This window comes from Aeromonas sp. MdU4 (genome assembly GCF_041929505.1).
GTDB lineage: Bacteria > Pseudomonadota > Gammaproteobacteria > Enterobacterales > Aeromonadaceae > Aeromonas.
Genome location: NZ_JBHFMW010000021.1, coordinates 1 through 57,671, shown reverse-complemented (window position 1 = coordinate 57,671; position 57,671 = coordinate 1). Strand labels below are relative to the sequence as shown.

Here is a 57,671-nt window from a genome sequence, read left to right as displayed (position 1 = left end):
CTCTTCATCGAGGATCGCCTCCACATAGCCATCAAGCTTGAGGTCGGCCTCAACGCCGGTTGAGGCAACCAGCGCCTGCAGCTTGTGCATGCTGGCGACGGTGAGATCGTAGTGGCGCTTGCTCGCTTCCCCCTCTTCATAGAGGTCCATCACCTCGGAGCCCGGCAACACCATGCCGCCGTTGCGGCCCGAGGCGCCGCTGCCCACCTGTTTGGCTTCGAAGATGGCGATCTTGAGCGACGGGTTGGCTCTGGCCAGATGCCAGGCGCTGGAGAGGCCGCTGTAGCCGCCACCAATGATGGCGATATCGAGTTTCATGTCTTGTGCCAGCGGGGCGCTCTCCTGTGTCGGTTTCTCCTTGAACCAGTAGCTGGTGTTGGGTTCAAAGTCACTCGCTTTGGGGCCGCAGGCCGCGAGGAAAAAACAGCTGATGCACATGGTCAACGCTCGTTGGCAGAGGGTGGTCGGGATCATGGTTTGCTCCGGGTTCAGATAACGGATTCGGTGGCGGTAGCAGTAGCAGGCTGTGTCGTGTTGACCCGGCGCCCTATATCTCGCAGCCGGGCGAGCTGGTCGGCAAGGCCGGGCCCCTCGTCCAGGCTGCTGACAAAATTCCACAGGTAGGTCATCACAGCATAGACATGGCCTGCCGAGACCTGGGGCTGGGCCATCAGCATGGTGATAGCCAGCAGGAACAGCAGGGCGGCGCTGACGCCGACCGCCAGAAAGGCGAGCGCTTCCCGATCCGACACCCGGATGCGGATCCGGGCGAGGATACGGTAGTGACGGGCCAGCCGTATCTGCTCGGCATGAGTCACCAGTTTGACTTCGTGCTCCAGCCGGTCGTTGAGTCGCTCGTGCAGCAGCTGGTTCTTGCGCGAAAAGCCGGGCAGCAGCAGGCCGAACAGCAGTAATACCCCCATGCAGGCGATGCCGACCCAGAACTCGATCACCATCAGCATCACGGCCGCCCCGACGATGGAGATCAGGCTGGTGGCCAGGATCGGGATATGTTTCTCGAAGAAGTCGACAAACTCCCGTGCCAGGGTGACCCGTGCCACTATGGTGGATTGTCCCTCCTGCTGCTGGCGTTGGGTCAGGATCACCGGCACCGCCAGTGCTGCATAGATATGGGTGAAGGTGCGGGTATCGATCGCCCGACGCAGAGCGCCGATCAGCCAGAACAGCAGCACGATGAGGGCATAGCTCGATGCCTGCCACCACAGTCCCTTGACGATGGCGTCGATGGCAAAGCCGGCGAACAGGGGATAGACCACCAGCAGGATGTTTTCGAGGGCCACCAGCGAGAAGGTGCCCGCCAGCTTGAGGGGATTGGCCCGTGCAATCGCCCCCAGCGAACGACCGGCCGAGTGTGGCAACGGCGTGGCCTGCTCGTTGCAACTGGCTGCCGAAGTGGTTGGTGTTGTCATGGGTTATCTCCTAAGATGTCGGAAATGCTCAATTTGAGCAAGTGCTCAAAGTTTGTTTGAGCAGTCGCTCAAAGTCAAGTTAATCGATTGGTATCGCAGGAGGTCAGATGGCACGCCCATCAGCAGAACAGCGCAAAGAGATGATCATCGAGGCCGTACTGGCCCTGTTTCGAGAGAAGGGGATGGCAGCTTCTTCTACCCGTGATGTGGCCGAGCGTACCGGCCTGGCGCGCAGTCACGTCTACCACTACTTCAAAGATTGGAAAGAGCTCTGCCTCTGTGCGGTAGAGCGCTTCAGCTATCAGGAGATCGACGAGCAGCGGGAGTGGTTGTTGCCACTGCCTGCCCGCGAGGCATTGCCGCTATTCGTGCGGGACAACCTGCCGACCAGTCAGGATGCCTCCTGGGCCATCTACCTCGATGCCTGGAACGAGTCGCTGCGCGACCCGGTATTTGCCGAGAGTTACCGCAAAACCATTCAGGCATGGCGCGAGGTGCTGGAGCAGATCCTGCAAAAAGGGATCGACAGTGGCGATTTCATGGCCGGTGATACCGGACGACTGGCGCGCCAGATCACCTCGCTTATCAACGGCTATGCCGATGATCTGATCCTGAAGCCGACCCCGGAGACGGTGGAAGCGACCTATCAGGAGATTATGCTGGTGGTCAATCAGCTGGTTTTGCCCTCAGCCCACTGATAAGCAGTGTTGAGACATAAGAGCGGGGAGGCACGGTAGTGTGGTGCCTCCCCCAGTTTTTTGGCCACCAGCCGGGCATGCTGATGGCCAGATACCAAGGAGTGGTTGTTGATGTCGATTACCCATTTGTCACTGCAAGATGCCCGCCATCTGCAACTGGCGGCGCAGGGGCTGCTCGCCCCCCGTCGCAGCAAGGCGACCCCGGCCGATCTGCTGGCCACCATCCGCCGCATGGCGCTGCTGCAGATCGATACCATCTCGGTGGTGGCGCGCAGCCCCTATCTGGTGCTCTTTAGCCGCCTTGGTCACTATGATCCGCGCTGGCTCGATCAACTGCTGGCCGACGGTGATCTGTTCGAATATTGGGCCCACGAGGCCTGTTTTGTGCCCCGCGAGGATTACCGGCTGTTGCGCCACCGGATGCTCGATCCGGTTGCCATGGGCTGGAAATTTTCGGCCCAGTGGCTTGCCACTCACCGGCAGGAGATCGATCAGCTGATCGAGCAGATCCGTCAGCATGGCCCGGTACGGGCGGCCGATTTTGAGCGCAAAGAGGGGAAGGGCAATGGCTGGTGGGACTGGAAGCCGGAGAAACGCCATCTGGAGGTGCTCTTTACCACCGGTCAGCTGATGGTGCGGGAGCGGCGCAATTTTCAACGGGTCTATGACTTGGCCGAGCGGGTCATCCCCGAGTGGCGTGACGAGCGGGATCTGCCGAGCGTCGAGCAGGCGCAGCGGGATATGGTACGCGCCAGCTGCCGGGCGCTGGGGCTGGTCAAAGCTGGCTGGGTGGCGGATTACTACCGGCTGCGACGCGGCAAATACGACGCACATCTCCATCAGCTGGCGGACGAGGGGGAGCTATTGCCGGTGCGGGTCGAGGGGTGGCAGCACGGTGCCTTTGTGCACGCATCCCTGGCCGATGAGTTGGCAAGGGTGCAGGCGGGTTGTCTCAAGGCGACCCACACTGCGGCTCTCTCGCCGTTCGATCCGCTGGTATGGGATCGCAAACGAGCCAGTGAGTTGTTCAACTTCGACTATCGCATCGAGTGCTATACCCCGGCGCCCAAGCGTCAGTACGGCTACTTCGTGTTGCCGCTGCTGCATCGCGGCAAGCTGTTGGGCAGGATGGATGCCAAGGCCCATCGCCAGCAGGGGATCTTCGAGATCAAGAGCCTCTATCTGGAAGCCGGGGTGAGAGTGACCCGCCAGCTTGCGCAGGATTTGGCGAAGGTCTTGCGCAAGCTGGCGGATTGGCATCTGACGCCAACACTGCACTATGGCGCTATTCCAACCCCTTTGTTGGCATTATGGCAATCAGGGGTTGTGGAAGGGCACGAAGAAGGGGAGCCAGCTGCGCTGGACTAATCTGCACAGTAACATGCTGCAAGATGATGGCATGAGTGGGGAGAGAGGGATGAGACGAACCCGATTGCTGCTGGCAGGGCTGGGCCTTGCCATGCTGATACCGGCGAGCTTTGCCAGAGGGGCAGAGAAGCCGGTGCAGATCTGTCTGGGGGAGGGCAACGAGTGGGCACCCTTCACCTATTGGGAGCGCAAGGATGGCGTGCCTGATACCAGCCGACTGACCGGTTCGGCCACCACGCTGGTGCTTGATGCCCTTAAAAAGAGCGGCTTGTCCCACCAGATCCGCTATCTGCCCTGGGCGCGAGTGCAACAGGAGCTGGCGGATTATCGCCAGAATGGTCTGTGCGAGCTGACCTGGGATGCCAGCTACAAGCCGGAGCGCGCCGAGTTTGCCTTCTACAGCGTGCCGCTCTACTACACCCATCTCGGTTTCTTCTATCTCAAGCGCCGCTATCCTGAAGCGCCTGATCTGCAGACGGTCAACAGTTCGCGGGTATGCGGCGTGATTGGCTATAACTATGCCCCCTACGGTCTGGCGCAGGAGCCACGCCGGGTCAAGCAGTTGCAACAGGCGCTCGACATGCTGGGGCGGGATCGCTGCGATTTTCTGCCAAGCGAGATTGAGCCGCTGGTCGGCGGGCTAACCCTTGGCATCTACCAGAGCGAACCCGGTCTGCTCAATCTCGCCCTGCCAAGTCGCAAGGGATTCTATCTGCTGGTCAGCAAGGGGTCGCCTCGCTCCTACGAGTTGGTGACGCGCCTCAATCAGGAGCTGGTGGCATTTCAGGAGCAGGGTCATGCGGAGGAAGTGATGCGCCGATTCCTGCCGCCGATGGAGTAACCACGAAGCGCGGTAGCTACTTAGAGGGCACAGCTCAAAAAAGGGCCAGTCGGTACAAACCGGCTGGCCCTCTGTGTTATTGGATTATGTTACTGAGTGAGTCGTCAAGCCGCCAGACGGGTCAGCACCTTCACCAGCAGCTCGATCCGTGGCGCAATGCTGGCCAACTCGAGATACTCCTCGTCACTGTGGAAACCGGCGCCGATGGGGCCCAGGCCATCCAGCGTTGGAATGCCGAGGGCGGCGGTGAGGTTGGCATCGGAGCCGCCTCCTACCTCCTGCCAGCGAATGGGTAGCCCCAGTTCGGCCCCGCACTCTTCAACCAGTGCCATCAGCGCCTGAGTGCCTTCTGACGGTACCATGGCCGGTTTGTGCGCCTCGCGGGTCAGCTGGATGGTGACGCCATCCAGATGCGGCCGCTCGGCCAGGGTCAGCAGATGATCGTTGATCTGGCTGTACTCCTGATTGTCCCAGAAGCGCACATCCACCACCGCGCTGGCGTGGGCTGGCACTATGTTGGCGCCATTGCCTCCCTCGACGATACCGATGTTGAGGGTGGTGCCGCTCTCGAAGTTGGTCAATGCGTTGATGGCGAGGATCCAGTTGCCCAACTCGGTGATGGCGCTGCGCCCTTTCTGCGGTTCGTTACCGGCGTGGGCCGCCTTGCCGCTGAAGTCGATGCGATAGCGTGCCATCCCCTTGCGGGCCTTGACCAGCGAGCCATCGGCGCGGGCTGCTTCGGCCACCAGCACCTGTCTGGCCTGCTTGGCCACCGCTGCCAGCCAGTTGCTGGAGTGGAGGGAGCCAATCTCCTCGTCCGGGTTCATGCAGACGCAGATGCTCAGGCGATCGCGCACATCGCCGGGCAGGGCACGCAGGGCATAGACGATGTTGAGCAGACCCGATTTCATGTCGGAGACGCCTGGCCCGTAGGCGCGCTCGCCATCGACACTCATCGGGCGTTCGGCTGCGGTGCCGACCGGGAAGACGGTATCCATATGACCGATCAGCATGATGTCGATCTGCTCAGCCTGTGGCTGGTTGCGGATCTCCAGCCCGACCCCGGCGATGCCGCAATCGACCCGTTTGATCTGCCAGCCGCCCATCGCCTCATATTTGGCGGCCATCTGCTCGGCGACCGCCGCAATACCTGGCTGATGCAGGGTACCGCAATCCAGATTGATCAGAGGGGCCAGCTCGGCCAGATATTGATCCAAAGAAAAAGTCATTGTTTGCTCCGCTATCAGGTCCGGGGTCACAGGATGATGTTCATTACCAGCATGGCGCCAAAGGCGTTGAGCACCGAGATGGCGATCATGACCGGGATATAGCGTCCTTCGGTGCCGATGCAACCGAGGATGCGGCCCATGTACTGCACTTGTGAGCCCATCAGGTAGATGGCCGGTGCCAGAATGGCGATGTGAGTGCCGTTGAGGATGCCCTGATCGAACAGGGTGATCACCACGCCGACCGCACCACCCATCGACATCCAGGCACCGATCAGCACGGCTGCCGCTTCACCGGGCAGGCCGAAAATCGCCATGATGGGGGAGAAGATGGCGCCCATGGCGTCCAGTGCGCCGGTGATCTGCAGCGCCTTGATAATAACGAAGGCCATCAGCACGTTGGGAACGGTAGAAGTGGTGGCGATGACCCAGCCCTTTTTGGCCCCTTCGACGAAGATATCGGTGACGATGGGTTTCTTGACGTTGGCCTGGCTCATTTGGCTTGCTCCTGAGTGGTGAGGGTTTGATCGCGCTTGTTGTTGTCGGCACTCTTGCCTTCGATGAGGTTGAGATAGACCCGGAACAGGTTGGCGCCGATAAACTTGAAGACGAACATCACGGCGACCGCCAGCCCGATGGAGGAGCTGACCGCCTGGGTGCCGTCAGCCAGGGTCAGGGTGAAGAGCACGGCGCCGGAGGAGAAGAAGTTGACGATGGTGGCGCCAGCAGAGAACTGGAACATGGTGAAAACATCGGTCTCGCGCTGGGTGATGAGACCTTCATCCTTGAGCTGGCGAGTCATGGCTGCACCCGCATCGGTACTTTGCAGCGAGGCGATCAGGGCGAGGCCGGTGTTGCCCGGGATCCCCATCAGCGGGCGCAGCAGCGGAGTGAGCAGCTTGCGGGCGGCATCCAGTGCGCCGTAGTGCTCCAGCACATTGATCATACCGAGGGCAAACATCACGGTGGGGATCAGGGTCAGGGCGAACAGGAAGCCATCGCGGGCGCCGTTGCCCCCTTTACCGCGCATGTCGGTCATCGCCGTTTTGATGCCATCCCCGTTTTCGCTAACGCTCTGCACCATGGTGCCGAACGAGCCGTTCAGCGTGGTGAAGTCAAATACTCCGTACCACTGGTTGGACTGCAGCAGCCCGGAGAAGAAGACCACGGCAAAGGCCAGTGCCAGGTAACAGCCGATCGTCACCGGACGGTTTTTTTCACTCATAAGTAGCTCCGTATGAATAATTATTTAATCAATCAAATTATGATTGATGTAGCTGTCAATTATTTGATGATGGTCAAGGAGCACTGCTGATATGCGGGGTTACGTTGGTGATATGTGAGGATGATCGTCATCTGGAAAGAAGAAGATCCGGTTTTTGTTTAATTTGTTTAAAAAGTCAGCGACAAGGATGCGTGGGGACGCGGCAATAAAAAACCGGGCACTTGGCCCGGTTTGTTTAATCAGTTGCGTTGTGATTACTGGAGTACCAGCACCATCAGCAGACCGACGGTAATGGCGGATACCAGGAAGGCAAAGCCATAAAACACATAGTGGTGCAGCTTGGTAGTGTGGATCCCCAGGTCATGCAGACCGTGGTAGATACGGTGCATGCCGTGCCAGATTGGCAGCGCGATGATCACCAGCAGGATGCAGGCACCCCACCAAGAGCTGGCAAACGCGAGGACGCGGTCATAGCTCATGGTCTCTACGTCCATGATACCCATGGGTACCAGCAGACCGGTGATGAGGACAATGACCGGCAGCAGCATGGCAACGACCATGCCACCCGCACCAAACAGACCCCAGTAAATTGGTTCGTCAGAACGTCTCATTGTTTTCTCCTCAGGCCACGATGATCAGGACAAGCAGGGACACCACCGCCAGCGCCACATACTGGGCGAGAACGATCGGCTTCTCCGGTACCAGGTCTTCACCACGGAAGATACGCATGGCTTTCGGCGCCAGGGCGAACCAGGTTTTGGCATGGAACAGGCACGCCGCCAGGGCAATGACATGGAACAGGATGGCGATCGGGCTTTGCAGGGACTCCAGCCAGCCGTTGAACGCTTCCTGACCTTGAACCAGGCGCATCAGACCCCACATCAGCACAACGGCGTAGATGGAGACGAAGATACTGGTGCCTTCACGGATCATGTAACCGGTGTAGAAGGCATTCTTCAGCCACCAGTCTTTTTTCATTTCGCGGACGTAAGGTTTACGTTTGCTATTGGTGTTGTTCATGGTCTCAATCCTGCTCTCAATCTGGCTTGAACATGGCGATCATGTAGTCCTTGGCGCTCTCGACCTTGCCAAGCTGGATGGCTGCGGCCGGGTCTACGCCTTTCGGGCACACGTCAGAGCAGTAACCCACAAAGGTACAGCCCCAGACGCCTTCGTCCTGACTGATGATCCGCATCCGCTCTTTGGCACCTGCATCACGGTTGTCGACGTTGTAGCGATAGGCCAGAGCCAGTGCCGCCGGACCGGTGAACTTCTTGTTGATGCCGTACTGCGGGCAGGCCGCGTAGCAGAGACCACAGTTGATGCACTGGGAGAACTGCTTGTACTTCGCCATATCCGCCGGAGTCTGGATGTACTCGCCATCGCACAGGCTGCGTGGCTCGGACGGGATGATGTACGGCTTGATGCTCTCCAGCTTCTCGATGAAGTCGGACATATCGACTACCAGATCGCGCTCGATCGGGAAGTTGTTGAGCGGCTCGACAGTCATCTTGCCCGGCAGGTAGTCGCGCAGGAACGCCTTGCAACCCAGCTTGGGCACACCGTTGACCATCATGCCGCAGGAGCCGCAGATCGCCATCCGGCAGGACCAGCGGAAGCTCAGGGTAGAGTCCAGGTGATCCTTGATGTACTGCAGGGCATCCAGCAGAGACATCTCTCTCTGGTATGGCACCTGGAAGGTTTGCATCCAGGGCTCGTTATCCTGTTCCGGACGGTAGCGCAGGATTTCAATCTCAATCATCTCAGCCATTCTTCTTAGCCTCGTCTTGTTTCTCACCCTCGGAACCGTACACGCGTTTTGCCGGTTGGGATTTAGTGATCTTCACATCGGAGTAATCGATGGTCGGGGACTCTTCCGGTGCATAGAAGGAGAGAGTGTGCTTGAGGAAGTTCACGTCATCACGCTCTTCATAACCGTCCAGACGCTGGTGGGAACCGCGGGACTCTTTCCGGTTGATGGCGGAGTGCGCCATGGCTTCGGCAACGTCCAGCATGTAACCCAGTTCGATGGCGTACAGCAGATCGGTGTTGAAGACAGAGGACTTGTCGTTGATTTTGACCTTTTTGTAACGGGCTTTCAGCTCGTTGATCTTGTCGATGGTGCCCTGCATCAGCTCTTCGGTACGGTAGATACCGACACCGGCTTCCATGGACATGCCCAGCTCATTGCGGATGTCGGCCGGGTTTTCGGTACCGTCTATGTCCATCAAAGAGAGGTGCTGCTTGATGAGTGCCTCGGCCTTGGCGGCCAGAGCTTCGGTGTTGCCATGCTTCTGAGTCTTGGCAAATTCACCTGCCTGCTCACCTGCCAGTTTGCCGAATACCACGATCTCGGACAGGGAGTTGGAACCCAGACGGTTGGCTCCGTGCAGACCGACGGAGGCACATTCGCCAGCGGCGTAGAGGCCAGCCAGGCGGGTGGCACACTTGTTGTCAGTCTCGATACCACCCATGGTGTAGTGGGCAGTTGGACGTACCGGGATCGGTTCTTTGGCCGGATCCACGTTGACATAGGCTTTGGCCAGTTCGCAGATGAACGGCAGACGCTCTTTCAGGTACTTCTCGCCAAGGTGACGCAGGTCGAGGTGAACTACATCGCCCATCGGGCCCTGAATGACGCGGCCTTTCTGCTGCTCTTGCCAGAATGCCTGGGAAACACGGTCGCGCGGACCCAGTTCCATGTATTTGCTCTTCGGCTGGCCGATCGGAGTTTCCGGGCCCAAGCCATAGTCTTGCAGGTAGCGGTAGCCATCCTTGTTGAGCAGGACGCCACCCTCACCACGACAACCTTCGGTCATCAGGATGCCGGTACCCGGCAGACCGGTCGGGTGATACTGGACGAACTCCATGTCACGCAGCGGAACGCCGTGACGGTAGGCCAGCGCCATGCCGTCACCGGTCACGATGCCGCCGTTGGTGTTGTAACGGTAAACACGACCTGCACCGCCAGTTGCCAGGATCACGGATTTGGCCTGGATGAAGCGGGTGATGCCGTTCTGGATGTCAAAGGTCAGAACGCCCTGAACGCGACCATCGTCCACGATCAGATCAAGACAGAAGTGCTCGTCGAAGCGCTTGATGCTCGGGTATTTGACGGAAGTCTGGAACAGGGTGTGCAGAATGTGGAAACCGGACTTGTCAGCGGCGAACCAGGTACGGGGAACCTTCATGCCACCAAACGGACGCACGTTGGCTTTGCCATCCGGCTTGCGGCTCCAGGGGCAACCCCAATGCTCCAGCTGGATCATCTCTTTGGTTGCGTTGTTGACGAAGTAATCGACAACGTCCTGCTCACACAGCCAGTCACCACCGGAGACGGTGTCGTTGAAGTGGTTTTCGAGGGAGTCGTCATCACGGACGACACCGGCGGCGCCACCTTCGGCAGCTACCGTGTGGCTGCGCATCGGATAAACCTTGGAAATCAGGGCGATTTCCAGGTCTGGCTGTGATTCGGCTATAGCGATAGCGGCGCGTAAGCCGGTACCGCCAGCACCGATGATGGCCACATCGGTCTTGATAATATCCACATCTGCCTCCTTAGGGATAGATTTGCTGGGCACGATTTTGCTCTATGAAAAAAATTCAGGCTTGATGCAAGTCAAACTGCTAGGTTTTATTCTATTTTTATTGGTTATTTTTCTATAAAACACCCAAATTCCTAGATGAAAATGTCGTAATTATCGCCATTTTTTGGTGTTGTTGAGCAGTCTAACACCTTGCTACGAGTACTTTAACTTCAGGATTGTACGTAGTTTTCTTTCAGCAAAATGCGAATTACCTCTCTTTTTGGGTACTCTAGAAAAAAATTTTAAGTTTTTTATTAAAATTTTTTAATGAGAATTATTGGTGTTTAGTGTTTTGGGTTAAAAAAAGTAATTCGAAATGAGCTGCAGAGAGGAAGGGGGCAACAGAAAAACCAGCGGTTTGATGAGGATAATCTGGCGTGGGTTCTAGACGGGTATTATTAGATTACTCACTGATAATTAAGCGCAATTTAGAAAATTAAAGGGGCCTGTCCGGCCCCTTGCTTCATCATGTTCAAATGCGGAACATGCCAACCTGATTACTCAATTCACCCGAAATATTTTTAAGTTGTTCAGAGAGATGGCGTGAACTGTCGGCATCTACCGCCAGTTCGTCGGAGACATCTTTCACCGCCTGGATATTACGGCTGACCTCGTCGGTCACCGCCCGCTGCTCCTCGGCGGCGCTGGAGATCTGGGTCGCCATGTCGGAGATTTGGTTGATGGACGCAGTGATCTGTTCCAGCGCCTGGGTGGCGTTATTGGCGTCATCCACACTGTTCTGAGCCAGCAATTGCCCTTCGTGCATAGTACTGACCGCACCCTGGGTGTTGCGCTGCAACGTTTCGATCATGCTGCGGATTTCGACGGTGGAACTGTGGGTACGCTGCGACAGCACCCGTACTTCATCTGCTACCACCGCAAAGCCACGTCCCTGCTCGCCAGCTCGTGCTGCCTCAATGGCGGCGTTCAATGCCAGCAGGTTGGTCTGCTCGGCAATGCCCTGAATGGTAGAGAGGATGGTGTTGATCTCCTGAGCATTCTTCTCCAGTTCCTGAATGATGTTGGAAGCCTGCTCAACCTGGGTGGCCAGGTCAGTGATGGAGCGCTGGTTACGGGCAATCACCTGCTTACCATGCTCGCAACTGCTACTGGAGGAGCGGGCTGCATCTGCTGTCTGCTCGGCATTGCTGGCCACTTCGACGGCAGTGGCTGACATCTCGTGCACCGCGGTGGCGATCTGGGAGATCTCGTTTTGTTGGCGTGCCAGCCCATGATTGGCTTTTTCCGCCATGCTGTGGGAGGACTTGGCTTGCTGGTTCAATTGGCCGGAGGAGTTGGAGATATCCTGCACCATCACATGGATCCGGTCGATGAAGGTGTTAACGTGTTTAGCGACCGCGCCTACCTCATCTTCCCGTTCAATCTTGATACGGCGAGTCAAATCGCCGTTACCCCGTGACAGGTCTGCAATCGCCTCACCCAGAACTTTCAGCGGAGCGAGCGAACCATTGATGGCCACGTAGGAGAAACCGGCCACGATAAGAATGGTGATAAGTCCCTGGATCAGGGCGGAGGTCACCATACGTTGAACCGATTGGTAGGCAATATCCGCGTCCACCATCATGCCGTAATACCAGTCGGTATTGGGGATCTGGTTGAAGTCGTACACCACATTTTTGCCGCTGATAACATCCTCGTTGATCATGCCGTCGTGGGCGACTTGATTGATGTAGGATGCGGTCATGTCAGGAGCCAGCTGAGAGGTTGGCTTGAGCGACAACGAGGCATCTGGATGGGCAATAATGGTGCCGTTGCTGTCAACCAGCATGGCGTAGGTACCTTCGGTGGTCGTCGACAGAATATCCGTGATAAGGGCGCTGATCGATACGTCGCCAGCGATGACCCCCTGGGTACTGCCACGCTGGAATGGCTCGGCAATGGTGACGATCAGCTGACCGGTGCTGATATCGGCGTAAGGGGCGGTGACAACCATTTTGCCAGCGGCCATAGCATCCTTGTACCAGGGCCGTTGCCGCGGGTCATAACCGGCAGGCAGGTTGGTGGGTTTGCTCTGGATCATCTTGCCATCAGTTGTGCCTGCGTAGACCAGATCGAACCCCCCTGCATTCATGGTCTGAGCAAGGGCGCTGATGGGCTCGGGCTCTTTGGCAAAAGCCTCCTTGGTGGAGGAGATCATGCTCATCCGGGCATCCAGCCAGCGGGAGATTCCTTTGACGTTTGCCATGGAGCTTTCATCGATACTGCTCCAGACTAATCGCTCGGTTTCGCTACGAAGCTGCGAGGTGTTGTACCAGACCTGCAGGCCGGTGATCACCAGAATGATGATGCCGATAGCCAGGACCAGTTTGTTTTTAATCGATAAGTTCATAGTTACATCCTTGTGGGCGTCAGTCTGAGTGTTTGGAAACTAATTATTGTTATGAGCCTGTTCTTATCGGCTGAAGTTGAACTCTTTGTATCCCGGTCAGCAATTTAAAGTTAGTGCCTAAATCGGTGCTTATCCATATGTGTATCGTTTCCTCATGATGCCAGGAAACGATCCGGCCTATTGGTAAAGATTCCATCAACCCCCATATTGGCCAATTTTTCACAATCATCAGGATAATCAACGGTATAAACCAGAACCTTTAAACCACGCCGATGCGCATCTGCAACCAGACTCTGGTCAACGAAATCCACGTCGCAATTGAGTGACCAGGCTCCCAGCTGTTCGGCAAACTGCGCCAGTTTGAACGGCAGGTTGGCGGTAAGTGCACCGAGCCGGATATCGGGTCGCAAGGCGGCAAAACGTGCCAGCTCCGGATGATGGAAGGAGGATACTACCCACTGGTTGGTGGCAAATCCGAGCTTTGCTTCTGCCTGTCTGGTGAGTTCGGCGACCCCCGCCGCGGTATCTGTCCCTTTGAGCTCGATATGCAGCTCGCAGCGTCCGGCGATGAGCTCCATCACCTGCCACAGGGTCGGAATGACTTCCCCTTCTCCGGCATCGAGTTGCTCTAGGTAGGAGCGAGATTGTTCTGTTAGCACACCCTTGCCATTGGTACAGCGCTCCAGGCGCCGGTCGTGGAATACCCACAACTCACCATCGGCACTCTGGACATCGATCTCGATCGCCTTGGCATCCAGCTCCAATGCCCTAGCTATTGCCTTCAGGGTATTCTCCGGAGCCAGGCCGCTGGCGCCACGGTGGGCAATAATCTGCATATTTTGCTCCTTTTACCTCGCGGGTCAGCCCCGGCTCAGGTGAATGTCGATCTGTTGATGGGGCAGGGTCAGCCCCTGCTGCTGCATCTTCTCCAGCACCAGCGAGTGCACTTCGTGGGTGATGGGCATCCGGTGATCCATGTTGTTGACGTAGAGGCGGATCTCGTAGATCAGCGCCGAGTCGGTGAATTCGATCAGGAAGACCTCGGGGGTCGGCGTTTCCAGCACCAGAGTGGAGGCCTGGATCGACTCTTCCAGAATGCGCTGCACCAGTTTTGGATCCCGGGTCAGGCCGATCCGGATCCGCAGTTTGACCCGGGTGATGGCGTCGGAGAGCGACCAGTTGATGAACTGCTCGGTAATGAAGGCCTTGTTGGGAACGATAATCTCCTTGCGATCCCAATCCACTATAGTGGTCGCGCGGGTTTTGATCTTGGTGACTGTGCCGGTGAGCTCGCGGATGGTGACGGTATCGCCGAGCCGGATCGGCTTTTCGAACAGGATGATGAGGCCGGAGACAAAGTTGGCGAAGATCTCCTGCAGGCCAAAGCCCAAGCCAACCGAGAGGGCCGCGACCAGCCACTGGGTCTTGGACCAGTCGATGCCGAGCATGGAAAAACCGGTGAGGGTGCCGATCAGGATCACCAGATACTTGCTGGTCGTCGTCAGAGCAAAGCCGGTGCCGGGGGAGAGGCTCAGGTGCTGCAACAGCGTCAGCTCCATCAACCCAGGCAAATTGCGGGCGGTGACCACGGTCAGGATGAAGACGAAGGCGGTGAGCATCAGATCCTGCAACGTAATGGCAGAGAGTTGCTCGATGCCGCCAATCTTGTTGCTTACCTGCCACACCTCAATATTGCTGAGGAAGCTGAAGGCGGAGTTGAGATCAGACCATTGCACCACCACCAGCATGGTGAAGCCCAGCATCAACAGGGTGCGGATCAACCCCAGCGATTGGGCGCTGAGGGTATCAAGATCCAGTTCTGTCTCTTCTACCACATCGGGGATCTCCGAACTCAGATCCTCCTGATGTTCGTCACGGCCGCGCTGGGCCAGGATCTCGGCCCGTTTGCTCTTGGCGCGATCGAAGGCGAGGCGGCGGCGCTGGATCAGCATCCAGCGTCTGGCGAGGTAGTAGGCGAGCAGACCGCCAAGTCCCATCAGCAGACTCAGCTCCAGTTGGCGCAGTAGAACGCGTGATGTGTAGAAGTAGCCAAACAGGGTGGCGATGACAGCCAGTAGCGGGGCCAGCATCAGGCTGTTCCAGATGAAGTGGTGGAGCAGGTGGGGTTTGGTCATATCGCTCTGCCCCCAAGTGATCGGTAGTCTTTCCCGGTTTAGGCGGGCGAAGAAGAGCAACAGCCAGAGGGCGCCGATAATAAAGGCTATCCTCCCCAGCGAGTCGTAGAAGGCGTGCTCCTGATAGCTGTTAGCCATCCCCTGCACGAAGAAGCTCGGGATCAGCACCAGCAGCAGGGTACGAAACTGCCCCCACACTTTCTGTACTTGCTCTTTTGGCCAGCGGAAGTGGTGGATCAGGATCCCCTTCTCAAGAGTGAGATGGCGGGCCAGCAGCAGGGCCAGCAGCAGAAACCAGATCTCGCCAAGACCACGGGCGATGGCAACCGCAAACGGGTACTGCCAGGCCGTGCCCAGCAGGCCCCGACCCATCACTACCATGGCGGGTAGTGGCAGAGCTGCAATCAGGGTACGTAGTAGCAGGCGGCTGGTGAGACTGAACTTGTCTTGGGTCACTTTACCAATCCGCGGTGCGATGTAATCGCAGTATTGAGTCAGATGGCGCGCCAGCTTGAACCAACTCCAGGCCAACACCAAGAGTCCCAGCGTGGCCAGTGTCAAGCTCAGAGGCGTGTTTTCGGCGATGGCATGGGGAACCTGCAGCCAGTTGTCCGGGTTGAAGGCGAGCGCCAGAGCGGCGGGAATGCCGAGCATGACCTGCGGCGTGAGCGGGCGCACGTCAGGTAGCCAAAACAGATGGCTGGCACTGAGTTCACGGATCTCGTCGATCTTGCTGTTGCGATGGCTATAGAGCAGTTTGAGGCGGGTCTGCTCCTGAATAAGGGTGTCGGAGGCATCATTGAGTCGGGTCAACAACTGGCGACGAGCCTTGAGCAGGTTGTCGAGCACTGCCAGTTGTGGACGATCGAGCGTCACGCCCTCATCGGTCAGCAACTGATCCCGAAGTTCGCGAGGGTCTTTGAGATTATCCTGCTCGGTTTCGTACTGGTTCTTGGTCATACGGGCGTTGACGATGGCAGACTCCAGCTTGTCGAGCGGGAAGTAGGCGGGCAGGTCGGATAGTTTGCTGCGCAGGTTTTCGCCATAGGCATTGCTTATCTGCAGCCACTCCAGCTGTTCCCTGACCGAGTTCACCAGATCATTGAGCTCAAACAGATTCTTGTCGACGCTGCGCTGCTCGTCCTGTACTTCCTCGATCTGCTCCTCTAGCCTGCTGAGTTGAATGGAGAGTGCCTGATTCTGCTGTTGCTGCTCCTGCAACAGGGGCATATCGCTGGAGAGCTGTTTGCGCAGCCGTTCGCTTTCGGCGAGAGCCTGTTCGGTCTTCTCACGGCGCAACTGGTTCTGTTGTGTCATGAGGCTTGCTTGCCACTCATCCTCGTCGGCAATCGCCAGATTGATCTCCTGCAACTTGAGTTTGCCCAGATCATTGCGTTGCTGGGCCGAGAGTTGATCCAGCTCCAGCATCTGGATCCGGTCGGAGAGGCTTCGCTCCTTGATCCTGGTCAGCAGCAGTTGTGCCTCTTGCAGCCGATCCGATTCGCTACTGAAGTTGAGTCGCTCCAGCTGGCTACGGGTCATTTGCAACTGTTTGCGCAGATCATCCACCCGCAGGTGATAATCCTGCCCTGTGCTCTCCAGCTGATTGAGGCTGTCCATGATGTTCTGGCGCTCTTTGCGTAGCATCATCTGGCGATTGCTGCTCAGACCAATGGCCTGGCGCAGGTTCTCCTCCTTGAGGCTGGAGAGAGCAGGACGGCTCTGTGGCTGGTAGTTATGCAGCTTATCCTTCAGGCGGGCCGACTCCTTGGGATAGTCGATCAGGATCTGTTGATAGGCCTTGCTCTGTTCCCGATAGCGTTCAGCTTCTCTGGCAAATTGCAGCGCCTGCTGATAGCTCTCGCGCAGTTTCTGGTTTTCCGGGGTATCGCTTTTGGGCACGCTTTGCAGCAGGGACTCGGCCTGGGCAATGGCATCGTCGGCCTGTACTGCTGGGGGTAGCAGAGTGAGGGAGAGCAGCAGAAGTGTGAGCAGGCGTTGCAACATGAAACACGTGTCCGTTCATCAGAGGGTGGCCCTAGCCTAAAGCAGGGGCCGAAACGGGTAAAGTGTTACATATTAATGATTTGTAACATAAATAACGGGTGATCCGGACCCGATTTGGCTATTATTCTCGCCGTTTCCCCCCTCTTTGTTGAGCATGTTATGTCCGCAGTCGATCTGGGCTCAGCCCCTCTTTCCCGCCTGTTCTGGCGCTATGTCACGCCGACCGTGGCCGCCATGCTGGTCACTGGCATCTATGTCACCATAGATGGCATTTTTGTCGGCCATATTCTGGGACAGGATGGTCTGGCCGGGCTGATGCTTGCCTATCCCATTTGTGCGGTGCTGTATGCCGTCGGTGCGCTGATCGGGATGGGCTCCTCATCGCTCGCCTCTTTCTATCTCGGCAAGGGAGAGCAAAAACGGGCGCGCCATATTGTTGGCAATGCGCTGGTGATGGTGCTGGTGGTTGCAGCTGTACTCGCCTTTATCGGCATCAACTATGGGGGGGCAATGTTGGCCTGGATGGGGGCGGAAGGGGAGATATTCACCGCCGGACTCGCCTATCTGCAGTGGTACGCCTGGCTCGGGGTGTTTGCCGTGCTCTCGATGGCCTTCACCGCTCTGCTGCGCAATGACGGGCGTCCCGGGCTGACAACCTGGATCCTGGTCGGGGGTGGCTTGCTCAACGTGCTGCTCGACTATCTGCTGATGGCCGTCATTCCCTGGGGGCTGGCTGGTGCAGCGATTGCCACCATGCTCTCTCAGGCCGTCACCGGTGGCCTCTGTTTGTGGCACTTCTTTACTCCGCGCAGCAAGCTGCGTATCGGCTGGGATACTTTGCTGCCCGACTGGCAGCTGATGCTGGAAACCGTGAAGCTCGGCTTCTCCAGCTTCCTGATGTACCTCTACCTTTCAGTGGTGCTGGCGTTGCACAACAAGGCGTTGCTTGCCGTGGGCACCTCATTGCATGTCGCTGCCTACGGGGTGATCAGCTATACCGAGGCCTTCTTCTATCTCATCTTTGAGGGGATCGCCATGGGGATCCAGCCCATCGCCAGCTTCAATGCGGGTGCGGGCCAGTGGCAGCGCGTGTTGCGGGTACGCAATCTGGCGCTCGGAGTAACATTGGGGATCGCCCTGTGCGGCATGATACCGCTCTACCTATGGCCGGAAGGGGCGGTTTATCTGTTTGCTGGCGACAACGCCACCTTGTTGCCGGTGGCGAGCCTCGGGATCTGGCTCTACTTCTGGGGCCTGCCGATGGAAGGCTTGCTGCTGGTGGGAGCGACCTATTTCCAGGCCATCAACCGTGCCCGTATTGCCTCCTTGCTCACCGGTGGCAAGCTGGTGCTGATCGGCGGCTTCTTGTGGGGGTTCTCGACCCTGTGGGGTGTGCCCGGCGTCTGGCTGGCGTTGCCGACCTGCAGTTCGTTGCTGGTGCTGGTGATGTGGCGGGCGATGCGTCGGGAGTCCGGGGACCACGCGCTGGCCGGGTAGGCAATCAGGTGCAGATAGCAGACAGGCAGCCATGGGCTGCCTGTTTTGTTATCTGGCTCTGCCGATTCAGGGCTTGAAGGCCCCGATAAAGATGGCGGGATCGACCCGGGTATCATTGAGGCTGACGTTCCAGTGCATATGAGGACCGGTGGCGCGACCGGTCGAACCAACACGACCGACAATGCCGCCGCGCGGCAGGTTTTGACCCAGCTTCACATCGATTTTCGACATGTGGCAGAACATGCTGATGAGCCCCTGACCGTGGTCGACAAAGACGGTATTGCCGTTGAAGAAGTAGTTGCCAATCAGGATCACCTTGCCGGCGGCGGGGGATTTGATCGGGGTACCGGTGCCGACGGCGAAGTCGAGACCCGAGTGGGGGTTGCGCTCCTCGCCATTGAAGAAGCGGCGCAGGCCAAACGGGCTCGACAGTGGGCCATCGACCGGCTTGTCGAACATCAGGTTACTCGGCTGATTGGGGCTGAAGGTCTGGTAGGCGCGGGTCTGCTCGGCCAGTTCGCGGTTGATGCGGGCCATGTCCTCGGCGAGCGGGTTGACCTGACGATTGTTCTTGAGCTTGATGTGCTGCTCGCGATAGTGCTTCGGCGTGACGGTGAAGACGAGAGTGCGGCCATCGCTTGTGGTCAGTTGCTGGGTACCAAGCGGGCTCTTGAGGGAGATGCCGACGATGGCGATCCACTGACCATCTTCCTGCACGACCAGTACGGGCTTGCCCTGATAATGGGCTTGTGGCGCGGGGGATGCCTTGCCAAGGGGGATGACTGCCACGCCACCCGGCACCGGATGGTTGAGCAGACGGCTGATAAAACCTTCGGCAAGCGCCGACTGGCTGGCCAGCAATAACAACAGACAACACACAACTCTCATGACGATACCACTCGCTGTTAAAACGCCTCTGATGGAGGAAAGTGCGCCCCGTGGGCTGGCTGATTGGCCTGCGGGCGCAGGGAGACGATTTTGCCCTCTCCGTGTGGATGCAGCCAGTGCCGGGTGGTGAAAAGTGCAGGTAATCGGGGCTGACTGCGTCAGGTTTTATGTCGCGGACCATTCGCTTCGCCATTGAGTCACTGGTGCCCAGCCTCTAGAATCGGCATCCGGCACTGATGCCACCGATATTCCGAGGAGACGACATGAATGGATTATCCCCTTTGCGCCAAGCACCGGCACGCCACCCACTCAGCCGTGGCTGGGTCTGGGTGCGCAGCGGGTTCGATATCTTCAACAAGGGGATGGGTGCCAGCGTCGCCATGGTGGTGTTCTGGTTTGGTGTCGGCATGGTGCTCGACTTGTTGCCAGCCGGTGGGCTGCTCTCCCAACTGCTCTACATGGTGTGGGGCGCTGGTTGGGCTGTGGTCGCTGCCAGGGGATACCGGGGCGAAGCGCTCAAATTCAACGACCTCTTTGCCGGTTTTCGTCACAAACTGACGCCGCTGATGCTGGGCGGTCTGCTTGTATTGGCTCTCTTTACCCTGATTGGGCTGGTTTGTGTGGGATTGCTCTCCATGTGGGGTCTGCTCTCGGTGCTGACCCAGGATCCCGATAGCATGGTGGTATCGGCCCTGCAGGTGCAGCAGTTGCTGATCGTGTTGCTGGTGGGGATGATGCTGGTTATTCCAGTGCTGATGGCGGTCACTTTCGCTCCGGCTCTCATCTATTTCCACGACGTCGGTATTTTGCAGGCGGCTCGTCTCAGCTTTGCCGGTTGCTGGCGCAACATGTGGCCCTTCTTCTGGTGGGGGATCCTCTGTGCCATCCTGCTGCTGTTTGGCGCTGTGCTGCTACTGGTTGGTCTGTTGGTGGTGATACCGGCGCTCAACTACTCCATCTATGTGGCGTACCGCGACATCTTCGTCGATGAAGAGGGGGAGGTGACGCCTCCGGTTACCCCGTTTGGGTTTGAAGCCTGATGCAGCATTGAGTAAAGCTGTGCTGGATAGAAGGGGCCCTCTGCGGCCCCTTCTGCATTGCTGGATGTTTTCACTCCCGCCAAAGCGGGTCGGCCGCCATGCGGGCCAGCAGGAAATCGAGGAAGCTGCGCAGCAGCGGTGACATCTGTTTTCGGGTGGCATACACCCCGTAAACGCCGAGTCGCTTGGGCTGCCACTGGGTCAGCAGAGGGATCAGTTCCCCCCGTTCCAGATAGGGTTGGGCCGAGTAGCGCGGTTGCAGGCTGATCCCGGCGCCGCCCAAGGTTGCCTCCAGCAGCAGGTTAGAGATGTTGGCACTCAGGTTGCCGCTGACCGGCACCGACTCGGGGCCATCCTGGCCGTTGAACTCCCACAGACTCTTGCCGAAGTAGGTGTAGGTGAGGCAGTTGTGCAGCGCCAGATCCTGCACCTGTTGCGGCGCTGGGTGGTTGGCCAGATAGGTCGGACTGGCGCAGACCACCGAGTGGCAGGTGCCAAGGCGGCGAGCCACCAGATTGGGGTCGAGATCATTGGTGATACGCACGGCCAGATCGATCCGCTCCTCCACCAGATTGACGGTTCTATCCAGCAGCAGGATATCGATGGCGGTGCCCGGATATTGCGCCAGATAGTCGTTGGCTGCGCCAACCAGCAAGGCTTCCGAGAGGGAGTAGCTGCTGGTGAGCCGCAGTTGTCCCTTGGGGGCGTCATCCCCCTTCACGGCTATCTGCTCCATCTCCTCTCCCAGCGCCAGCATGGCGCGGGCCCGGTTCAGTGCCTCCTCGCCCGGCCCGGTCAGGCTGAGACGCCGGGTGGTGCGGTGCAGCAACCGGGCGCCCATCCAGCTCTCCAGCTCGGCCAGATAGCGCGACACCATGGCACGCGACATATCCAGTTTCTCGCCGGCGCCGCTCAGGCTCCCCTGTTCGACTACGCTGACGAAGACCCGCAATGCGGTCAGTCGATCCATGTATGGCTCTCTATATGTTCGATATGTGCAACAGTGATGCGCTTTTTACGCTGTATTTGCACCTTATGTGATCCAATACACTGTGTCCATCAAATGACCCCCCGAATATTTAATGAGGAATAGATGATGAACCGCACCCTGATCCGCAACCTGACTTTGGCAACCACCCTGCTGAGCGGCGTCGCGCTGGCCGCGCCGCTGAGCGTGACCGTCTACAACCCTGGCGAGAAGGCGATCTTCCCGGTCTCCTCCTCACTGGTAACCGGTGACAAAGAGGCAATCCTGATCGATGCCCAGTTCGACGTGCAGAATGGTCAGGCGCTGGTCGACATGATCAAGAAGAGCGGCAAGCAGTTGACCACTGTCTATATCAGTGCCGGCGATCCCGACTTCTACTTCGGTCTGGAACCTGTGCTGGCCGCCTTCCCCAGTGTGAAGGTGCTGGCCGACCAGCACGTGGTCGATCACATCAAGGAGACCAAGGATGCCAAACTGGCTTACTGGGGACCGATCCTGGGCAAAGGTGCACCGAAGAGCCTGACCGTGCCGCAAGTGATAACTGCTAGCCACCTGACGCTGGATGGCCAGAAGATCGAAATTAAAGAGATGAACACCCCGAATGCCTACCTCTGGGCCCCTTCCATCAAGACCGCTTTTGGTGGTGTGCCGGTCTACCATGGTGTGCATGTCTGGATGGCAGACAGCCAGACCAAAGCGGCCCGCAGCAACTGGGTTCAGGCTCTTGACAAGCTGCTGGCGCTGAAACCCGAGCGGGTAGTGCCGGGCCACTTCCTGGGTGCTGAACCGAAAGGGAGCGAAGCGGTGACCTTTACCCGCGGCTATGTGCAGCGTTTCGAGCAAGAGCTGGCCAAGGCGAAGAACTCCGGCCAACTGATCGATAGCTTGAAGAAGGCCTATCCCTCGCTGCCGGTTGACGATGGTCTGGCCATCGGAGCCAAGGTCAATACCGGTGAGATGAAGTGGTAAGCCACTGAACCTGCACTCCGTGCGTTGTTTACCGGGCCTGATGGCCCGGTTTGTTAGCCAAGATTGAAGTGAGAATGAAGATGAACGAACAGCCAACAACCCTCCATTATGTCTATGACCCGCTTTGTGGCTGGTGCTACGGCGCAGCCCCTCTGTTGCTGGCGGCAGCAGGTATCCCCGGGCTCAAGATCGAGCTGCATGCGGGTGGTCTCTGGCTTGGCAGCCGCCGTCAGCCAATGGGCGAGGCATTGCGTGATTATGTGCGCCCCTATGATCAGCGGATCGAAGCACTGACCGGCCAACATTTTGGCGAGCGTTACTTCAACGACTTGTTGCTGCGGGAAGGGTGTCTGCTGGACTCCGAGCCGCCGATCCGTGCGGTCCTTGCTGTTACCGCACTGGGTGGCGATGGCCTGACCATGCTGCACCGGATCCAGCAATCCCACTATCGGGATGGGCTCTGGATTGGAACGCCGGAATTTCTTGTCACGCTGGCGGCAGAGCAGGGCATCGTGGCCGAGGCATTCCTGCAAGCCTATCTGCAGGCCCCCCTTCTGCAACATCTGGCAGATAGTCAGGGATGGCTTAAGCAACTGGGCGGCCAGGGTTATCCCACGTTGGGGTTGACTCGTCATGGCCGGGTGACCCCTATCCGCATTGCCGACTTCTTGGGAGACCTGGATGGATTTCGTCAGCATCTTATAACCTTGAAGAAGTGACTATTTTTCTGAATGAAAGGCCGGGGGGCTTCAGGAGTCGAGGCTTGGGCCGATAGCCAAGCACGCACAGAAACGATATGAAATCCTTCCGTTTTCTATGTGCAGGCTATGCTCTATATGACCATTCCCGAGGGATGTTGCGGGAGTGAAGACTCATTTCAAGGAAGCCCTTATATGTTCAAAAACATGTCTATCGGCCAAAAGTTGAGTGCCGGATTTGCCATTCTGGCTCTGCTGGTTCTGGGCTTGGCGTGGTTTTCAATTAGTCAGCTAGCAAAGCTTTATGGTGATACCGAGACCATCACCACCAATATGCTGCCTTCGACCCGTTATGCCAGCCAGATGCATATCGCCATTTTGGATGCTCGGCGTTCCGAGCTGGCTCAGGTGATAGGTGGGCTTAACAAGGATAATCAGGAGGTGAGTGAACGGACGCTGACCTTTAACAAGGCCAAGCAGGAGTTTGATCTTGCGGCCCAGAAATACGGTGCTTTGCCCTTTACGACCGATGAAGAGAAACAGACCTATGAGCAGCTGTTAAGTGCGGGAGCCAAGTATTTTGTGGTGCATGAAGAGCTGATGAACGCATTTGCAACGGGTGATTTGGATCGTGTCAGAAGTTTGCGTAAAAACGAGACCCGTGTCGCGTTGGAAGAGGCTGGCTCCAAGTCGCTGCGACTGCGGGAAATCAATAACGAGATCGCCGAGCGGATGACAAAAGATGTGGCCAATCTCTACGACAGTGCCAGAACCATGAGCATTATCGTGAGCCTGGTGACCCTGGGTTTTGTAGTGGTGATTGCCTGGTTGCTGACCGGTCAGATCCGCAACCCGGTGATGGCGCTGCTGGAGCAGACTCGCAGGGTCTCCTCTGGTGATCTGACTTCCCGCATCGATATGCAGCAGTTCAATAATGATGAGTTGGGCACGTTGGCCAAAGGGTTTGGCGAGATGCAGACCAATTTGCGTACACTGGTCAGTGAAGTTTCTGGATCGGTGGTGCAATTGAGCTCGGCTGCTGAAGAGATCAGTTCGGTCGCCAGCCAGTCAGCCAACAACATGCATGCCCAGCAACACGAGCTGAACCAGTTGGCTACGGCGATGAACGAGATGCAGGCCACCGTTCAGGAGGTATCTCGCAATACCAGTGATGCCGCCAGTGCAGCGACCTCGGCCAGCGAGACAGCAGAGCTTGGCGCTAAGACTGTCAATGATTCCATTCAACGTATCGAGCGTGTGGCCGGGGCGATAGAGAGCACCGCCGTGGTGATCCGCCAGCTGGGGGACGATAGCCGCAATATCGGTATGGTGCTGGAGGTGATCCGCGGCATTGCCGAACAGACCAACCTGCTGGCACTGAACGCAGCTATTGAAGCGGCTCGAGCTGGTGAACAGGGACGAGGTTTTGCTGTCGTTGCCGATGAGGTGCGCACTCTGGCGAAACGAACCCAGGACTCTACCTCCCAGATCAATACCATCATTGCCGAGTTGCAGCAGCGTGCTGAACAGGCAGGCAGTACCATGCAACAGAGCCAGGAGCTGATGAATACCACTGTCTCTACCGCTCGGGAAGCCGGGGAGTCTATTTCCCAGATCAGTGGCTCGGTGAGCAGCATTTCCCACATGAATATCCAGATTGCGACTGCGACGGAGGAGCAGGGGGCAGTCAGTGAGGAGCTCAACCGTAACGTGGTTAATATCAGCCATGCTTCAGAAGAGGTAGCTGCCGGTGCTACCCAGATGGCCCAGGCATGTAATGAGCTGAACCATCTGGCAACCCAGTTGCAGGATATGGTACGTCGCTTCAGGGTGTGATTTTTCGTTAAGCTGACAAGCCCGATCGCCGCAAGGTTATCGGGCTTTTTCTATTGGAGGTGTGGCTGGCGGGTTATCAGGTCTGGAAGATGGCTTGTCCCACAGGGTGATATTGTGCATGCTGATGACCCGTTTGCCTGGCAGGACTCTTGCTGTATGAATCTTCGCGATCTTGAATATTTGGTGGCGCTGGATGAGGAAAAGCATTTTCGCAAGGCGGCCGAGCGCTGTTTTGTTAGCCAACCAACCCTGAGTGGTCAACTGCGCAAACTTGAGGATGAGCTTGGGGTTATTCTTATCGAACGCACCTCCCGCAAGGTGCTGTTTACTCCGGCGGGTGATGCCATGGCTCATCAGGCGCGTCGGGTGCTCAAGGAGGTGCGTGAGCTGAAAGGCATTGGCCAGCACTTCTCCGAGCCGATGTCCGGGGAGATCCACATTGGTTTCATCCCGACCGTTGGCCCCTATCTGTTGCCACGAATTATTCAAACTTTGCGTGAAAGCTTTCCCCAGCTCGAGTTCTATCTCTATGAGGAGCAGACCCAGACTTTGTTGAAGAGGCTGGAGGAGGGAGAGCTGGATTGTGTCATCCTGGCCGAGATGGATGGCATGGAAGGGTTTGGTTCAATTCAGCTATACCATGAGCCGATGTGGCTGGCGGTACCTTGTCATCATCCGGAAGCCAAGGCCAGGCAGGTGCCGCTAGGCAATTTAAAGGGAAAAAAACTGTTGATGCTGGCCGATGGGCACTGTCTGCGTGATCAGGCGATGGGGTTCTGTTTTGCCGGTGGTATCGGTGAAGATCAACGCTTCAAGGGCACCAGTCTTGAGACCCTGCGCAACATGGTAGCAGCAGGCAGTGGTATGACCTTGATCCCGCAATTGGCGGTACCTGCCGATCATGATGAGGGTGGGGTAAGCTATCGGCCTGTCATCGATCCGGTACCTGGGCGGACCATCTCGCTGCTCTATCGCCACTACTCGGTGCGTCGCCCCTGTTTCAACGAGCTGGCCGCCTCGATAGCTACGTTGATGACCAAACAGTTGGCCTAATAAAAAAACCGGCAGCCAAGGCTGCCGGTTTTTTCTGCTGCGAGAGCAGCTTAGAAGATATCGTCGGTAGAGACAGGCCCTTCCACATCGGGATTGTCCCCACCATAGACCTGATTGCCATCCGAGCTGGGGGTGGCATAACGGGTTGGCTCGGTCCCCTCCTTGAAGTATTCGTCGGTGCCGCCACCGGCAGACAACAGACCGGTTTCGCTGTCGATTTTGACCGTCATAATCCCCTCGGGAACCGGCATCTTGTTCTCCGGTAGCTTCTTCAAGGCAACTTTCATGAAGTCGATCCAGATAGGTTGCGCTGCACCACCGCCAAATTCCGCACGACCCAAGCCACGTTGGTGGTTGTCAAAACCAATCCAGGAAGTTGCCACAATATCCGGGGTATAGCCGGAGAACCAGGCATCACGGGATTCGTTGGTCGTACCGGTTTTGCCGGAGATATCGTGACGTTTGAGGTCACGGGCGGCACGCCAGCCAGTACCGCGCCAGCCGTTGCCACCCCAGATCGCGGTGCTCAGGGTATCGGTGATCAGGAATGAGCTCTGGGCACTGATGGTATGAGGGGCGATCGCCGGAGTGGTGGACGTCAGCACGCCATTCTGCGCCGAACCCTCTGTAGTCGGTGTCGCGGCCGATGGGGTTTCTTGTCCGACGGTTTGCTGTTCACAAGTGGTGCACGCAATCGCAGGATTGGCCTGATACAGGGTGTTTTCCAGGCTGTCGGTGACTTTATCAATAAAGTACGGGGTAACCAGGAAGCCACCGTTGGCCAGCACCGAGTAACCACGCACCACCTCGAGAGGGGTGAATTCGGCTGCTCCCAGCGCCAGCGACTCATGGGGAGAGATGAAGTCGCGGGGGAAACCAAAGCGGGTCAGACCGTCGATATAGGTATCCAGACCGATGGCGCGCATCAGTCGTACCGACATCACGTTTTTGGATTTGGCCAGACCCAGGCGCAGTGGAGTCGGGCCGTCATAGACGGCAGGGGAGTTCTTGGGCTGCCACATGGGCCCTTTTGACGGATCCCACTGGTTGATGGGGGCATCATTGATCAGCGATGCCAGGGTATAGCCATGCTCCAGCGCGGTGGCATAGAGGAAAGGCTTGATGTTGGAACCGATCTGACGACGCGCCTGATCCACCCGGTTGAATTTGGACAGTTCGAAGCTGAAACCACCGACCAGCGCTTCCAATGCACCATTTTTCGGGTTCATGGCCACCAGCGCGGCGTTAACGTCCGGGATCTGGGCCAACAGGAGCGACTCACCTTGTTCCCGCACCCAGATTTGGGCGCCGACTTTCAGTACATCGCGCGCTGATTTCGGGGCATAACTCTGACGGTCATCAGTGATAAATGAGCGGGCCCATTTGATTCCGTCCCAGCCCAGCTCGGCTTCCTTGCCATTTTTCAATACCAAGGTTGCGCTGCGGTCGCCTAGTTTGGTGACAACAGCCGCTATCAGTGGGTCATAGGTGGGTTGATTACTCAGATGGGTGAGGATCTGTTCGTAATCCCAGCTGGTTTCTCCCGCTTTCCACAGTTGTGCGGTCGGACCGCGATAACCGTGGCGCATATCGTAGGCAAAGACCCCATCCAGCAGAGCTTGTCTGGCTGCCCGTTGACGTTCGGCAGAGACCGTAGTGTAGACGTGCAGACCCATGGTGTAGGCATCTTCCCCGAACTGTTCCACCATCTTCTGGCGAACCATCTCGCCAAGATAGGGGGCGTTCAGGGTCACTTCGGCGCCGTGATAGCGAGCCTTGATCGGCATCTTGGATGCTTCGTCAAACTGGGCTTGGGTGATCTTGCCGGTTTCCAGCATCCGGCCCAGTACTACATTGCGGCGAGCAAAGGCGCGCTCGGGGGAGCGGATCGGGTTGAGCATGGATGGCGCTTTGGGCAGACCGGCGATAATGGCGATCTCGTCCAGTCCCAGATCCTTCACCTCTTTGCCGAAGTAGACCTGAGCGGCAGCACCGATGCCGAAGGAGCGGTAACCAAGCGGGATCTTGTTGAGGTAAAGCTCTAGGATCTCGTCTTTGGAGAGATTTTGCTCGATCCGCCAAGCCAGGAATACTTCCTTTATCTTGCGGACGATGGTTTTTTCATTGCTCAGAAAGAAGTTACGTGCAACCTGCTGGGTAATGGTACTGGCGCCCTGGCGAGCGTGACCGGACACTGCCCAGACTGAGGCAGCCCGAATGATACCAATCGGGTCTATACCCGGGTGTTCATAGAAACGGGCATCTTCGGTCGCCAGTACGGCATCGATCATGGATTGGGGAATTTCGTCCAGACGCAACGGTATGCGACGAATTTCGCCATATTGGGCGATCAACTCCCCATCCCGGCTGTATACCCGCATCGGGGTCGCCAGTTTGACATCACGTAGTGCTGTGACATCGGGCAGTTGGGGTTTGATATAAAAGTAGATACCGATGAGGCTGGCGACACCCAGCACTGCACCCAGCATCATGACAATAAACAGGCGAACGAGCCATTTCAGCATGGAAGAACTACCAATCGTCTTAAAATTAGCCAACGGGCGCAGAGTATAGCCCTTTTGCCAGCTGGAATTCGAGGTTTTCCTGTGGCGGGCTGCCCACCGAAAAGGATGGGAGAGGTTAGCACTACAGTGCGCAATAACCAAGGCTCTCGCCCTTGAGGAAGAAAGCGAGGTGGGTCACTTTTCGGTATAAACTTTATGACATTGATAGTTGGAGCATTTAGGATGGATGAAGCCGTCCTCTGATGGGGTGTCCTACACTCAATCCAGGAAGAAAACCCAATAACGCATGGATGTGTATATGTTTGGGCTATTAAACAAGGGATCCCTCCTCCCGCTGGTGGGCATTGATTTTGGTAGTCAGACCATCAAGGCCGTCGCCCTTAGCGGACGTCCCGGTAAACTGCATCTTGACGCTGTTGCCGATATTGCTACCCCGAAGGGGACGCTGGTAGATTATCAGTTGCAAGATATCGAGCGCGTCAGCCAATCTCTCAAAACCCTCAAGCGTCTCATTCCCGTTAACAGTGATTTTGCTGCCACAGCGGTGACCGGTTCCAATGTCATCACCAAGGTCATCCAAATTGATGCTCGTCTTGGCGAGAAAGAGCTGGAAAATCAGGTGCAGCTTGAGGCTGAACAGATCATTCCTTTTCCCCTGGATGAAGTGAGTCTCGATTTCGAAGTCTTGGGCAATAGCAGCAATAATGAGGAGCGTCAGGATGTCCTGCTGAGTGCCGCACGGACAGAGAGCGTCAATGGCAGGGTTAGTGCACTGGCTGAGGCGGGGATCGCGGTTAAGGTCGTCGATGTCGGCGCTCATGCGTTGGGTCGTGCCGTGGTGGCCTGCTTGCCAGAAGTGAAGGAAAGTGAACGGCCTGTCGGGGTCATCGATATTGGTGCCAGCGCCATGACATTTGCGGCTTTAGTTAAAGGGGAGGTGATCTATTCCCGTTTACAGAACTTTGGCGGCGATCAATATAGCCAGGCCCTCTCTTCTTTTTATGGCATGACGCTGGATGAAGCAGAACAAGCCAAGACCAAAGGTACCCTGCCTGTTGATCATGAACTGGATGTGTTGATGCCCCACATTAATGCCTTGTTGCAGCAGGTGCGTCGCAACATCCAGCTTTTTTGCAGCTCGTCCGGTTATCGTGAAATATCAAAACTGGTGTTGACGGGAGGCGGCAGTCTGCTGCCTGGCTTGTTGGTGCAGGTCAAGGATGAGGTCAATTGCGAGGTGTTACACCCGGATCTGTTCGCGCTGTTTGGTAAACCCAAAGGTGAGGTCGAGCTGGTGCATGGTGCGAAATACATGACCGCTTTTGGGTTGGCTCTGAGGAGTTTCACACCATGTCAAATATAAACCTCCTGCCTTGGCGTGAAGCCAAATCCCTGCGACAAAAGAAACAATTTGGGGCCTTGCTGGGGCTTTTTGTGTTGGTCACTGTGGTATTGAGCTTTGTTGCTGACTGGTTGGTTGAACGTCAGATAGGTGCCCAGCAGCAACGCAATCAGCGGTTGGTACAAGAGATGACCATTCTCGATGCGCAATTGGGTGAGATTCGTTTGCTCAAGGAGCGTCGCAAAGAGCTGATCGACAGGATGCAGCTTATCGAACACCTGCAAATGCGTCGTAATGTGCCCGTTCGCTTATTCAACCAGCTACCTTCGCTGGTGCCTAACGGGGTCTATCTCAATACCCTCGCCATGCAGAACAACATTATCGATGTGAACGGCAAGACCGAGGCGTATGGTCGGGTGGCCAGTATGATGCGCCGGATCGATGGCTCCGGTTGGCTGGGCCAGTCGAAGATCAGCACTATTTTTGCCGCAGATGTTGCGCCTGTTTCGCTGAGCCAGTTTTCCATGATGTTCCTGATCGCCAATAACGCCGTGGCTGCAGGGGATGTGGCCAAGGAGAGCAAATGAACCTTCAGCAACTCAATGAGCTTGATCTGAATAACATTGCGAGCTGGCCAAAATGGGCCAAAGGAATATTTATCCTGTTTTGCTGTGTACTGACTGGTGGTGCAATTTATTACTACGTGATTGCCAACTCCTTGACTAATTTGACCCAGGAGACAGCCAAGGAGGCTGAGTTAAAATCCCAGTTTGAAAGCAAGGCGATGCTGGCGGCCAATCTGGGGGCTTACAAGGTACAAATGGTGAAACTGGAGCAGATGGTTGATACCCAGCTCAAGCAGCTACCAAATACCCATGAGGTGGCTGGTTTATTGGACGATATCAGCTTTATAGCAACAGATAACGGCCTGAAGCTCAATCGCATCAACTGGGAGCCCGAGATCAAGCACGAGTTCTCGACCGAGTTGCCAATGCGGATCGAAGTTGTGGGAAATTACCATGAGATTGGCAAGTTCACAGCTGACATGGCGGCCTTGCCCCGTATCGTGATCCTGGATTCCTTTACTCTGGGTCAAAACAAGGATGCGGGAGACCTGATTTCGATGTCGATGCTGGCCAAGACTTATAAGTACAACGGTAAAACAGTGGAGCAGAAACAATGAGACGTATCTGCTGGTTGTTCCCTGCTCTCCTGCTGGCGGCGTGTGGTGGCCAGGAGGATATGGATACTTATATTGCTCAGACCAAGGCAAGACCCCCTATTCCTATCGAACCCTTACCTGAGCTGAAGCCCTTTTCTCCCATGCACTATCAGCAGCGAGAGCTGCGCAGTCCTTTTATGATGCCGCAACCAGAGGCGAGTACCGGGATTGAAAGCAGTGCCAAGCTAAAGCCTGACTGCGCTCAGAGTGTGATGGACAGGGAGAAAGAGGTGTTGGAAAACTACCCGCTTGCCAGCCTGTCCATGCAAGGGTCGTTAGGTAAAAAAGGCCAGTTGTGGGCATTGGTTCGTACCCCCGATGGTCAGTCGATGCGGGTAGGCCTCAACCAGTATATGGGGCTTGATCAGGGCAGGGTCATCAAGATTACTGCCACTGCAGTGGATTTGCTGGAGACCATTCCGGACGGGAAGGGGTGCTGGGTAACGAGAGAAACCCAGCTGGCGATGGCCAATGTGCAAGAAAAACAATAATCAGGGACGAACAGCAATGAGAACAACCGTCGATCGTGTAACCAAAGTGGCTTTGCTGTTTTGCGCCAGTGCCTTTAGCCAGGCATGGGCTGTGGCAACCTTGCAAGAGATAAAGGTCAATCCGCTGCTGGCGGATCAGTTGCAGCTGGAGCTTAGTTTTAGTGAACCGGTCACCGGGTTTACCGATCGCCTCTCTTATCAACCTAATCAGCTTTTACTGCATGTTCCTGGTGCCGTGGGGGCACTGAAGGTGAATCCGTTGCCGATCCTGCAACAGGGAGTTGACAATATCAAGGTTGAAGGGAAGGGCGCTGGCTTGGATATCAAGATCGCCCTCGATCAGCTGGCGCCTTATCAGGTTCAGCAGCAAGGCAGCAAGTTGCTGGTTTCTCTAGGTGAGGGCGCATCGTCTTCGTTGATCAATGGGGAGAGTGCCTTGCTCGTTCCGGCGGCCACAGCAACTAGTTCTTCCCCGGTTCCTGTTGTTGCCCCATCGGCACTCATCAACTCCCAGGTTGTTGCCAAGTCCATGCCGATAGTTCCCGTATCATCACCGGTTGCTGCTCCTGCGGTCCCCAAACCGGTGCTCAACGATTATCAGAGTCGTGCTGGTAACAATGGTGCCTATTTCAACTCGGTTACCGGTGTGGATTTTCGTCGCGGCAAGGATGGCCAGGGTGAATTTCTGGTAACGCTGGACAACAGTTCGGCGGCTGTTGATGTGAGCAGCCGTGGACAAACCGTGTTGGCAAAATTCCATGGTACTCGTGTACCGGATGGCTTGCTTAATCTGATCAATGTACAGGATTTTGCGACTCCGGTATCTCAGGTCGAGGTATCCCGGCAGGGGAGTGATACCCTGTTTGAATTGTCGATCAATGGCCAGTTTGATTACCGTTACGATCAGGCTGAGAAGCTCTTCATTATCGAGGTGAAAAAGCGCACTGCAGCCACGGCTGGCAAACAGTACCAAGGAAAGCCGATTTCATTGAACTTTCAGGATATTCCTGTGCGAACCGTGTTGCAGTTGATCGCCGATTTCAACAATCTCAATCTGGTGACCACCGACTCTGTAGCGGGGAATATCACGCTGCGGCTGGATGGGGTGCCCTGGGAACAGGCACTAGACATTATTTTGAAGGTTCGTGGGTTGGATAAACGACTGGACAACAATATTCTGCTGGTTGCTCCGGCAGAGGAGATCGCGACTCGCGAGAAGCAGCAGCTGGAGAGTCGCAATCAGGTCGCTGACCTGGCACCGCTTTATACCGAATATCTGCAGATCAACTATGCCAAAGCCTCGGAAGTGGCCGCCTTGCTATCGTCCCAGAGTACCAAGCTGCTGTCATCCCGTGGGGCCGTGAGTGTGGATGAGCGTACCAACGTGTTGGTGGTCAAAGATACGGCGGATGTGATTAGCAGCATCAAGAGGATGCTGGATATCCTCGATATTCCGGTCAAGCAGGTCGTCATTGAAGCACGCATGGTGACTATCGACGACGGTTTTGATGAGGCGCTTGGCGTGCGTTGGGGGGTGACCAAGAATGATGGTCATGGCAATAGCACTTCGGGTTCTATTGAGGGGAATGACAGTTCAGGTAATGGAAATTTAATTACTGGTACGAAGAACATTGATACAACGATGGCTCGTCCGACGGCCGATGATCGTCTGAACGTCAACCTGCCGGTGACCAATGCTGCAGGTACATTGGCATTTCAGGTTGCTCGTCTGGCAGATGGTACCTTGCTGGATCTCGAGCTGTCGGCACTGGAGAAAGAGAGCAAGGCCGAGATTATTGCCAGTCCGCGGGTGACTACGGCTAACCAGAAACCGGCGCTGATCGAGCAGGGTACCGAGATCCCCTATGTGGAATCCTCTTCCAGCGGGGCGACCTCGGTCACCTTCAAAAAAGCGGTGTTGAGCCTGAAAGTGACACCACAGATCACGCCAGATAATCGGGTTATTCTCGATCTGACCGTGACCCAGGATACCAAGGGTGAAACAGTGCCGACCGGTACTGGTGATGCTGTTTCCATCAACGCCCAGTCCATCACCACTCAGGTGCTGGTCAATAATGGCGAGACGCTGGTGCTCGGCGGTATCTATCAACAGACTATCAAGAGTGATGTCACCAAGGTGCCGTTGCTAGGCGATATTCCCGGATTGGGGGCCTTGTTTCGCAAGACCACCAGTGAGAACAAAAAGCGGGAATTGCTGATTTTCGTGACGCCCAAGATAGTCACCGACGCCTTTTGAATGCTTTACATGTGAGGGCAAAACACATATAACCTTACGCCCCAATGAGGCTGGGGCGTGAGGGCTGCGGTTGCCAGTCCCGATATCTATTGAGATAATCCCCCTCCTGATCCATCGCAAGATAAGGTTCATAGGTACCCCGGTCCAGTATTTATCGGGGTCGTACAGTTTGTAATTACTAACGAAAAGACATGGCTGAGAAACGCAATATTTTCCTGATAGGTCCCATGGGTGCGGGCAAGAGCACCATAGGTAGACATCTGGCAGAACAACTGCATATGGAGTTTTTCGACTCAGATCATGAGATAGAGCGCCGCAGTGGTGCTGATATCGGCTGGGTGTTCGATGTTGAAGGCGAAGAAGGTTTTCGGATTCGCGAAGAGAAGGTGATCGGCGAATTGTCAGAGCAGCAGGGTATCGTGCTGGCGACCGGTGGCGGTGCCATCAAAAGTCGCGAAACCCGCAACAAGTTGTCTGCTCGTGGCATCGTGGTCTACCTCGAAACCACTATTGAAAAGCAGCTGGCGCGCACACAGCGAGACAAACGCCGCCCTCTGCTACAGACCGAAGAGCCGCCGCGTGAAGTGCTCGAGCGTCTGGCACAAGAGCGCAACGCCCTGTATGAAGAAGTGGCAGACTTTGTTATCCAGACGGATGATCAGAGCGCAAAAATCGTTGCCAATCAAATTGTAAAGCTGATCGGTATGTAATCTAGAGGGCGTCCATGGAACGGTTGAAGGTCGAATTGGGTGAACGCAGCTATCCCATCGAGATAGCTGCCGGATTGTTGCAGCACCCAGAGGTGCTGGCATCAACCATCAAGGGCAAGCGGGTGATGATCGTGACCAACACGGTCGTAGCTCCGCTCTATCTTGAACGGGTAACAGCACTACTCTCCGGTTTTCAGGTTGAACATCTGATCCTGCCGGATGGGGAAGCGTACAAAAACCTGGCGACCTATGAGCAGATCATGTCTGCTCTGCTTGCAACCAACCATGGGCGTGATACCACACTGATCGCTCTGGGGGGCGGTGTGATCGGGGATGTGGTGGGCTTTGCGGCAGCAAGCTATCAACGTGGCATTCCTTTTATCCAGATCCCGACCACTCTGCTCTCCCAGGTTGACTCTTCTGTCGGTGGTAAAACCGCTGTCAACCATCCTCTCGGCAAGAACATGATTGGTGCTTTTTATCAGCCCAAGCAGGTTGTTATCGATACTCAGTGTCTGAGTACCTTGCCTGCTCGCGAATTTGCTGCGGGAATGGCCGAGGTGATCAAGTACGGCATCATTTGGGATGCTGATTTCTTCAGCTGGCTGGAGCAGAACATGATGCGTCTGCAACAGCTGGAATCTGCCGCGCTGGCCTATGCCATTAAACGTTGCTGCGAGATCAAGGCCGATGTGGTCGGGCAAGATGAGACCGAGCACGGTGTCCGTGCGCTGCTCAATCTGGGTCACACCTTTGGTCATGCCATCGAGGCCGAGCAAGGCTATGGTAATTGGCTCCATGGCGAGGCTGTGGCGGCTGGTACCATGTTGGCTGCGTATACGGCATTGGCCCGTGGCGATATGAGCGAAGCGGACGTCACTCGGGTTCGAGCTCTGCTGTTGGCTGCCAATTTGCCGATCAAGGCGCCTGCAGAGATGGATTTTGCCGCCTTTATTCGCCATATGCGCAGGGATAAAAAGGTGCTGGAAGGCAAACTGCGTCTGGTACTACCTGTCGGGATTGGGCATGCCCAAGTGGTTGCCGATGTCTCCGATGCTGCATTGATGGCGGTGATCGAGTCTGGTCGTGACGAATAAACTGCTAAACCTTCCTTCCCAGCGGCAGCTGGTTGACCGGCTGCTGCATCTGATTGAATTCAACCATCCTTTTATTTTTCTCTCCGGAAAAGCCGGTAGCGGTCGCAGCACTCTGTGTGAGTCCCTACTGGGCAAGTTGCCGGAAAAAGTGCGCGTAGTGAGCCTGATTGGTACACCTGCCATGAAAATGGTGGATGTACGTCAATTGTTGTTGCCGCAGGTGGTGGCGCGCCCCCTGTTCAACCCACAGGATGCGTTGGCTGACAGTTTCTTTCGCATGCTGGAGGGGAGCAAGCCTGCCACCCTGCTGCTGATTATCGAGCGCGCTGACCAGTTGCCTGCCGAGTTGCCAGGTGAACTCTGGGCGCTCATCCGGCAAAACGATACCCTGGCTGTTCCCCATCAACTGGCCATTATTGTTTCGGGCAGTGACGGTTGGTGTCGCAGTCAACGAGCACTATTGAAAGGGCGCGCCATGCCCGCCCTTGAGCTGGAAGTGCCGCCACTGAGCCCGCCCGAGCAGCGCATCTTCTTGTATGAAAAAGCCAAAGAGCTCAAGATCCCGGCGACCCTCTTGCCCAAGCCGCAAGTGGAAGAGATCCTGAAAACGGCGAACGGACATCCGTCCACCATCATGCAGTTACTGGAGGATATCATGACCGACAGAAGACCCAAGAAGCGTCAGGCGGAGTTGCCTGTCAAGAAGATTGCCACCCTCATCGCCCTGGTTGCTGGCGCTCTGCTGGCACTGAGCTACCTGTTGCCTGCGTTGTTTGATGGTGCCAGCAAACCGTCGCCGCAGGATCCGGCCCAGACTACTGCGTTGCCTATTCCGGTAGCTGGAGGAGACCCTCTCACCGCCGGTGGCTCGAATGCCAATGCTACTGCGCAAGGGGGGCAAAACAGCGATGTGGCCAGCAATCCCAACGGGGTAGTGAAGGATTGGCAGCCAGATGTGAAAGTGTTGCCGAAATCGGTGGAGGGCGAAACCGTCACCACCGAGTCAACCAATTACGAAGGGCGTCGTGTGGTGATCTCTGATGAGGTCGTGCAAAAGCTGATGACCGAGCCCAAGGTGAGTGGCGCCCTGCCTACCGATGTGGTGGATGAAATAACCGGCAAGAGTCCGAACGAGGTGCCCGCCAGTGGTGCCGTTGCAACCACGGCGCCTGCCAGCACCACCAAGGCGCAGAGCCCGGTGACAACTGCGACGCCTGCGGTCGCCACCACCAAAGCGGCTAACAGCGAGTCTGCTGCAGCGCCCGCCCCCAAGGTTGACCTGACACCGGTTGCCACCCTGAACAAGAAACCACGCAACCACTACAGCATCCAGCTGATGGGGGCGAGCAACACCAAGGCGGTGGATCAGTTTGTTGCCGAGCATGGCTTGGCTGGCAAGGTATGGGTCTATCAGACCAAGTTCCGCGGGAGCCCCTGGTATGTGGTGTTGCAGGGAGATTATGCTGGCTTGGCTCAGGCCAAAAGCGCCATTCGCAAGCTATCTCCCGAGTTGCTGAAAGGGCAGCCCTGGCCCAAGTCGTTTGCACAGGTACAAAAAGAGCTGAAGCAATAGCCTTGATACCGGATAAGGGGGTAGAATCTCCCCCCTTTTTGGGTCTTGCCTTCTTACACACCGGATTTCCATGAAGAAAACACGCGCTTTTTTAAAATGGGCCGGGGGAAAATACTCCCTGGTTGAAGAGATTGCCGAGCGCCTGCCGGCCGGGCGTGTGTTGCTGGAGCCCTTCGTCGGGGCGGGTTCAGTGTTTCTCAACACTGACTATGACGCTTATGTGCTCAATGACATCAATCCGGATCTGATCTGCCTTTACAACCATCTCAAGCTGACGCCGGATAGTTTTATTGCCGAGGCGCGCAAGCTGTTTGTGGCAGAGCACAACCACAAGGCGGCCTATTATCGGCTGCGTACCCAGTTCAATCAGACCGAGACCACCTTCGAGCGAGCACTGCTGTTCCTGTTCCTCAACCGTCACGGTTTCAACGGTCTGTGCCGCTACAACAAGAAAGGCGGTTTCAACGTTCCGTTCGGTTCCTATAAAAAGCCCTATTTCCCGGAAAAAGAGCTGTGGGCCTTTGCCGAGAAGGCGCAGAAAGCGACCTTTATCTGCGAGAGTTACGCCGATGCCATCAATCGTGCCGAAGAGGATTGGGTAGTCTACTGCGATCCCCCCTACGCGCCGCTCTCCACCACCGCCAGTTTTACCAGCTATGCCGCAGGCGGGTTTACTCTGGATGATCAGGCGATCTTGGCGCGATTGGCTCGCCACACCGCTGCCCACAAGGGGGTGCCGGTGCTGATCAGCAACCACGATATCGAGCTGACGCGTGAGCTTTATCGTGGCGCTCGTCTCGACGAGATTTTGGTCAAGCGCACCATCAGCCGCAACGGCGGTACCCGCAACAAGGTGGCCGAGTTGTTGGCGCTTTATCCCCCCGGCATCGAGCCGGAGCAGGGCTACTACCCCAGCGATAGCGACCTGCTCTCGCTGACATAAAACACAATGCGGCACCCGAAGGTGCCGTTTTTATTGTCAGAGGGTCGCTCTTCCGGGGAGCCGGGTGAATTGCCAGGGGCGAAGGGGAGGGCTACAGCCCATTTCCCCTGCATTCGAGTCGTTTTCGTCGGTCATTTACGTTAAAATTGCGCCGCTTTTTCTCCCTGGCTGCCAATGGATGATGCTGATGAAAGACTTTCTGATTGCCCCCTCGATCCTCTCTGCCGATTTTGCCCGTCTGGGTGACGATGTAGCCAAGGTGCTGGCTGCCGGTGCCGACGTGGTTCACTTCGACGTGATGGACAACCACTATGTCCCCAACCTGACCATCGGCCCCATGGTCTGTCAGGCGCTGCGTGACTTTGGTATCGAGGCCCCCATCGACGTGCACCTGATGGTTAAGCCGGTGGATCGCATCATTCCTGATTTCGCCAAGGCGGGTGCGTCCCTCATCACCTTCCATCCGGAAGCCTCCGACCATGTTGACCGCTCTTTGGGCCTGATCAAGGAGATGGGCTGCCAGGCGGGTCTGGTGCTCAATCCGGCCACCTCGCTCTCCTGCCTCGAGTATGTGATGGACAAGTTGGACGTGATCCTGCTGATGTCGGTCAACCCGGGCTTCGGTGGCCAGAGCTTCATCCCCGGCACCCTCGACAAGCTGCGTCAGGTGCGTCGTCTGATCAACGAGAGCGGCCGCGATATCCGTCTCGAGATCGATGGCGGGGTAAAGGTCGACAACATCCGTGAAATTGCCGAAGCGGGTGCCGACATGTTCGTTGCCGGTTCTGCCATTTTCAGCCAGCCTGACTACAAGGCTGTGATTGACCAGATGCGTGCGGAGCTGGCTCATGTCACACGCTGAGCGTCCCTTTGATCTGGTGCTGTTCGATCTGGATGGCACCCTGATCGACAGTGCCGCCCAGCTGGCGCTGGCGGTCAATCTGACTCTTACCGATCTGGGTCTGGCGCAGGCTGATGAAGCTGTGATCCGTACCTGGGTCGGCAATGGCGCCGACAAGTTGATCCAGCGGGCGCTCGCCTATCGCGAAGCGGATCCCGAGTTGTTTACCAAGGCCCGCCCGATTTTTTTCCAGCACTACAACGCCTGCTTGCTGCAGGGGTTGGCCATGTATGACGGGGTGGCGCAGAGTCTGCGTCGCCTGCAAACCCTGGGCTACCAGCAGGCGGTCGTGACCAACAAGCCGAGCGACTTTGTCGCGCCTATTCTGGATGCTCTTGGCATCAGCGATTGCTTTTCGCTCTGGCTTGGCGGCAATTGCGTGCCGGTCAAAAAACCGAGCCCGGAGCCCTTGCTGCATGCTTGCCAGGAGTTGGGGGTGAGCCCGGCTCGCACCCTGATGGTGGGTGACTCCGAAAATGATGTGCTGGCGGCCAAGGCGGCTGGCATGAAGGTGGTGGGGCTCACCTATGGCTACAACTACGGCCGTCCCATTGCCGACTCCCAACCTGATTGGGTGTTCGAACACTTTTCCCAGCTCGATGCGCTGCTGAGCTAAGCGCGCGCCGGACTGGCTGAATAACAAGGATTACTACTCTCATGACCAAACCAATCGTATTGAGCGGGGCGCAGCCCTCCGGCCAGCTGACCATCGGCAACTACATGGGCGCGCTGCGCCAGTGGGTCAACATGCAGGATGAGTATGACTGTCTCTACTGCATCGTCGACCTGCACGCCATCACCACCCGTCAGGATCCGGTTGCCCTGCGCAAGGCTTGCCTCGATGCGGCTGCCCTCTATCTGGCGGTCGGTATCGATCCCAAGAAGAGCACTGTTTTCATCCAGTCTCACGTGCCGCAACACGCCGAGTTGGGCTGGATCCTCAACTGCTACACCCAGATGGGTGAGCTGTCGCGCATGACCCAGTTCAAGGACAAGTCTGCCCGTTTCGAGAACAACGTCAACGTCGGCCTGTTCGGTTATCCGGTGCTGATGGCCGCTGACATCCTGCTCTATCAGGCCAATCAGGTTCCGGTTGGCAACGACCAGAAGCAGCATCTCGAACTGACCCGTGACATCTGCACCCGTTTCAACAACCTGTACGGCGAAGTGTTCACCCTGCCGGAACCCTTTATTCCGACCGAAGGGGCGCGGGTGATGAGCCTGCAGGATCCGACCAAGAAGATGTCCAAGTCTGATGACAACGAGGCCAACTTCATCGGCTTGCTGGAAGATCCCAAGCAGATCGTCAAGAAGATCAAGCGTGCGGTGACCGACTCCGACGAGCCGGCTGTAGTGCGTTTCGATCCGGAAAACAAACCGGGTGTTTCCAACCTGCTGACCCTGATGTCTGGCGTCACCGGTCGTTCCATCCCCGAGCTGGAGCAGCACTTCGAAGGCAAGATGTACGGCCATCTCAAGACCGAGACTGCCGAAGCGGTCGTTGCGCTGCTGGAGCCCATTCAGGCGCGTTTCCACGCGTTGCGTCAGGATGAGGCCCATCTGATCGCGATTCTGGCCGAAGGGGCACAAAAGGCACGCGAAAGAGCTGAAAAAACCCTGACCAGCGTATATGATGTAGTCGGCTTCGTTCCTCGAGCCTGACATACTGGGAAGGTGTAGTAGAAGAGAGCTGGGTATTTGCCTGGCTTTCTTTATTTTCTGCCTGGCTATTTTGTTTAATTTTTAATTTCAACCCGGGTTATATCCCCAAGAGTAAGCATGTCTGTTCAACCAAATATTTCAGCTGAAGAGCTGAGTGACAAAGGTCACTGGCTACGTAAATTTCGCAAGGCGAAAAACCTCAATACCCTGCAGTTGATGGTCTCCAATGCCATCGATAAGCACCATAAAACCCCTGCTGTGGCTGCCGCCATCTATCTGGCCGAGTGTCAGCGTGAACGGGAAATGGAACAGGGTCGTTTTCTCGATCGTTAATTCTCCGTTGTTGGTTATCTCATGCTGTTGTTGATCGATAACTACGACTCTTTTACCTGGAATCTGGTGCAATATTTCGGTGCCCTGGGACAAGAGGTTGTGGTCAAGCGTAATGATGAACTGACGTTGGATACCATAGCGCAGCTATCGCCTCGCTATCTGGTTATATCTCCGGGACCTTGCACACCCAATGAGGCCGGGATTTCCCTCGATGCCATCACCCATTTCGCTGGCAAGCTGCCTATTCTCGGTGTTTGCCTCGGTCACCAGTCGCTGGCGCAGGCGTTTGGTGCCCGTGTGGTGCGTGCCCGTCAGGTGATGCACGGTAAAACCTCCCTGATCCGCCATCGGGGTGAGGGGGTATTTTGTGGTCTCAAGGATCCCCTGCGCGTCACTCGTTACCACTCGCTGGTGGTGGAACGCGACACCTTGCCGGAGTGCTTCGAAATGACGGCCTGGAGTGAGCATGCCGATGGCTCGTTTGACGAGATCATGGGGCTGCGTCACAAGACGCTCAACATCGAGGGTGTACAGTTCCATCCGGAGAGTATTTTGAGCGAACAGGGTCATTTGCTACTGGCCAATTTCCTGACCCGTTCATAGAAAGTTGTGATCGCCTTCTCAAGTTAGAGAGAAGGCAAAAAAAATTTCTCTGACACTTTATTCACCCCCCTCTCCTGCCCAAATTATCTCTTGCCAATCCCCCCTGAGTCGTTATGCAATGCGGGTGCCTAAAATATCAGGGGCAGTCGAATATTGTTCCTTACAGGCCCTCTTGTTACAGACTTTTTACTTTATTTCTGTGATAATTTCGTCGCGTTTACACGGATTTAACTTTTGGCGGCGGATTATTCTGCCGCCGAATCGAAGGAGAGTTATATGTCAGAGTTGTTGGCAGTGACACGTGAAGTGTTTGATGAAGTGATGGTTCCCAACTATGCGCCCGCCAAGATCATCCCGGTGCGTGGTGAAGGGTCACGTGTCTGGGATCAGGAAGGGCGCGAGTATGTCGATTTTGCCGGTGGTATCGCGGTCAACGGCCTGGGTCACTGTCACCCCAAGCTGGTCGAGGCCCTGAAAACCCAGGGTGAGAAGCTGTGGCACCTCTCCAACGTGATGACCAACGAGCCGGCACTGCGTCTTGCCAAAAAACTGGTCGCCGCCACCTTTGCTGACAAGGTCTACTTCTGCAACTCCGGCGCCGAGGCCAACGAGGCTGCCCTCAAGCTGGCCCGTCGCTACGCCATCGAGAAGTTCGGTGAGCAGAAGACCCAGATCATCGCCTTCAATCAGGGATTCCACGGTCGCACCTTCTTTACCGTCAGCGTCGGTGGCCAGGCTGCCTACTCCGATGGGTTTGGCCCCAAGCCTGGCGATATCACCCATGTTCCCTACAACGATCTGGCCGCGCTGACTGAGGTGATCTCCGACAACACCTGCGCCGTGGTGATGGAGCCATTGCAGGGTGAGGGGGGCATTATTCGTCCCTCCGACGAGTTTGCCAAAGGGGTGCGCGAGCTGTGCGACAAGCACAACGCCCTGCTTATCTATGACGAAGTGCAATCAGGTGTTGGCCGTACCGGTGACCTCTACGCCTATATGGGTCTGGGCGTTACGCCGGACATCCTCACCAGCGCCAAGGCGCTGGGGGGTGGTTTCCCCATCGGCGCCATGCTGACCACCGATGAAATTGCGGCTCACCTGAAAGTGGGTACTCACGGCTCTACCTACGGCGGCAACCCGCTCGCCTGTGCGGTGGCGGAAGCGGTGATCGATGTGGTTAACACTCCAGAGGTGCTGGCTGGCATCAAACTCCGCGAGCAGCTGTTCCGCGACGGGCTTGAGGCCATAAATGCCAAATACCACTGCTTTAGCGAAATCCGCGGCAAGGGTCTGCTGCTGGGCGCTGCGTTGAGCGAGGAGTACAAGGGGCAGTCTCGCGACTTCCTGCTGGCCTCCATCGACCAGGGGTTGATGGCACTGGTGGCCGGTACCAATGTGGTCCGTTTTGCCCCCTCGCTGGTGATCCCGGAAGCGGACATCAAGGAGGGGCTAGCTCGCTTCGAGAAGGCGGTTGCCCAGGTGGTTAACGCCTGATCCAAATTGAGGTGGGGAGCCCTCCCGGCAGGAGCCGGGACCCCACCTGTTGTCAATGAAAGGGAGTTGTCATTTATGTTGGTTATCCGTCCCATCGAGCAAAAAGATTTTGCCGGGCTCAAGACCTGTGCCATCGAGTCTGGCACCGGCATGACCTCGTTGCCCGTCAACGATGAGCTGCTGCAGCGCAAGATTGACGCCTCTACCCAGACTTTTTCCGACAAGCCCGCAGGCAAAGGGGATTGCCTCTACTTTTTCGTGGCCGAGGATCTGGAGACCGGCGAGATGGTGGGCACCTGCGCCATCGACGCCGCGGTCGGTCTTTCCCAGCCGTTTTACAACTACCACATCGGCAAGGTGGTGCACTCCTCGCCCAAGCTTGGCATCTACAACGTTGTTGAAACCCTGACTCTCTCCAACGATTACACCGGCAACTCCGAGCTCTGCACCCTGTTTTTGCGCGAATGTGCTCGTGAAGGGCTCAATGGCCGCCTGCTTTCCAAGCACCGCTTTCTGTTTATGGCCGAGCATCCGGAGCTGTTTGACGAGACCGTCTTTGCCGAGATGCGTGGCGTATCCGATGCCAACGGTCACAGCCCATTTTATGAGTGGCTGCAGACCCACTTCTTCTCGATGGATTTTCCCACCGTCGACTATCTGACCGGCATCGGCAAGAAGCGCTTTATCGCCGAGCTGATGCCCAAGTACCCCATCTACGTCAATCTGCTGAGCAACGAGGCGCGCGCCGTCATCGGCCAAACCCACGAGAAGACCCGCCCCGCCATCAAGATGCTGCAGGATGAGGGCTTCGTGAATCGTGGCTACGTCGATATTTTCGATGCGGGCCCCACCGTAGAGTGCGATGTGAAGAATATCCGCAGTGTGCGCCGCAGCAAGAAGCTGCGTGTGCTGGTGGGTGAGCCCATCGGTGGCAAAACCCACCTGCTCTGCAACAGCCGTTTCGAGCAGTACCGCGCCTGCTACGGCAATATCCGGGTCGATCTCGACAAGCACGAAGCCATTATTCCGCCCAAGATGGCGGCGGCACTCAAGGTGCAGGATGGCGACATGGTGCGGGTGGTTGACCTCGACTGAGGCAGACAGAACAAGCAAACCGATTATCAGACAGGCAGCCGAGGCTGCCTGCCAGCGACAGGGAGTGAATGGATGAGCCAGTCAGTACAATTTATCGACGGTCAATGGCTTGCCGGTGAAGGCAAGCCGTTCGAGTCAAAGGATCCGGCCAAAAACGAGGTGATCTGGCAAGGGGCTGCCGCCAGCGCAGCGCAAGTGGATGCCGCCGTCAAGACGGCCCGCGCCGCGTTCTACCACTGGTCTGATATGGATCTCGAGGATCGTCTGACCATAGTGCGTCGTTATGCCGACCTGCTCGGCGAGCAGAAAGAGGCGCTGGCGCTGACCATCGCCCGCGAAACCGGCAAGCCGCTGTGGGAGACCCGCACCGAAGTGGCTGCCATGCAGGGCAAGATTGCCATCTCCATCCGTGCCCATGACGAGCGTACCGGTACGGTGGAAAACCCCATGCCGGGCGCCAAGGCGTTTGTCCGTCACAAGCCCCACGGCGTGGTGGCGGTGTTCGGCCCCTACAACTTCCCGGGCCATCTGCCCAACGGCCATATCGTACCGGCGTTGATCGCGGGTAACGCCGTGGTGTTCAAACCCTCCGAGTTGACTCCCATGGTGGCGGAAGCCATGGTCAAGGTGTGGCAGGAGGCTGGGTTGCCCAAGGGCGTGCTCAATCTGGTGCAAGGGGAGGTCGAGACCGGCAAGGCGCTGGCTGGCAACCCCGATATAGACGGTCTCTTCTTCACCGGCTCGTCCCGCACCGGTCATTTCCTCCATCAGCAGTTTGCCGGTCAGCCGGGCAAAATTCTGGCCCTCGAAATGGGTGGCAACAACCCGCTTATCGTGAAAGACGTGAGCGATATCGATGGTGCGGTGCACGCCATCGTTCAGTCTGCTTTTATCACCTCGGGTCAGCGCTGCACCTGCTCGCGCCGCCTGTTTGTCGAGCGTGGCGAGCGTGGCGATGCGCTGGTCAAGCGACTGATCGAAGTGGTCAGCCAGGTCAAGGTCGGCCTCTATGATGCCGCGGATCAGCCTTTTATGGGCTCGATGATAAGCGAGAATGCAGCACTGGGCATGGTCGAGGCGCAAGCCAACCTGCAGCGCCTCGGTGGCGAGAGCTTGCTTACCCTCAAGCATCTGGAAGCGGGAACCGGCTTTGTCTCTCCGGGTATCATCGACGTGACTCAGGTCGCCGCACTGCCTGACGAAGAGTACTTTGGTCCGCTGCTGCAACTCATTCGCTATGACGATTTCGATGCCGCTATCGAGAAGGCGAATGCCACCCGTTATGGTCTCTCGGCCGGTCTGCTGGGTGACAAAGAGGCGGACTGGCACCACTTCTTCAAGCGGATCCGCGCTGGCATCGTTAACTGGAACAAACCCATCACCGGTGCTTCCAGTGCCGCGCCGTTTGGTGGCGTGGGTGCCTCTGGCAACCACAGAGCGAGCGCCTACTACGCCGCTGACTACTGTGCGTATCCGGTTGCTTCCGTTGAAGAGAGCAAAGCCGCCATGCCGGAACAGCTGTCGCCCGGTCTGAGCTTCTGACAATAACGAAAGGGGCATCCAGCGGTGCCCCGAACTGTACCCGCAAGCAAAGGAAAGAGAGATGCAAAAGGATATCGACACCCTGTTCAGTCATCTGTGGGACAACTACATCAAGGTGACCCCGAGCGCCCTCAAGGTGCACACCCTGCTGGGGGGCGGCGAGCCCATCGTCAACGATCACGTGGCGTTTCGTACCTATAACCTGCCCAAGCTGGGGCTGGAGAAGCTGGCGGCCCACTTCCTGGCGCTCGGTTACGAGCAGAAGGGCGAGTACGTCTTCAAGGCCAAGAAGCTCTACGCCAAGCACTTCGAGCATCAGGATCCCGATGCCCCCAAGGTCTTTATCAGCGAGCTGAAGGTGGAAGAGCTCTCGCCAGCGGCGCAGGCCATTATCCACAAGCTGGCGGATCAGGTGCCCGATCATCTGACCGATACCTCGGCATTTCTTTACACCGGTGCCCCCTGGCAGGTCTCCTACGCCGATTACCAGACCCTGCTGGCGGAGAGTGAATATGCGGCCTGGATGGCAGCATGGGGCTATCGTGCCAACCACTTTACGGTCAATATCAACAAGTTGAAGGATTTTGACACCATTCATCAGGTCAACGAGGCACTCAAGGCGGCCGGGTTTGTGCTCAATAGCGTGGGCGGTGAGGTGAAAGGGGACAGCCAAGTGATGCTGGAGCAATCCTCCACCATGGCCGACAAGGCGGAGGTCCCGTTCAGTGATGGGGTGCGCACTATTCCGAGCTGCTTCTACGAGTTCGCCCTGCGCTACCCGCAGCCAGATGGCGTGCTTTATCCGGGCTTTGTCGAAGCCTCGGCTGACAAGATATTTGAATCGACCAACGCCATGTAAGATCGCTCTTGGTCCAAGCAGAACGCCTCCTCAGGGAGGCGCTCTGCTTGGTGTTGCACGATGAAAATGTTGGGGGCCGGGGAAGGTTGTGGCAACGGGGCTGCCGGAGCGGTGTTGCCGTCAGCTTGTTGATAAAAATGTGAACGAGATCACCCGTCATGCTACAGATTGACGCAGGAAACAGAGCAAAAAGGAGTAGAATGACGCTTTGTTTTTTAGGGGGCCATTCGATGCCTAATTATCACTTTTTCAGGCAAGGTCAGGCAGTTATCTATCTCGATGCCAATGCGCCCAGCTATAGCGATGAGCGTCGTCAACTGGTTGAGCAGGGATTTGCCGCCATTGCGCTCCCGACGATTGCCGATACACCAGCGGAAGCTCTGGCGCTGTTGCGTCAGCATCAGGGGACGCAGGGAGACGGAAATGCCCTTTGCCTGACGGGTGCCTCCATATCTGCGGCATTGACCGGTGTGTTGGGAAGCTGATACAGCACGGTGGCGCCATGGCCATGACACCACCCTGTTGATTTGGTCGCCAGTGAGCGGGTTACCTCTGGTGCAGGTCGCCTTCAATGACCAGTATGGTATCCATGCCTGCGGCTTTGCCTGCCTCAAGCCCGATCTGGGTATCTTCAAAGACCAGGCAGTTGGAGGAGTTGACGCCGAGTAGCTTGGCCACCTGCAAAAAGGTGTCGGGGTGCGGCTTGTGGTTGATGACATCATCGGCACTGACCACCACCGAGATATAGGCGTCGAGACCGGTACTTTTCAGGATGGATTCTGCCTGATTGCGGGGTGACCCGGTACCAATCCCCATCGGTATCTTGCCGTGATAGTGCCTGACCAACTCCCACATCTTGGGAAAGACGCTGACCTTGTCGATATGCTTCATGTAGAGGGCAATCTTGCGGCGGGCGAACGCCTCGATATCCACCTCCAGCCCTTGTTGCTGGGCCAGTATGGCGACGATCTTGCGGGTCGGAATACCGCCGTACTGATAGAGCTGCTCCCGCTTGAAGGGAATGCCGAATTCGGCGCAGGTGAGCTCCCATGCATCGAGATGGAGGGGCATGGAGTCCACCAGAGTGCCATCCATATCGAATATCAGGCCATCGTAGTGATCAAATCGGTACTGCTCGCTCATGGGGACTCCTTGGCTAAATGGGGCAGAGTAGCAGATTGGGGACGTCTATTGTGGGATCGGCCTCATGATTGAGGGTGGCCGGACGTGTTTTTTCTCTCTCTTGCTGATTTGTGAGACAATAATTCGCTCATTGCCGGATACTTTGGCATATCAGATCAGCGAGTCCGCTTATGACCTCGAAAATATCCCCTAAAACCATTTTCTCCAGTGTGGCGCTGGTGATCGCGCTCGGTTCACTGGAAAAGAGCATCGTCACCACCCCGCTGCCCATGATTGGCGCCGAGCTGCACGCCGGTGCCGCCCTCACCTGGGTGGTCACCGCCTACCTGCTGGCGGCTACTGCAGTGCTACCTCTCTATGGCAAGCTGAGCGACCTATTTGGTCGGGTGCGAATGCTCAATATTGGCATCGGCTTCTTTTTGGCGGGCTCTATTGCTTGCGCCCTTTCTCAGGATCTGCCGACCCTGCTGGCGGCGCGCGTGTTGCAAGGATTGGGAGGCGGTGGCCTGATAGCGCTCGCCTTTACCGTGATTGCCGACACCATCCCGCCGCGGGAGGTGGGCAAGTATCAGGGCTACATCTCGGTGGTTTATGCGGTTTCCAGCATCGCCGGCCCCTTGCTGGGTGGTTACTTTACCGAGCAGCTCAGCTGGCGCTGGATCTTCTGGATCAACCTGCCACTCGGCGCCTTGGCGATCTTCCTGATCAACCGCAACCTCAAGCATCTCAACGTACGCCGCCACAGCCGCTTTGACTGGAAGGGGGCTGCACTGCTTATTATCGTTACCACGCTCACCCTGTTGCTGCTTTCGCCGGAGGCTGAACTGCCCGCCATCTGGCTGGCCGGTGCGTTGGCGGTAGCCTTGTTGCTGTTAATCCTCATTGAACGACGAGCCCATGACCCGATCCTGCCTGCTCATCTGGTGCGGTTGCCCGGTTATCTGGTGAGCGTGCTGTTGGTGATGCTCTCCCAGTTGCTGATGTTTGCGGTGCTGGTCTATCTGCCATTGCAAATGCAGTGGCAGAAGGGGATGAGTGCCAGCGAGAGTGGGGTGAGCATGGTGATCTTCATGATCTGTATTACCGCCGGTGCCTTTATCGGTGGCAAGCTCATCGGGCGTACCGGCCACTACAAGCGCTTTGTGGTCGTGGGCTTTGGCCTCGCGGCGGTGGCGCTCTGGCAGATCCACTTTGATGCCTGGGTCAGGTTGGCGCTCGGCTTTGCCGGTCTAGGCCTTGGTCTGGTGCTGCCCGCTCTTTCTGTGGTGGTTCAGAATGCCCTGCCGCGGCAGGATCGCGGCATCGGCATGTCGCTGTTCAACTTTGGGCGGGAGCTTGGCGGGGCCGTCGGTGTGGCCATCTGCTCCATGCTGTTCCACTTCCGTCTGCCAGCTGGCACAGATGGCGATCTGAGTCAGCTCGCCCCCGATCTGCTGGCCCCGGGCTTCAGCGCAACCTATATCGGCATGGCTCTGATCGCCACGCTGGCATTGTTGCTGACCGTGCTGGCGCTCAGGCGCCACGAGCTGGCCACGATCAGTGCCTGACCCCGCGGGCGCTGAACGTTAGCTCACCATAGATAGCATCAGGGCTCCCCACGGGGAGCCCTGATTGTTATTTGGCGAATAGAGTGGCTGCTGCCATCAAGCCATACGTGGCTTACTCCTGCGCCGGACTCTCCTTGCCTGCCAGCTGGCTCAGCCAGGCGAAGCGGCGATTGGCCTCCTGCTCCGCCTCTTGATAGAGCTGGCTGGCCACCTCCGGCAGCTGGCGCTCTAGCCGCTGGAAGCGGGGCTCGTGGCGCAAGGTCTTGGCCAGCGAGGCATTGGGGGCCCGTGAGTCGAGCGCCAGCGGCAATTTACCCTCGTCAGCGCGGCGCGGATCGAAGCGGTAGAGCGGCCAGAAACCGGTGGCAGTCAGCTGCTTCATCTGCTCGTGGCTCTCGGCCATGTCGTAGCCATGCTCCTCGCAGGGACTGTAGGCGATGATCAGTGACGGCCCCGGGTAGGCTTCCGCCTCCTGAATCGCTTTCACCGTCTGGTTCATCTGGGCGCCGAGGGAGATCTGTGCCACATAGACGTGGCCATACATCATCACGCTGGCGCCGAGATCCTTGCGTGCCTTGCGTTTGCCCTGCTCGCCAAACTTGGTGATGGCACCGAGTGGCGTCGCCTTCGACTGTTGGCCGCCGGTGTTGGAGTAGCACTGGGTATCGAGCACCAGCACATTGATGTTCTCCCCCAGACTCAGCACATGGTCGAGCCCGCCAAAGCCGATGTCGTAGGCCCAGCCATCGCCGCCGATGAGCCAGACCGATTTTTCCACCAGATAGTCCGCATCGCGGGCCAGTTCAAGGGCCTCCGGGGCCTTGCTCTCTTGCAGCAGATTTCGCAGCTGCTGGATATGGGCCCGCTGCTCGGAAACCGGCAGGGTGGCATCGCCGAGCACCTCGCGCAGCGTTGCCGGAATGGTGTCGCCGAGGCTCGCCAGCAGACGGCGCACCCGCTCCCTGTGCTGATCGACGGTGAGGCGGAAGCCCAGTCCGAACTCGGCGTTGTCTTCAAACAGCGAGTTGGCCCAGGCCGGCCCGCGCCCGTCGGCGTTGGTGGTGTAGGGGGTGGTGGGCAGGTTGCCGCCATAAATGGACGAGCAGCCGGTGGCGTTGGCAATCAGCAGCCGATCGCCATAGAGCTGGGTCAGCAGCTTGATGTAGGGAGTCTCGCCACAGCCGGAGCAGGCGCCCGAGTATTCAAACAGCGGCGAGATGAGCTGGGAGGTGCGGATGTCGATGCGCTCCAACTGCTCGGCGCTGCGCTCGGGCAGGTCGAGGAAGAAGTCGTAGTTGGCCTTCTGTGCGTCGAGGTGTTCGAGCCGTGAAGCCATATTGATCGCCTTGCGATCCGGGGTGCTGCGATCCTTGGCCGGGCACACCTCGACGCAGAGATTGCAGCCGGTGCAATCCTCCGGCGCCACCTGCAGCACGTATTGCTGGCCACGCATGTCACGGGATTTCACATCCAGCGCATCCAGGGTGGCGGGAGCCGCGGCCAGCGCATCGGGTTCTACCACCTTGGCGCGAATGGCCGAGTGGGGACAGGCGGCGACGCAGTAATTGCACTGGGTGCAGAGCTCCGCCTCCCAGATGGGGATCTCCTTGGCGATGTTGCGCTTTTCCCAGCGGGTGGTGCCAACCGGCCAGGTGCCATCCGGAGGGAAGGCGGAGACCGGCAGGCTGTCACCCAGCCCAGCCAGCATGGCGGCGGTGACGGTCTGGACAAAGTCGGGGGCCTTGGCGGAAACCACCGGCGGGCGGGGGCGGCTGGCAGGATCCTGCTCACCACCCAGTGGCACCCGGGTCAGGGCGGCGCAGGTTGCTTCCAGTGCCTGCCAGTTGCGTTCGACCAGCGCTTGTCCCTTGCTGCCATAGCTGGTAGCGATGGCCTGCTTTAGCAGGCTGGTGGCCTCTGCGGGGGGAATGATGGCGCTGAGCTGGAAGAAGGCCATCTGCATCACGGTATTGATGCGGTTGCCAAGCTGGCAGTCACGGGCAATCCTGGCGGCGTTGATGATGTAGAAGCGCGCCTCTTTCTCGCGCAGGGCGTGCTGTACCTCGCTGGGGAGGCTCTGCCAGATCTCGGCCTCGCTGTAGGGGGTGTTGAGCAGGAAGATGCCTCCCGCTTTCAAGCGCTCCGCCATCCGGTACTTGTCGACAAACTGCCACTGATGGCAGCCGATAAAGTCCGCCTCTTCCACCAGATAGGCCGATTGCAGCGGCCGCTCGCCCACCCGCAGGTGGGAGACGGTGAGACCGCCCGCTTTCTTGGAGTCGTAGACGAAATAGCCTTGCGGATAGAGGTCGGTGTGGTTGCCGAGGATCTTGATGCTGTTCTTGGCCGCCGAGACGGTGCCGTCGCTGCCTAGGCCGTAGAAAAGCGCCTCCAGCTTGTGCTGGTGGCTCTGGATGGGGCTTTGCGAATCCAGCGCGGGCAGCGGTAGCGAGAGACCTGTGATGTCATCGAAGATGCCGACGGTAAAGCGCGGGCGCGGGTTCTCCTGTGCCAGTTCGGCAAACACCGCCAGTGCGCAGGCGGGGCCGAACTCTTTGGAGGAGAGGCCGTAGCGGCCGCCGATGACCTGCGGCAGGCTTGCCCGCTCGCCCCGGCTGACCGCTTCGGCCAGCGCCGTCATCACGTCGAGATAGAGGGGCTCGGCCTGTGCGCCCGGCTCCTTGGTGCGATCCAGTACGGCGATGGCGCGGGCACTCTCGGGAATCGCGGCCAGCAGGTGCTCGGCCGAGAAGGGGCGGAACAGCCGCACCTTCACCAGACCTACCTTCTCCCCTTGGGCCAGCAGGCGCTCGATGACTTCCTCACAGGTGCCGATGGCTGAGCCCATCAGCACCACAATCCGCTCCGCCTGCGGGTGGCCGACATATTCAAACGGCCGGTAGTGGCGGCCGGTCTGCTCGCCAAAAGCCTGCATCGCCTCGCTTACGTGGCCATAGGCGGCGTCATACCAGGGGTTGCTCGCCTCCCGGCACTGGAAGTAGGTGTCCGGGTTGGCAGCGGTGCCGCGAATGACCGGTTTGTTGGGGGTGAGCGCCCGGTCACGATGAGCACGGATGGCATCTGCCGGCAGCAGGGCACGCAGGGTATCGTCAGCGAGCGGTGCTATCTTGGCGATCTCGTGAGAGGTACGAAAGCCGTCGAAGAAGTGGATAAAGGGGAGGCGGCTGTTGAGGCTCGCTATCTGTGAAATCAGGGCGAAATCCTGCGCCTCCTGCACATTGCTGGCACAGAGCATGGCGCAGCCGGTCTGGCGCACCGCCATCACATCCGAGTGATCGCCAAAGATCGATAGCGCGTGGGTCGCCACGGTGCGTGCCGCCACATGCAGCACGAAGGGAATGAGCTGACCCGCCAGCTTGTAGAGGTTGGGGATCATCAGCAGCAAACCCTGCGACGAGGTAAACGAGGTCGCCAGCGCGCCGGTCTGCAGGGCGCCGTGGACGGCGGCGATGGCGCCCCCTTCCGACTGCATCTCGACAACCCGGGGCACATCCCCCCAGAGGTTCTTGCCTCGCTCGCTCGACCAGGCCGACGACTGCTCAGCCATGGCCGAGCTGGGGGTGATGGGGTAGATGGCGATGACTTCGCTGGTGCGGTACGCCACCGAGGCGACTGCGTTATTCCCGTCTGTGGTGATCATCTGTTTTCCACTTTGCTATGCCAGTTTGAAGGCCGATAGTTGCATCGGCAATGGATAGGTCGCAGGCATAGTAAGAGGGGCAATGAGAGCGTATCAAACGGGATAAATAATCAATTAATAAGTCACTAATAGCGGTTAATTTAATCCTGTCGTGTTAGGACGTGATTTTCTGCTGGTAGCCGACGGAGTACGGCTGACGGGCCATTGGCATGGCCCGTCAGCACGGGGTTAACCTTGCTTCACTTGCAGCCAGATGGCGCATTGATAAGGGGCGAAGAGCGACAGTGGTTCGCTTGGGTAATTGCCCATCAGCAACCGCATCTCATCTGCCACCTTGTCGAAGTGGGGCATCGGCAAGGGGGTCGCCGTGAGATTGGCGAGCAGCAGCAGGGTGTGCCGCTCTCCGCTGGCCGGATCCTGCCAGTGGCGGCGATAGCTGATGCGCTCGGGATCATCCCAATCCAGCAACTCGAAGTCGCCGTGGCGGATGACCGGGTGGGCCTTGCGCAGGGCGATGAGCTGGCGATAGCAGTGAAATGGCGAGTCGGGGCGGGCCAGCTGCTCGTCAGCATTAATCTCGACGTGGTTGGCGTTGAGGGCAATCCAGGGTGTGGTGGCGCTGAAACCGGCGTGGGGGCCTGCGTCCCACTGTATCGGGGTGCGGGCGTTGTCGCGGCCGATGGCATCGAGCCGCCGACTCAGCTCGGCAGGATCCAGCCCTGACTGGCTGGCGCGGTAGTTGATTGCCTCCACATCGCGTAGCTCGTCCGGCTGCCAGTGACGGTTGGTCATGGCCAGCTCCTCGCCCTGATAGATGAAGGGAGTGCCCTGCATCAGGTGCAGCACCATGGCCCACAGCTTGGCGCTGGTTTCACGCCACTCTGGCCTGTCATCGCCAAAGCGGGAGACGGCGCGGGGCAGGTCGTGATTGCCGAGAAACAGGCTGTTCCAGCCACGCCCGTGCAGCCCTTGCTGGTGGCGGGCCATGGCTCGCTTGAAGGCGAGGGGGTCGAAGCGGGATGACCACTTGTCACTGCCCAGCCCCAGATGCTCGAAGTTGAACACCATGCTGAACTCGCTGCCATCTGTGCTGGAGTAGCGCTGCATATGGGCGAGATCGGCCCCCCAGGTCTCCCCCACCGTAATGATCCCCTTGCCGCCGAAGCTGGCGGCATTGAGCTCGCGGATATAGTCGTGCAGGCGCGGGCCATTGCTCATGGCCAGTCGGTCCCACTCCTTGCTCACCATATCGATCACATCGAAGCGAAATCCCTTGATCCCTTTGCCCAGCCAGAAGTTGATCACCTCTGCCATCTCGGCGCGCACCGCCGGGTTGTCCCAGTCCAGATCGGCCTGACTGGGATCGAAGTTGTGCAGGTAATAGCGATCAAGCGCTGGCACATACTGCCAGCCGCTGCCGCCAAAAATCGAGGTAATGGGGTGAGCATCGACAAAGGCTTGATCCCGGAATACGTAATAACCCTGATAACGGGGATCGCCGGCCAGCGCCTTCATAAACCACTCGTGCTCGGTGGAGGTGTGGTTGGCAACGATATCCATCATGATGCCGATGCTGTGGGCGGCTGCTTCGGCTATCAGCAGCTCCATCTCGGCCAGGGTGCCGAAGGCGGGGTCGATGGTGCGGTAGTCCGCCACGTCATAGCCGTTGTCCCGCTTGGGGGAACGATAGATGGGGGTGAGCCACAGCATATCGACCCCGAGGGTGGCCAGATAACCGAGGCGCTGACGGATGCCGTTGATGTCGCCCATGCCGTCGCCATCGCTGTCCTGAAAACTCATGGGGTAGATCTGGTAGATGACACAGCTATCGAGGTCGATATCGGGCGTGTGGAGGTGTTGCGGGTTCATCAGCTTAGCCGGTTGGGGAGGAGATTTTCTATCTTACGCAGATGAGCTGGTACTCGACAGGGCAGGGGATACCTTGAAAAGGGTTCCATTGTTGGCTGATTTCCAAAATGCGGGAAGGGTCACAAAGGCGCCATCCCGAGCCACGGCTGTGGTCGGGATGGCACGGCACTTATTGCTGATTCACCGCAAGAAGAAGGGCTATTGGGCCGCCTTGGCCTGCTCGCTGCGCTGCTCCTGCTGGCGTTCGGTCTGGGCTTCCAGCTCCTTGCCGAGGAAGTAGTTCAGGAAGGTGCGGATCACTGCGATGATGGCGAGGCGGATCAACTCCTCCTTGCTCGGCGCGACCGTGGTGGCCAGGATGTCGGCGGCGAGCTGGAACTCCAGCGCCAAGATGAGCCAACTGCCGAAACAGAGGCGAATGCGCGGAAAGCCGGGTTCGTGATCCTCCATCCGTGCCGCTAGCCAGAGGGTCTTGCCAAGCCCTATCACCACACAGGCGATGGAGATGATCTCCAGCAGCAGCTGGAACAGCTCGACCCCGTGCATCATCCCTTCTCTCAGGCTCGCTATCTCAAACACTCGGGTCACCTCCATGATTCAAAAGAGGACACTATTAACACATTGCTCGGCGAAGGCCAAATCAGAGGTGCCTGATAAGCATCGTGATCAGCTCAATTGTCTGGCGGGCTGCGTGGCTCACACCTGCCAACTGGAAGAAGCCGTGTATGACACCCAGTTGCCGCTGACAGGTGGTTGTGACGCCAGCTTGTAACAGTTTGCGATAGAGGGCTTCCCCCTCATCGCGCAGCGGATCATATTCCGCCGTTACGATATGGGTCGGTGGTAATCCTGACAGGGCGGGATGGTGGAGGGGGCTGGCTTCGGGATGAGTGGCGGGTAGTTCACCCAGATAGGCGTGAAAACCGCTTAACAGCATGTCGCGAGTGATAAGGTAGTCATCCCCTAGCTGCCGATAGCTGTCACTGTCGCCCGCAGCATCGAGCATCGGATAGATGAGCAGTTGGGCTGCAGGCAAGGGGGCGCCTTGCTCCTTGAGTCGCAATGTTGTGATCAGGGCGATGTGCCCGCCGGCACTGTCACCTGCAATCGCAATCCGTGCCGGATCCCCATGCCATTTCTCCACATCGGCCATGATGGCGAGCGTAGCAGCCAGTGCGTCGTTGTGTGCTGCAGGATAGGTGTGTTCAGGGGCAAGGGGGGTATGTACCGCGAACACCAGTGCTTCGGCGCGATTACACAGCATGCGCATCTGGCGGTCGTGGGTGTCGAACTCGCCGCTGACAAAACAGCCGCCATGAAAGTAGATCAGGGCCGGACGAGGTTCAGCAGAGGACGAGAGCGGTTGGTAGAGGCGGACTGCGTAATTGCTGCTTTGCCACTCTTCAATGGCGCCAACCTCCTCCCGTTCACCGCCCAACACGGCTGAAGCAAGATAACCTGCACGCCGTTCCTGCCAGCTCAGATTGCTTGCCTTGGGGCGGCCTGCAGCAATGAACTCCGCCACCATGGCCGCAATGGCCGGTTCAAGTTGTATATCCATAACGCACCAATAACTGTATATAAAAACAGTTATTTTGCGCCTTTAGCCAGAGAGCGCAACCGGCGTTAGATGAGGTGACTCACAAAATCAGACTTCAATCAGTTTGAATTCAATCACATAGAACGGCGGCAGATCGGGGTAGATGTCACGGATAACATCTTTTAACTCGGGGAGAGTCATGTTCTCCTGACGGGCGTGCTCGTCATTTAATTCATTAAAGGCGACCGCTGTGACGGAGATGACTTCAATGGTGCCGAATGGCTGATGCTCCGGGTTGGTGAATAGCGCCAGCCGCTGACCGGGTTGCCAGTTGGCCTCGCTCTCATCGCGGATGGTGATGGTCTTGCGGCCCGCCTGAATGTCGGCGACAAAGCGGCTGAAGAAAGTGAATTCGGGATGAGAGTGGTTAGATACGGGCATAGGGTCTCCGATAGAGATAGGGGATGAGGTGAACGGGCGAGGAGTTACACAACATGTTTTGCCATTGATGATGGTTGGCTTCGCCTGTAATGCTGCAGCGCACGAGGCTAGCAAGAGTCGTCGCGGGATACCAGTCACCATAGTGGCAAATGTGTAGGCGTGAAGGGGTTGGCGATCACAATAAACAGGCTGCGAACAGACCAGACGAGCTTTATTGATATGTAACAAGACAATAGCCTCATGGCTATGGTCTGATAGAGTCCGCTCTCCGGGAGGAGAATCGTGTTGTAAAGGAGATTTCAGTGAATTCCGAGCTTGTCTGGGTGCTCTCTCTGCTGGCGGGCGCCATCTATCTCTTCATGACCAACAAAGTCCGGATGGACGTGGTCGCTCTGTTAATCATCATCCTTTTTGTTCTGAGTGGTACCCTCACCCTGCCGGAGGCGCTGGCGGGTTTCAGCGATCCCAACGTCATTCTGATCGCGGCGCTGTTCGTGGTCGGGGAGGGGCTGGTGCGCACCGGTATCGCCTATCAGGTGGGGGATGCACTGGTGAAGGTGGCGGGTAGCAGCGAGACCAAGCTGCTGGTGCTGCTGATGGTCGCGGTGGCGACGCTGGGGGCGGTGATGAGTAGCACCGGGGTGGTGGCCATCTTCATCCCGGTGGTGCTGAGCGTGGCGAACCGGATGGGGATCCCGGCTGGCCGTCTGATGATGCCGCTCGGCTTTGCCGGGCTTATCAGCGGCATGATGACGCTGGTGGCTACACCGCCCAACATGGTGGTCAACAGTGAACTGATGCGCCATGGCATTCACGGCTTCACCTTTTTCAGCTTTACTCCCCTTGGCGCCATTATCTTGCTGTGCGGCATTGTCTACATGCTGCTGGTGCGTGGTTCGCTGGTGCAGAAAGGAGAGGCGGGGCCAAGCAAGGGGGCGGGGCGGCGTACTTTTCGCGACCTTAGCCGCGATTATCGTCTCACCGG

Annotated in this window: 51 protein-coding genes (1 of these 51 running past the window's edge); 30 read left to right on the top strand and 21 right to left on the bottom strand. The window is 57.5% G+C overall.

Annotated features, from left to right (window positions below; genetic code table 11):
- Positions 1 to 474: the 5' end (the start) of an NAD(P)/FAD-dependent oxidoreductase gene (locus ACE1BR_RS11175; RefSeq protein ID WP_374870251.1), read on the bottom strand. It extends 918 nt beyond the left edge of the window; the window shows 474 of its 1,392 coding nt (coding positions 1-474); the start codon lies at positions 472 to 474; its stop codon lies off the left edge, out of view.
- A gap of 14 nt (positions 475 to 488) precedes the next feature.
- Positions 489 to 1,430: an ABC transporter six-transmembrane domain-containing protein gene (locus ACE1BR_RS11170; RefSeq protein ID WP_374870249.1), complete on the bottom strand. Its 942-nt coding sequence runs from the start codon at positions 1,428 to 1,430 to the stop codon at positions 489 to 491.
- 107 nt (positions 1,431 to 1,537) lie between these two features.
- On the opposite strand from ACE1BR_RS11170, the gene ACE1BR_RS11165 reads away from it, so the two are divergent.
- The 3 genes from ACE1BR_RS11165 to ACE1BR_RS11155 all read left to right on the top strand — a co-directional run bounded on the left by ACE1BR_RS11165 (position 1,538) and on the right by ACE1BR_RS11155 (position 4,337).
- On the top strand, positions 1,538 to 2,128 hold the full coding sequence (locus ACE1BR_RS11165) for a TetR/AcrR family transcriptional regulator (protein ID WP_374870247.1): 591 nt from the start codon (positions 1,538 to 1,540) through the stop codon (positions 2,126 to 2,128).
- 111 nt (positions 2,129 to 2,239) lie between these two features.
- Positions 2,240 to 3,496: a winged helix-turn-helix domain-containing protein gene (locus ACE1BR_RS11160; protein WP_374870245.1), complete on the top strand. Its 1,257-nt coding sequence runs from the start codon at positions 2,240 to 2,242 to the stop codon at positions 3,494 to 3,496.
- A gap of 49 nt (positions 3,497 to 3,545) precedes the next feature.
- The gene (locus ACE1BR_RS11155) at positions 3,546 to 4,337 is read left to right on the top strand and encodes a substrate-binding periplasmic protein (RefSeq protein WP_374870243.1); all 792 of its coding nucleotides are present in this window, start codon (positions 3,546 to 3,548) and stop codon (positions 4,335 to 4,337) included.
- A gap of 104 nt (positions 4,338 to 4,441) precedes the next feature.
- On the opposite strand, the gene ACE1BR_RS11150 is transcribed toward ACE1BR_RS11155, so the two are convergent.
- The 10 genes from ACE1BR_RS11150 to mscM all read right to left on the bottom strand — a co-directional run bounded on the left by ACE1BR_RS11150 (position 4,442) and on the right by mscM (position 16,867).
- A complete protein-coding gene (locus tag ACE1BR_RS11150; protein ID WP_374870241.1) occupies positions 4,442 to 5,566 on the bottom strand; it encodes a M20 family metallopeptidase in 1,125 nt (374 codons plus the stop codon).
- Positions 5,567 to 5,592: 26 nt separating this feature from the next.
- Positions 5,593 to 6,060 (bottom strand): YjiG family protein, encoded by a 468-nt coding sequence (locus ACE1BR_RS11145; protein WP_374870239.1) that lies wholly within the window; start codon positions 6,058 to 6,060, stop codon positions 5,593 to 5,595.
- The gene (locus ACE1BR_RS11140) at positions 6,057 to 6,788 is read right to left on the bottom strand and encodes a nucleoside recognition domain-containing protein (RefSeq protein WP_374870237.1); all 732 of its coding nucleotides are present in this window, start codon (positions 6,786 to 6,788) and stop codon (positions 6,057 to 6,059) included. Before ACE1BR_RS11140 ends, ACE1BR_RS11145 begins: the two co-directional genes overlap by 4 nt.
- Positions 6,789 to 7,042: 254 nt before the next feature.
- Complete coding sequence (frdD, locus tag ACE1BR_RS11135; RefSeq protein WP_033112665.1) at positions 7,043 to 7,399, bottom strand: fumarate reductase subunit FrdD; 357 nt, start codon at positions 7,397 to 7,399, stop codon at positions 7,043 to 7,045.
- Between the two features lie 10 nt (positions 7,400 to 7,409).
- A complete protein-coding gene (locus ACE1BR_RS11130) occupies positions 7,410 to 7,808 on the bottom strand; it encodes a fumarate reductase (protein ID WP_042063913.1) in 399 nt (132 codons plus the stop codon).
- Positions 7,809 to 7,824: 16 nt separating this feature from the next.
- A complete protein-coding gene (locus ACE1BR_RS11125; RefSeq protein WP_374870235.1) occupies positions 7,825 to 8,559 on the bottom strand; it encodes a succinate dehydrogenase/fumarate reductase iron-sulfur subunit in 735 nt (244 codons plus the stop codon).
- The gene (gene frdA, locus ACE1BR_RS11120; protein WP_374870233.1) at positions 8,552 to 10,336 is read right to left on the bottom strand and encodes a fumarate reductase (quinol) flavoprotein subunit; all 1,785 of its coding nucleotides are present in this window, start codon (positions 10,334 to 10,336) and stop codon (positions 8,552 to 8,554) included. Before frdA ends, ACE1BR_RS11125 begins: the two co-directional genes overlap by 8 nt.
- Before the next feature lie 511 nt (positions 10,337 to 10,847).
- The gene (locus ACE1BR_RS11115) at positions 10,848 to 12,725 is read right to left on the bottom strand and encodes a methyl-accepting chemotaxis protein (protein ID WP_374870231.1); all 1,878 of its coding nucleotides are present in this window, start codon (positions 12,723 to 12,725) and stop codon (positions 10,848 to 10,850) included.
- 152 nt (positions 12,726 to 12,877) lie between these two features.
- Complete coding sequence (locus ACE1BR_RS11110; RefSeq protein WP_374870229.1) at positions 12,878 to 13,561, bottom strand: glycerophosphodiester phosphodiesterase; 684 nt, start codon at positions 13,559 to 13,561, stop codon at positions 12,878 to 12,880.
- Between the two features lie 24 nt (positions 13,562 to 13,585).
- The gene (gene mscM / locus ACE1BR_RS11105; protein ID WP_374870227.1) at positions 13,586 to 16,867 is read right to left on the bottom strand and encodes a miniconductance mechanosensitive channel MscM; all 3,282 of its coding nucleotides are present in this window, start codon (positions 16,865 to 16,867) and stop codon (positions 13,586 to 13,588) included.
- Positions 16,868 to 17,026: 159 nt separating this feature from the next.
- Here mscM and ACE1BR_RS11100 point away from each other — a divergent pair, with 159 nt between their 5' ends.
- A complete protein-coding gene (locus ACE1BR_RS11100) occupies positions 17,027 to 18,364 on the top strand; it encodes an MATE family efflux transporter (protein WP_374870225.1) in 1,338 nt (445 codons plus the stop codon).
- Positions 18,365 to 18,430: 66 nt separating this feature from the next.
- On the opposite strand, the gene ACE1BR_RS11095 is transcribed toward ACE1BR_RS11100, so the two are convergent.
- Entirely contained in the window at positions 18,431 to 19,252 is an 822-nt protein-coding gene (locus ACE1BR_RS11095) for a peptidoglycan DD-metalloendopeptidase family protein (protein WP_374870223.1), read from the bottom strand.
- A gap of 263 nt (positions 19,253 to 19,515) precedes the next feature.
- Between ACE1BR_RS11095 and ACE1BR_RS11090 the strand changes: the two genes are divergently transcribed.
- On the top strand, positions 19,516 to 20,292 hold the full coding sequence (locus ACE1BR_RS11090; RefSeq protein WP_374870221.1) for a BPSS1780 family membrane protein: 777 nt from the start codon (positions 19,516 to 19,518) through the stop codon (positions 20,290 to 20,292).
- A gap of 70 nt (positions 20,293 to 20,362) precedes the next feature.
- Here the strand turns inward: ACE1BR_RS11090 and ACE1BR_RS11085 are convergent, their stop codons facing one another.
- Positions 20,363 to 21,262, bottom strand: coding sequence for a LysR family transcriptional regulator (locus tag ACE1BR_RS11085; RefSeq protein WP_374870219.1), 900 nt, complete (start codon positions 21,260 to 21,262; stop codon positions 20,363 to 20,365).
- Positions 21,263 to 21,388: 126 nt separating this feature from the next.
- Here ACE1BR_RS11085 and ACE1BR_RS11080 point away from each other — a divergent pair, with 126 nt between their 5' ends.
- From ACE1BR_RS11080 to oxyR, 4 genes are all read left to right on the top strand, one after another.
- Positions 21,389 to 22,249, top strand: a complete 861-nt coding sequence (locus ACE1BR_RS11080) for a Vmh family MBL fold metallo-hydrolase (protein WP_374870217.1) — start codon at positions 21,389 to 21,391, stop codon at positions 22,247 to 22,249.
- 74 nt (positions 22,250 to 22,323) lie between these two features.
- Entirely contained in the window at positions 22,324 to 22,968 is a 645-nt protein-coding gene (locus tag ACE1BR_RS11075; protein WP_374870216.1) for a DsbA family protein, read from the top strand.
- A gap of 174 nt (positions 22,969 to 23,142) precedes the next feature.
- Entirely contained in the window at positions 23,143 to 24,783 is a 1,641-nt protein-coding gene (locus tag ACE1BR_RS11070; protein WP_374870214.1) for a methyl-accepting chemotaxis protein, read from the top strand.
- A 156-nt stretch (positions 24,784 to 24,939) separates the two neighbouring features.
- Complete coding sequence (oxyR, locus tag ACE1BR_RS11065; protein WP_374870212.1) at positions 24,940 to 25,836, top strand: DNA-binding transcriptional regulator OxyR; 897 nt, start codon at positions 24,940 to 24,942, stop codon at positions 25,834 to 25,836.
- 50 nt (positions 25,837 to 25,886) lie between these two features.
- Here oxyR and ACE1BR_RS11060 read toward each other — a convergent pair whose 3' ends face one another.
- Positions 25,887 to 28,361, bottom strand: a complete 2,475-nt coding sequence (locus ACE1BR_RS11060; RefSeq protein WP_374870210.1) for a penicillin-binding protein 1A — start codon at positions 28,359 to 28,361, stop codon at positions 25,887 to 25,889.
- Between the two features lie 298 nt (positions 28,362 to 28,659).
- On the opposite strand from ACE1BR_RS11060, the gene tapM reads away from it, so the two are divergent.
- The 19 genes from tapM to ACE1BR_RS10965 all read left to right on the top strand — a co-directional run bounded on the left by tapM (position 28,660) and on the right by ACE1BR_RS10965 (position 46,970).
- On the top strand, positions 28,660 to 29,724 hold the full coding sequence (gene tapM, locus ACE1BR_RS11055) for a PilM family type IVa pilus assembly protein TapM (protein WP_374870208.1): 1,065 nt from the start codon (positions 28,660 to 28,662) through the stop codon (positions 29,722 to 29,724).
- Positions 29,712 to 30,290 (top strand): PilN family type IV pilus biogenesis protein TapN, encoded by a 579-nt coding sequence (gene tapN / locus ACE1BR_RS11050; RefSeq protein ID WP_374870207.1) that lies wholly within the window; start codon positions 29,712 to 29,714, stop codon positions 30,288 to 30,290. Before tapM ends, tapN begins: the two co-directional genes overlap by 13 nt.
- Positions 30,287 to 30,886, top strand: a complete 600-nt coding sequence (gene tapO / locus ACE1BR_RS11045; RefSeq protein ID WP_374870205.1) for a PilO family type IV pilus biogenesis protein TapO — start codon at positions 30,287 to 30,289, stop codon at positions 30,884 to 30,886. The genes tapN and tapO overlap by 4 nt, the downstream gene beginning before the upstream one ends.
- Entirely contained in the window at positions 30,883 to 31,416 is a 534-nt protein-coding gene (locus tag ACE1BR_RS11040; RefSeq protein ID WP_374870204.1) for a pilus assembly protein PilP, read from the top strand. Before tapO ends, ACE1BR_RS11040 begins: the two co-directional genes overlap by 4 nt.
- A 16-nt stretch (positions 31,417 to 31,432) precedes the next feature.
- Positions 31,433 to 33,673: a type IV pilus secretin PilQ gene (locus ACE1BR_RS11035; RefSeq protein WP_374870202.1), complete on the top strand. Its 2,241-nt coding sequence runs from the start codon at positions 31,433 to 31,435 to the stop codon at positions 33,671 to 33,673.
- A 191-nt stretch (positions 33,674 to 33,864) separates the two neighbouring features.
- On the top strand, positions 33,865 to 34,383 hold the full coding sequence (gene aroK / locus ACE1BR_RS11030) for a shikimate kinase AroK (RefSeq protein ID WP_033137564.1): 519 nt from the start codon (positions 33,865 to 33,867) through the stop codon (positions 34,381 to 34,383).
- A 14-nt stretch (positions 34,384 to 34,397) separates the two neighbouring features.
- Positions 34,398 to 35,480: a 3-dehydroquinate synthase gene (aroB, locus tag ACE1BR_RS11025; protein ID WP_374870199.1), complete on the top strand. Its 1,083-nt coding sequence runs from the start codon at positions 34,398 to 34,400 to the stop codon at positions 35,478 to 35,480.
- The gene (locus ACE1BR_RS11020) at positions 35,470 to 37,053 is read left to right on the top strand and encodes an SPOR domain-containing protein (protein ID WP_374870197.1); all 1,584 of its coding nucleotides are present in this window, start codon (positions 35,470 to 35,472) and stop codon (positions 37,051 to 37,053) included. The genes aroB and ACE1BR_RS11020 overlap by 11 nt, the downstream gene beginning before the upstream one ends.
- A gap of 70 nt (positions 37,054 to 37,123) precedes the next feature.
- Positions 37,124 to 37,996 carry a Dam family site-specific DNA-(adenine-N6)-methyltransferase gene (locus tag ACE1BR_RS11015; protein WP_374870195.1) on the top strand — a complete coding sequence of 291 codons (873 nt, stop codon included), beginning with the start codon at positions 37,124 to 37,126 and terminating at the stop codon, positions 37,994 to 37,996.
- Positions 37,997 to 38,183: 187 nt separating this feature from the next.
- Entirely contained in the window at positions 38,184 to 38,858 is a 675-nt protein-coding gene (rpe, locus tag ACE1BR_RS11010; protein WP_182932776.1) for a ribulose-phosphate 3-epimerase, read from the top strand.
- Positions 38,845 to 39,513: a phosphoglycolate phosphatase gene (locus ACE1BR_RS11005; protein WP_374870192.1), complete on the top strand. Its 669-nt coding sequence runs from the start codon at positions 38,845 to 38,847 to the stop codon at positions 39,511 to 39,513. The genes rpe and ACE1BR_RS11005 overlap by 14 nt, the downstream gene beginning before the upstream one ends.
- A 41-nt stretch (positions 39,514 to 39,554) precedes the next feature.
- On the top strand, positions 39,555 to 40,559 hold the full coding sequence (trpS, locus tag ACE1BR_RS11000; protein ID WP_033137570.1) for a tryptophan--tRNA ligase: 1,005 nt from the start codon (positions 39,555 to 39,557) through the stop codon (positions 40,557 to 40,559).
- A gap of 117 nt (positions 40,560 to 40,676) precedes the next feature.
- The gene (locus tag ACE1BR_RS10995; protein WP_374870190.1) at positions 40,677 to 40,892 is read left to right on the top strand and encodes a hypothetical protein; all 216 of its coding nucleotides are present in this window, start codon (positions 40,677 to 40,679) and stop codon (positions 40,890 to 40,892) included.
- Between the two features lie 21 nt (positions 40,893 to 40,913).
- Positions 40,914 to 41,495, top strand: coding sequence for an aminodeoxychorismate synthase component II (locus ACE1BR_RS10990; RefSeq protein ID WP_374870188.1), 582 nt, complete (start codon positions 40,914 to 40,916; stop codon positions 41,493 to 41,495).
- Positions 41,496 to 41,771: 276 nt separating this feature from the next.
- On the top strand, positions 41,772 to 42,989 hold the full coding sequence (locus ACE1BR_RS10985; RefSeq protein ID WP_374870186.1) for an aspartate aminotransferase family protein: 1,218 nt from the start codon (positions 41,772 to 41,774) through the stop codon (positions 42,987 to 42,989).
- Between the two features lie 75 nt (positions 42,990 to 43,064).
- Complete coding sequence (gene astA, locus ACE1BR_RS10980) at positions 43,065 to 44,084, top strand: arginine N-succinyltransferase (RefSeq protein WP_374870184.1); 1,020 nt, start codon at positions 43,065 to 43,067, stop codon at positions 44,082 to 44,084.
- Between the two features lie 72 nt (positions 44,085 to 44,156).
- Entirely contained in the window at positions 44,157 to 45,626 is a 1,470-nt protein-coding gene (gene astD / locus ACE1BR_RS10975) for a succinylglutamate-semialdehyde dehydrogenase (RefSeq protein ID WP_374870182.1), read from the top strand.
- A gap of 61 nt (positions 45,627 to 45,687) precedes the next feature.
- On the top strand, positions 45,688 to 46,485 hold the full coding sequence (locus ACE1BR_RS10970) for a DUF1338 domain-containing protein (protein WP_374870180.1): 798 nt from the start codon (positions 45,688 to 45,690) through the stop codon (positions 46,483 to 46,485).
- A gap of 200 nt (positions 46,486 to 46,685) precedes the next feature.
- Entirely contained in the window at positions 46,686 to 46,970 is a 285-nt protein-coding gene (locus tag ACE1BR_RS10965) for a hypothetical protein (RefSeq protein WP_374870178.1), read from the top strand.
- A 61-nt stretch (positions 46,971 to 47,031) separates the two neighbouring features.
- Here the strand turns inward: ACE1BR_RS10965 and ACE1BR_RS10960 are convergent, their stop codons facing one another.
- On the bottom strand, positions 47,032 to 47,628 hold the full coding sequence (locus ACE1BR_RS10960; RefSeq protein WP_374870176.1) for an HAD family hydrolase: 597 nt from the start codon (positions 47,626 to 47,628) through the stop codon (positions 47,032 to 47,034).
- 170 nt (positions 47,629 to 47,798) lie between these two features.
- Here ACE1BR_RS10960 and ACE1BR_RS10955 point away from each other — a divergent pair, with 170 nt between their 5' ends.
- The gene (locus ACE1BR_RS10955) at positions 47,799 to 49,175 is read left to right on the top strand and encodes an MDR family MFS transporter (protein ID WP_374870174.1); all 1,377 of its coding nucleotides are present in this window, start codon (positions 47,799 to 47,801) and stop codon (positions 49,173 to 49,175) included.
- 112 nt (positions 49,176 to 49,287) lie between these two features.
- Here ACE1BR_RS10955 and nifJ read toward each other — a convergent pair whose 3' ends face one another.
- From nifJ to yqfB, 5 genes are all read right to left on the bottom strand, one after another.
- A complete protein-coding gene (nifJ, locus tag ACE1BR_RS10950; protein ID WP_374870172.1) occupies positions 49,288 to 52,836 on the bottom strand; it encodes a pyruvate:ferredoxin (flavodoxin) oxidoreductase in 3,549 nt (1,182 codons plus the stop codon).
- A gap of 228 nt (positions 52,837 to 53,064) precedes the next feature.
- The gene (locus ACE1BR_RS10945) at positions 53,065 to 54,705 is read right to left on the bottom strand and encodes an alpha-glucosidase (RefSeq protein ID WP_374870170.1); all 1,641 of its coding nucleotides are present in this window, start codon (positions 54,703 to 54,705) and stop codon (positions 53,065 to 53,067) included.
- A gap of 198 nt (positions 54,706 to 54,903) precedes the next feature.
- Entirely contained in the window at positions 54,904 to 55,284 is a 381-nt protein-coding gene (locus ACE1BR_RS10940) for a DUF1622 domain-containing protein (protein WP_033115688.1), read from the bottom strand.
- A 61-nt stretch (positions 55,285 to 55,345) separates the two neighbouring features.
- Positions 55,346 to 56,266, bottom strand: a complete 921-nt coding sequence (locus tag ACE1BR_RS10935; protein ID WP_374870168.1) for an alpha/beta hydrolase — start codon at positions 56,264 to 56,266, stop codon at positions 55,346 to 55,348.
- 87 nt (positions 56,267 to 56,353) lie between these two features.
- The gene (gene yqfB / locus ACE1BR_RS10930) at positions 56,354 to 56,686 is read right to left on the bottom strand and encodes a N(4)-acetylcytidine aminohydrolase (RefSeq protein ID WP_374870166.1); all 333 of its coding nucleotides are present in this window, start codon (positions 56,684 to 56,686) and stop codon (positions 56,354 to 56,356) included.
- 302 nt (positions 56,687 to 56,988) lie between these two features.
- Between yqfB and ACE1BR_RS10925 the strand changes: the two genes are divergently transcribed.
- On the top strand, positions 56,989 to 57,671 hold a 683-nt coding region (locus ACE1BR_RS10925; protein ID WP_374870164.1), incomplete at its 3' end, for an SLC13 family permease.

Bases quoted from the DNA above. Each gene is read 5' to 3' on its own strand.
- nifJ (WP_374870172.1), bottom strand. From the start codon at position 52,836: ATGATCACCACAGACGGGAATAACGCAGTCGCCTCGGTGGCGTACCGC.
- ACE1BR_RS11155 (WP_374870243.1), top strand. From the start codon at position 3,546: ATGAGACGAACCCGATTGCTGCTGGCAGGGCTGGGCCTTGCCATGCTG.
- ACE1BR_RS11075 (WP_374870216.1), top strand. From the start codon at position 22,324: ATGAAGATGAACGAACAGCCAACAACCCTCCATTATGTCTATGACCCG.
- frdD (WP_033112665.1), bottom strand. From the start codon at position 7,399: ATGAGACGTTCTGACGAACCAATTTACTGGGGTCTGTTTGGTGCGGGT.
- ACE1BR_RS10945 (WP_374870170.1), bottom strand. From the start codon at position 54,705: ATGAACCCGCAACACCTCCACACGCCCGATATCGACCTCGATAGCTGT.
- ACE1BR_RS11125 (WP_374870235.1), bottom strand. From the start codon at position 8,559: ATGGCTGAGATGATTGAGATTGAAATCCTGCGCTACCGTCCGGAACAG.
- ACE1BR_RS11140 (WP_374870237.1), bottom strand. From the start codon at position 6,788: ATGAGTGAAAAAAACCGTCCGGTGACGATCGGCTGTTACCTGGCACTG.
- ACE1BR_RS11085 (WP_374870219.1), bottom strand. From the start codon at position 21,262: ATGGATCGACTGACCGCATTGCGGGTCTTCGTCAGCGTAGTCGAACAG.
- ACE1BR_RS11095 (WP_374870223.1), bottom strand. From the start codon at position 19,252: ATGAGAGTTGTGTGTTGTCTGTTGTTATTGCTGGCCAGCCAGTCGGCG.
- ACE1BR_RS11170 (WP_374870249.1), bottom strand. From the start codon at position 1,430: ATGACAACACCAACCACTTCGGCAGCCAGTTGCAACGAGCAGGCCACG.
- trpS (WP_033137570.1), top strand. From the start codon at position 39,555: ATGACCAAACCAATCGTATTGAGCGGGGCGCAGCCCTCCGGCCAGCTG.
- oxyR (WP_374870212.1), top strand. From the start codon at position 24,940: ATGAATCTTCGCGATCTTGAATATTTGGTGGCGCTGGATGAGGAAAAG.
- rpe (WP_182932776.1), top strand. From the start codon at position 38,184: ATGAAAGACTTTCTGATTGCCCCCTCGATCCTCTCTGCCGATTTTGCC.
- ACE1BR_RS10970 (WP_374870180.1), top strand. From the start codon at position 45,688: ATGCAAAAGGATATCGACACCCTGTTCAGTCATCTGTGGGACAACTAC.
- ACE1BR_RS11080 (WP_374870217.1), top strand. From the start codon at position 21,389: ATGAACCGCACCCTGATCCGCAACCTGACTTTGGCAACCACCCTGCTG.
- ACE1BR_RS10995 (WP_374870190.1), top strand. From the start codon at position 40,677: ATGTCTGTTCAACCAAATATTTCAGCTGAAGAGCTGAGTGACAAAGGT.
- ACE1BR_RS11110 (WP_374870229.1), bottom strand. From the start codon at position 13,561: ATGCAGATTATTGCCCACCGTGGCGCCAGCGGCCTGGCTCCGGAGAAT.
- ACE1BR_RS11005 (WP_374870192.1), top strand. From the start codon at position 38,845: ATGTCACACGCTGAGCGTCCCTTTGATCTGGTGCTGTTCGATCTGGAT.
- ACE1BR_RS11130 (WP_042063913.1), bottom strand. From the start codon at position 7,808: ATGAACAACACCAATAGCAAACGTAAACCTTACGTCCGCGAAATGAAA.
- ACE1BR_RS11015 (WP_374870195.1), top strand. From the start codon at position 37,124: ATGAAGAAAACACGCGCTTTTTTAAAATGGGCCGGGGGAAAATACTCC.
- ACE1BR_RS11115 (WP_374870231.1), bottom strand. From the start codon at position 12,725: ATGAACTTATCGATTAAAAACAAACTGGTCCTGGCTATCGGCATCATC.
- ACE1BR_RS10935 (WP_374870168.1), bottom strand. From the start codon at position 56,266: ATGGATATACAACTTGAACCGGCCATTGCGGCCATGGTGGCGGAGTTC.
- ACE1BR_RS10965 (WP_374870178.1), top strand. From the start codon at position 46,686: ATGACGCTTTGTTTTTTAGGGGGCCATTCGATGCCTAATTATCACTTT.
- aroK (WP_033137564.1), top strand. From the start codon at position 33,865: ATGGCTGAGAAACGCAATATTTTCCTGATAGGTCCCATGGGTGCGGGC.
- tapM (WP_374870208.1), top strand. From the start codon at position 28,660: ATGTTTGGGCTATTAAACAAGGGATCCCTCCTCCCGCTGGTGGGCATT.
- ACE1BR_RS11060 (WP_374870210.1), bottom strand. From the start codon at position 28,361: ATGCTGAAATGGCTCGTTCGCCTGTTTATTGTCATGATGCTGGGTGCA.
- tapN (WP_374870207.1), top strand. From the start codon at position 29,712: ATGTCAAATATAAACCTCCTGCCTTGGCGTGAAGCCAAATCCCTGCGA.
- ACE1BR_RS11070 (WP_374870214.1), top strand. From the start codon at position 23,143: ATGTTCAAAAACATGTCTATCGGCCAAAAGTTGAGTGCCGGATTTGCC.
- ACE1BR_RS11040 (WP_374870204.1), top strand. From the start codon at position 30,883: ATGAGACGTATCTGCTGGTTGTTCCCTGCTCTCCTGCTGGCGGCGTGT.
- ACE1BR_RS11145 (WP_374870239.1), bottom strand. From the start codon at position 6,060: ATGAGCCAGGCCAACGTCAAGAAACCCATCGTCACCGATATCTTCGTC.
- ACE1BR_RS11035 (WP_374870202.1), top strand. From the start codon at position 31,433: ATGAGAACAACCGTCGATCGTGTAACCAAAGTGGCTTTGCTGTTTTGC.
- ACE1BR_RS10990 (WP_374870188.1), top strand. From the start codon at position 40,914: ATGCTGTTGTTGATCGATAACTACGACTCTTTTACCTGGAATCTGGTG.
- astD (WP_374870182.1), top strand. From the start codon at position 44,157: ATGAGCCAGTCAGTACAATTTATCGACGGTCAATGGCTTGCCGGTGAA.
- ACE1BR_RS11165 (WP_374870247.1), top strand. From the start codon at position 1,538: ATGGCACGCCCATCAGCAGAACAGCGCAAAGAGATGATCATCGAGGCC.
- aroB (WP_374870199.1), top strand. From the start codon at position 34,398: ATGGAACGGTTGAAGGTCGAATTGGGTGAACGCAGCTATCCCATCGAG.
- ACE1BR_RS11150 (WP_374870241.1), bottom strand. From the start codon at position 5,566: ATGACTTTTTCTTTGGATCAATATCTGGCCGAGCTGGCCCCTCTGATC.
- ACE1BR_RS10985 (WP_374870186.1), top strand. From the start codon at position 41,772: ATGTCAGAGTTGTTGGCAGTGACACGTGAAGTGTTTGATGAAGTGATG.
- astA (WP_374870184.1), top strand. From the start codon at position 43,065: ATGTTGGTTATCCGTCCCATCGAGCAAAAAGATTTTGCCGGGCTCAAG.
- ACE1BR_RS11090 (WP_374870221.1), top strand. From the start codon at position 19,516: ATGAATGGATTATCCCCTTTGCGCCAAGCACCGGCACGCCACCCACTC.
- tapO (WP_374870205.1), top strand. From the start codon at position 30,287: ATGAACCTTCAGCAACTCAATGAGCTTGATCTGAATAACATTGCGAGC.
- ACE1BR_RS10960 (WP_374870176.1), bottom strand. From the start codon at position 47,628: ATGAGCGAGCAGTACCGATTTGATCACTACGATGGCCTGATATTCGAT.
- mscM (WP_374870227.1), bottom strand. From the start codon at position 16,867: ATGTTGCAACGCCTGCTCACACTTCTGCTGCTCTCCCTCACTCTGCTA.
- ACE1BR_RS10955 (WP_374870174.1), top strand. From the start codon at position 47,799: ATGACCTCGAAAATATCCCCTAAAACCATTTTCTCCAGTGTGGCGCTG.
- ACE1BR_RS11160 (WP_374870245.1), top strand. From the start codon at position 2,240: ATGTCGATTACCCATTTGTCACTGCAAGATGCCCGCCATCTGCAACTG.
- ACE1BR_RS11100 (WP_374870225.1), top strand. From the start codon at position 17,027: ATGTCCGCAGTCGATCTGGGCTCAGCCCCTCTTTCCCGCCTGTTCTGG.
- yqfB (WP_374870166.1), bottom strand. From the start codon at position 56,686: ATGCCCGTATCTAACCACTCTCATCCCGAATTCACTTTCTTCAGCCGC.